This is a genomic window from Streptomyces sp. NPDC043812 (genome assembly GCF_056436245.1).
This window is the reverse complement of record NZ_JBWKCY010000001.1, coordinates 138,733-195,950: the sequence shown is the minus strand read 5'-3', so window position 1 is coordinate 195,950 and position 57,218 is coordinate 138,733. Positions and strand designations below refer to the sequence as shown.

Here is a 57,218-nt window from a genome sequence, read left to right as displayed (position 1 = left end):
CTTCGGTGCCGACCCGGCCTCGGTCGAGTTCGACCCGACGCTGTACGGCATGGCCGCGTCGTACGACGACCAGGGCAACTACATCTACCCCGAGGGCTTCGACCCCGAGACCAACGACTGGCTCGAGGGCTTCGAGACCCAGCGCGAGGCGTGGGAGGGCCAGTACGCCGAGGCGCAGCAGCGCTTCGAGCAGCACCAGGCCCAGGTCATCAAGTCCCGCGAGGCCGACGAGGCCGCCGCTGCCGAGGGTGGCACCGCCGCTCCGGCCGGTGCCCCGGCGGGCGCGACCGGCGGTTCGTACTCCTCGGAGTCGGACGACAACTCCGGCGCCCTGGCGTCGGACGAGGCGCTGGCCGCCCTTCGCGAGAAGCTGGCCGGTGGCCAGAGCTGACGCTCTGACCCCGGGCTGGTGAACAGCTGACGTAGGGCCCGCTCCCCATTGGGGGGCGGGCCCTACGGCGTTCCGTGGTGGCGCATGTTCCGGCCGGACTCCGCCGGGCAGGCCTAAGGGGTGACCGCGATGTTGGTCAGGCCGTTTCCGCCTGTGACGGTGTTGTCGGCGTACACGGTCGTGCGGCAGTCGGCGCTGTTGTTGGTGACATTGATGGCGAGCTGCTTGGAGCCGGTCGCGCCCCGGAGGTCGGAGTCGTTGTCGCGGAATACCGTCCCGCAGCCCCAGCCGTCCTGCTGGGTGTGGGTCTCGAAGCCGTTGTTGGTGGTGTTCTTCCCGGTGTTGCTCTCGACCAGGACGTTGTTGCCCTTCACGTCGACCCATGAGTCGTCGTAATTGGCGCCCGTCAGTCCGTGACCGTCGAACGTGTTGCCGATGATCTTCGCGCCGGTGGTGCCTTCCTTGATGTCGATGGCCTCGCCGCCGACATCGGGGCCGATGGTGTTGTTCAGGATCTGGGCGTTGTCGCTCCTGTCGGAGGTCCCGCCGGCCGAGCCGACGTAGACGCCTTCGCCCATTCCCCTGCCGTCGTTTCCGGTGTCGTAGATCCGGGAGTTCTTGATGACGCCGTCGCGGCTGGAGCTCCGGAAGTGGACACCCTCCATGTCGAGGTCGTGCACGGTCACCGAGTCGATGGTGACCCCGTCCGCCGTGTCCGTCATGATGCCCTTCTGGCCGCCGGTGACGGTGATGCCCTTCACGGTCCAGTACGAGGCTCCGTTGAGATGCAGGCCGTAACCGCCGCCGGCCGTGAGCACCGCCGCCGCGGAGCCGGTGAGCGTGATCCGTGCGGCGGACGTGCCGTCCACGGTGGTCTTGAAGTTGCCTGTGTACGTTCCGTCGGCGATCTGGATCGTGTCGCCGGGGAGGGCGGCGGCCAGGGCTGCCTTGAGCTCCGACGCCGTGTCCACATGGATGACCGTCGCTGCTCCGGCGGGAGTGGCGGACAGGGACAGGCCGCCGGTGGCAAGAGCGGAAGCCATCAGGAGGGGGAGCAGCTTTCGGGTACGCATGGGGGTGCCTTCCCGCCGGGTTCGAGGTCTGCTGTTCTCGTACATGGACAGTGGGCGTGTTTCTGAACGCACGTGTGCCCGGAGACGCTAAGGACGGCTCGGGGGAGTGTCAAGGTCTGTACCAAGAGGGAGGCGCTCTCGGGACCGGCCTCGCGAGGCGCGATGAACTGGCGGACACCTGTGGGCCGTTCACAGGCGGAACGGGAATGCCCACGTACCACCAGGCGTTATGGCGTACGGACACGAGGAGGAGCGGTAATCGTGCTTGATCCGCAGGGTTTGTACGAATGGGAGCCGAAGGGCCTCGCCGTCGTCGACATGGCGCTCGCGCAGGAGTCGGCCGGCCTGGTCATGCTGTACCACTTCGACGGCTACATCGATGCGGGAGAGACCGGCGAGCAGATCGTCGACAACCTGCTGGAGACACTTCCCCATCAGGTGGTGGCCCGCTTCGACCACGACAGGCTCGTGGACTACCGTGCCCGCCGCCCACTTCTGACCTTCCGGCGCGACCGCTGGAGCGGATACGAGACGCCGACGCTCGACGTACGGCTCGTCCAGGACGCCACAGGAGCACCGTTCCTCCTGCTGTCCGGCCCCGAGCCGGATGTCGAGTGGGAGCGTTTCGCGGCCGCGGTGCGCGAGATCGTCGAGCGCCTCGGTGTGCGTCTCGCGGTCAACTTCCATGGCATTCCGATGGGCGTCCCGCACACGCGGCCGGTCGGGCTGACCCCGCACGGCAACCGCACGGACCTCATGCCGGGGCACCGCAGTCCCTTCGACGAGGCACAGGTGCCCGGCAGCGCCGAGGCGCTCGTCGAGTACCGCCTGATGGAGTCCGGACAGGACGTCCTCGGCGTCGCCGCCCATGTTCCGCACTACGTCGCGCGCTCCGCCTACCCGGACGCGGCCCTCACGGCGCTCGAGGCGATCACGGCCGCGACCGGCCTTGTGCTGCCCGCCATCGCACACTCGCTGCGCACAGAGGCGCATCGCACCCAGACCGAGATCGAGCGGCAGATCGGCGAGGGAGACGAGGAGCTCGTGGCCCTCGTGCAGGGACTTGAGCATCAGTACGACGCGGTCGCCGGTGCCGAGAGCAGAGGCAGCCTCGTCGCCGAACCGGTCGATCTGCCTTCCGCGGACGAGCTGGGCCGGGAGTTCGAGCGCTTCCTCGCCGAACGGGAGGGCGACGCCTGAGCCCCGGCGCGAACCGGTGCTCGCGTAGGCTGCGGGCATGCTGAAGGTGGGGTTGACCGGCGGAATCGGCGCCGGCAAGAGCGAAGTGTCGCGACTGCTCGTTTCCTACGGTGCGGTGCTCGTCGACGCCGACAAGATCGCACGTGAGGTCGTGGAGCCCGGCACCCCGGGCCTGGCGGCTGTCGTCGACGCCTTCGGGCCGGAGATCCTGACGCCCGAGGGCACCCTGGACCGCCCGGGACTCGGTGCCATCGTCTTCAATGACGCCGAGCGTCTCGCCACACTCAACGCGATCGTGCATCCGCTGGTCGGTGCCCGGTCCCTGGAGCTGGAGGCGGCCGCGGGCCCCGACGCCGTGGTGATCCACGACGTGCCCCTGCTCACCGAGAACCGTCTCGCGTCGCTGTACGACGTGGTGGTCGTGGTCGACGCGGCGCCCGGCACACAGCTCGACCGGCTCGTACGCCTGCGGGGCATGACCGAGGAGGAGGCCAGGGCGCGGATGGCGGCGCAGGCCACACGCGAGCAGCGACGGGCGATCGCCGACCTCGTCATCGACAACGACGGGCCGCTGGAGGTCCTGGAACCCCAGGTCCGCAAGGTGTGGGAGGAGCTCTCACGAAGGGCTTCCCACGCCTCTGCCGAGCGGTAGCCGGGCGGAGCAGCGCTCCTCCCCACCGGCCGGGACCGGAATACCGCCGTCGGAGGCGGTGTTGGAACCGGTCAGCGAAGGGAAGGATCGCAGCGTGCCCAACAGCAACCCGGAAACGCACGTCATCGACTACCGCGCGGCCGAGCATCTGCTGGCGGCGCGGGATCCGCGCGGGGCCGTGAAGCTGCTCGACTCGGTCATCGCCGCACATCCGGAGAACACCGCGGCGCGTCTGCTGCGCGCACGTGCCTTCTTCGCCGCAGCCCAATTGCGCCCGGCGGAGCTCGAGTTCGAACTCGTCCTGGAGCGCGAGCCGGACAACGCCTTCGCGCACTTCGCCCTCGCCCGTACCTTCGAACGCTCGGGCCGCCCGGAGCAGGCGAAGCGTCACTTCCGTCTCGCGGCGGCCCTTGACCCGAATCCGGAGTATCTGCGGGCCGCCCGCTTCGACACGGGAGCCTGACCCGCAACGCGGCGGGGACTCAGCCGTGATCCGGTTCGTACGGCGGGATGTCGCGTCCTGGCTGGTAGTGCGGCCCCTGCCGGATGTGCCGTACGACCATCACCAGGTCGACGGCGACGACGAGGAACAGGGCGCCGCAAACGGCCGCCCAGCCCGGGTACCCCGCGACGGCGAACGCCGCCGTCCCCGCCACAGTCCAGATCAGGCCCCAGATCCCGAGCCCCAGCCGTAGTCGCAGGGGGCTGCGTGCGGTGACCGGTTCACTTCCCGTGCGCATGGCGACACCCTTTCCTCCTCCAGGATGCACCCACCGGAAGACGGGCGGGCGCGACCCGCAGCGACCGGGGAACCACGGACTGTTCCCGGCCGTTCACTCTGCATGAACGCAACGATGCGCGATGGTCATAGGGGCACGGGTCCGGGGGCGATCACCCCTGACGGCTGTGCGGTCGAGGTCTACACCCGGCTCGCCGTCGGCGACGAGCCGGACATCATCGAGGGCGCTGTGCCTGCGGGGGCCGGCATCCTCGAACTGGGCAGTGGTGCGGGCCGGGTGAGTCATCCGCTGATCGAGCGCGGGTTCGCGGTGACCGCGGTGGACGAGTCCGCGGACATGCTGAAGCGGATACGCGGCGCGCGGCGCACGGTGCGGAGCCCGATCGAATCACTGCGGCTGGACGAGAAGTTCGACGTGGTGATGCTCGCCTCCTTTCTGGTCCACACGGGCGACCATCAGGTGTGCGACGCCCTGCTGCGCACGTGCAGGGCCCACGTCCGCGACGACGGGTGCGTACTGATTCAGCGGGAGGGCCCGGACAAGCACACCGGACTGCCGCGGGAGACCGTCCACCCGGCCGGATACAGGGTGCGGATCGTCTCGTCGGTGCCGGTCGACGATGGGGTGCGGTCCGTGCTCGCCGAATACCAGTTCCCGGACGGGAGTTGGACGCAGACGTTCCGATCGCGGCCGCTGAGCCAGGAGGAATTCGAGGGGCATCTCGCGCGGGCGGGTCTTGTCGTGGACAGCTATCTGACATCGGACGGGTCGTGGGTACGGGCCCGGCCCACAGTGGGGGCGCTCGGGTGAAATCGGTGGCGCGGCAGGCGATGAGTTGGCGGACTCCCAGTCGTCTATCCCGGTGAGCAAGCGCAAGCAACGCCTATCCGAGGAGCCCGCGATGTCCGTCACGTCCGCCACCATGACCCCCGCTGTTCGACCGGCCACGACGAGCCGCCGCATTCACCTTGCGGTCCGTGCTCTCCAGATCGTTCTCGCCCTGTTCTTCGCGATCGCCAGCGCCGCCCCGAAGCTCGTCGCCCATGCGTCGGCGACCGAGGGCTTCGACAAGATCGGCTACGGCGACTGGTACATGTACTTGGTGGGCGGCCTGGAACTGGTGGGCGCAATCGCCCTTGTCGTCCCCCTGCTGTCAGGCATCTCGGCCATCGCCCTCATGGGGCTGATGATCGGGGCCTTCGTCACCCAGGTCACCGTCTTCGACGGCAAGAACGCGCTGACGCCGGTGATCTTCTTCGTCCTCCTCGCGATCGTGGCGCGCGTCCGCCGGGACCAGACCGCACGATTCCTTGCCACCGTGCTGCGAAAGCCCGCCGCAAAAGCTCGCGGATGAAGCCTCGTGCTCGGGGCATAACGGTCATACGGTGGTAATGCAATCTGCGACCCGACGGCAGGGGGTGCCCCCATGGTCGAGGAGCTGGTGGTGGCCGCCAGTGCGGCACTGACCGCAGGCGTTGTCTACGCGATGGCTGCTGCGCGCGTGGTCAAGCAGTACGAACGGGGTGTCGTCCTCCGCCTCGGGCGCCTGCGCAGAGTGGTGAAGGAGCCGGGATTCACCGTGATCATCCCGGTGATCGACCGAATGCGCAAAGTGAACATGCAGATCGTGACCATGCCGGTGCCCGCCCAGGAAGGCATCACGCGCGACAACGTGACCGTGCGGGTCGATGCGGTGGTCTACTTCCGGGTCGTCGATGCGGCCAACGCCGTGGTCGAGGTCGAGGACTACCGGTTCGCGGTGTCGCAGATGGCACAGACGTCGCTGCGGTCGATCATCGGCAAGAGCGATCTCGACGATCTTCTGTCCAACCGGGAGAAGCTCAACCAGGGCCTCGAGTTGATGATCGACAGCCCCGCCGTGGGATGGGGTGTCCAGATCGACCGCGTGGAGATCAAGGACGTTTCCCTGCCGGAGGCGATGAAGCGCTCGATGGCCCGACAGGCCGAGGCCGACCGTGAGCGGCGGGCGCGGGTCATCAACGCGGACGCGGAGTTGCAGGCGTCGAAGAAGCTGGCCGAGGCGGCCGCCGAGATGTCGCAGCAGCCCGCCGCACTTCAGCTGCGTCTGCTCCAGACCGTCGTCGCTGTCGCTGCCGAGAAGAACTCCACGCTCGTCCTTCCGTTCCCCGTGGAGCTGTTGCGCTTCCTCGAGCGGGCGCAGCAGGGGCCCGCGGCGGCCCAGGGCGCGCCGCAGCAGACGACGGCGGGCACGGAACCGGCTCCGGCACCGATCCCGCCGGGCTCCACCCCTGCCGACACTCCTGCTCCCCTCGAATCAGGTACCGGGTCAGGGCGCATCGACACGAGTACCGAGTCCGGTCCGGCTGACTCACCCGCCTCACCCGCCTCACCCGTCCCGCCCGACGAGGCTGCAGCCCCGTCCGGCGACGAAACGGCCGACGGGCAGGTGAGGGAGCAACGGGGCGCCCCGCCGGTCGAGGGGTCGGCCGACCCGGACGCTGTGCCGCCCTCGGCGCCCACGGCCGCCGCCTGACGCCTGCGTGCGGACCCGGACGCAGGCGTGCCCAGGTCGGACGGGGGTGTGAGGTCAATTGTCAGACCCCGCCCGTAAGGTCGTAGATCCAGTGACACACGCACTGGTCGACCTGCGGGAGGAGGTGACTTCATGGCCCCGGCCCTTGCGATCTCCACCGAGACGGCCCCCGACCTGACGCTCCCGCTTCGGGGGCATGCGGCAGTCTTCCTGCCCGGGGCCCTGCCCCGGGACGGGCGCGTCGCCTTCTGGGCTCCCGACGGGGGCGAGATCCCCGGGGCGGACACCGAGCTCACCGTGGTGCGGGCGCACGGCCGAGGCGTCCGCAGCCGCTCCGTGCCCGCCCGGATGCTCACCGTCGCCGAAGCGGCCCCGCTGCTGATCCACGCCCGCCGCGACGCGGCTGCCCACCCCGCCGCCACATGCTGGGGTGCCGCCGCGTTGCATGCTCTCCACCTCGTGGCACGTGGCCGCCTGATGCCCGGGCTGACCGCCACCGACCACGACGCCTGGCGCGCCGGACCGCTCGACGCCGACGACATCGCCCAACTGCGCGCCATCGCCGCCGCCATGCCGTACGAGGCGCATGCCGTGCCCGTTCCCGGACTGCGTCCTCTGCAACTGCCCGAGCCCGAGGCCCTGGTGAGGCAGTTCTTCGACGCGGTCGCCGACACCTTGCCGCGTACCCCGGCCGCCGCGTATGCCGCGGGCGCGCCGTTCGCGGCCATGGGGGCCCAGCATCTGCCCGGGGCGCGCGAATGGGCGGCGGAGGCGGCCGCGGGCATGGACGCGGGCGTACGGGTCTCGCTGCGCCTGGACCTCTCCGCGTTGGAGCTGTTCGACATGGCGGAGGAGGACGGGGCACAGCGCAGCGCCGGCGCCGCCCTGGTGCAGGTGCACAGCCTCGCGGACCCGACCCTGGTCCTGGACGCGGCCCGTCTGTGGGCGGGTGAGGGTGACGAGCACTTCGGCCCACGGGCCCGGATCGACACGATGCTCGCCCTGCGCCGCGCGGCGCGCGTGTGGCCGCCGCTCACCCGGCTGTTGGAGAGGGATGTGCCCGACGTCCTGCCGCTGACCGAGGACGAGCTGTACGAGCTGCTGGGGCCCGGCACCGCACGGCTGGACGCGGCGGGCGTGGCCGTCCACTGGCCCAAGGAGCTCGCACGCTCGCTCACCGCGGCCGCTGTCGTGCGGCCCGCTCCGGGGTCGGCGACGGACGGCACGCCGTTCTTCGACAGCGAAGAACTGCTCAAATTCAACTGGCAGCTGGCCCTGGACGGCGATCCGCTGACCGAGCGCGAGATGGACGCCCTCGCCGAATCCCATCGGCCCATCGTGCGGCTGCGGGAGAAGTGGGTGGTGGTCGACCCCGACCTCGTACGCAAAGCACGCAAGCGGGAGTTGGGCCTGCTGGAGCCCGTCGATGCCTTGGCCGTCGCCCTGACGGGCACAGCGGAGGTGGACGGCGAGACGGTCGAGGCGGTGCCGACAGGGGCGCTTGCCGCCCTGCGCGACCGGCTCACCGGGGCCGCGGCGCCCCTTGCCGCCCCCGACGGACTGACGGCCACCCTGCGCGACTACCAACTGCGCGGGCTGGCCTGGCTGGACATGATGACCTCGCTCGGTCTCGGCGGCTGCCTCGCCGACGACATGGGCCTCGGCAAGACCGTCACCGTGATCGCCCTGCATCTGCGGCGGGCACGGACGGCCCCCACACTCGTCGTCTGCCCGGCCTCGCTCCTCGGCAACTGGCAGCGGGAGATCGCCCGTTTCGCCCCGGGCGTCCCCGTGCGGCGATTCCACGGCACCGACCGCGCCCTGCCCACCACCGACGGCGGCTTCGTCCTGACCACGTACGGCACCATGCGCACCAGCGCCGAGCAACTGGCCGCTCACCCGTGGGGCATGGTCGTGGCCGACGAGGCGCAGCACGTGAAGAACCCCTTCTCGGCGACCGCCAAGGCGCTGCGCACCATTCCCACGCCCGCCCGGGTCGCCCTCACCGGCACCCCCGTGGAGAACAACCTGTCCGAGCTGTGGGCGCTGCTCGACTGGACGACACCCGGCCTGCTCGGGCCGCTGAAGGCCTTCCGCGCCCGCCACGCCCGCCTCGTGGAGAACGGTGAGGACGACGACGCGGCCGAGCGGCTCGCGCGCCTGGTGCGGCCGTTCCTGCTGCGCCGCAAGAAGTCCGACCCCGGCATCGTCCCCGAGCTGCCGCCCAAGACGGAGACCGACCACCCCGTCGCCCTCACCCGGGAGCAGGCGTCGTTGTACGAGGCGGTCGTGCGCGAGACGATGGCCGCGATCGAGGACGCGGAAGGCATCGCGCGGCGCGGCCTGGTGATGAAGCTGCTGACCGCCCTCAAGCAGATCTGCAACCACCCCGCCCAATTCCTGAAGGAACACGGCACGGGCTACGGAACGGCATACGGGTCGGGCCCCGGGTCGACCAGACTGTCCGGCCGCTCCGGCAAGCTCGCGCTCCTCGACGAACTGCTCGAGACGATCCTGTCGGAGGACGGCTCCGTCCTGATCTTCACTCAGTACGTCGCCATGGCCCGCCTGTTGTCGGACCATCTGGCGTCCCGGGCGATCCCGAGCCAGCTGCTGCACGGCGGCACACCGGTCGGCGAGCGCGAGCGCATGGTCGACCGCTTCCAGACGGGAGAGGTCCCGGTGTTCATCCTCTCCCTCAAGGCGGCAGGCACCGGGCTCAACCTGACCCGGGCCGGCCATGTCGTCCACTTCGACCGCTGGTGGAATCCCGCGGTGGAGGAGCAGGCGACCGACCGTGCCTACCGCATCGGGCAGACCCAGCCGGTCCAGGTCCACCGGCTGGTCGCCGAGGGCACGGTCGAGGACCGCATCGCCGACATGCTCGCCTCCAAGCGGGCACTCGCGGACGCGGTGCTGGGTTCCGGCGAGGCCGCGTTGACCGAACTGACCGACCGGGAGCTGGCCGATCTCGTCTCGCTGAGGAGGCCGTCATGAGCCCGCCCGCGCGACCCGGCCCCGGCCCGCGATCCGCCGCCGCCCGCACCCATGCACTCCACGACGACCTGCGCCGCACCTTCTCCTCCCTCGAACCGCCGGACGGCGAGGAGATCGCCGTGACCTGGTGGGGCAACGCCTGGGTGGAAGCGCTGGAGGACGCCGCTCTGGACCGGGCGCGCCTCGAACGAGGCCGTGCCTACGCAGGGCGGGGCAATGTCGCGTCCATCACGGTCACGCCCGGCCGGGTCACGGCATACGTCCAGGGCAGCCGGCCCCGTCCGTACCGCACCGAGATCCGGCTGCGCACCCTCGGCGACGACGACTGGGACGACTTCCTGGCCGCGGCGGCCGACCGGCCGGACCACATCGCCGCACTGCTCGACAAGGACGTTCCGCACGCCCTGGCGGACGCCGCGGATCTGCTGCCGACGCCCGGCGATCTCATCCCCGACTGCTCGTGCCCCGACGACGGTTACCCGTGCAAGCACGCCGCCGCGCTCTGCTACCAGACGGCGAGACTCCTCGACGAGGACCCGTTCGTCCTCTTCCTGATGCGCGGTCGGGGCGAACGGGACCTCCTCGCGGCCCTCTCCCGCCGGAACGCGACGCGTTCCGCAGCCGAGCGCACAGCGGCCGCGTCCGTGACCGCTGTCGCGAGCGTGCCCGCGAGGGAGGCTGTGACCGCACTCCCGGGGGAACGCCCGCCGCTGCCACCCCCGTTCCCGCTGCCGGCGCAGCAGGGCCGTCCGCCCGCCTACCCCCACGCGCCCGGCGCCCCCGATCCGCTCGCCCTCGACCTGCTCGCCGGCGAGGCGGCCGCGCGCGCCCACGCCCTCCTTGCCACCGGACGGGACCCCGTCGCCGATCTCACCCGGTGGCAGGACGCTGTCCGGCTGGCCGCCGCCCATCCAGGATCCGGACTGACCGCATCCACCCGCGCCCTCTACCGCGACCTCGCAGCCGCCTCCGACCGCACGCCCACCGGCCTGGCCCGGGCGGTCGCCGCCTGGCGCCAGGGCGGACTCGCCGCTCTGCACGTCCTGGAGGAGCCGTGGGATCCGCCGGCCGGCCCGTTCGACCGTGCCCGGCCCGCCCTCGCCGCCAACGACTTCCCGCACTTCCGCCCGTGGCGCAACCACCTGTCCTCTCGCTCCCTCCAACTGCGCTTCGGTCGCGACGGCCTGTGGTACGGCTATGAATCGGACCCCGACCGCGAGGACTGGTGGCCCCGCGGAACCCCGGACGCGGATCCCGTGGGAGCGCTCGCCACCCTGCTGAGCAGATGAACGGCAGGCTGCCGACCACGGACACCGCCACCGGTATCCGTGTCGCTCCCGGACGCGCCGCGCTCTCCAGACGGACCCGGGAGCCGCCACCGAACCGCGGGCGCGCCTCCAGGAGTTGTCCGGTGGCGGACCGGAACACGTGACGGTCAGAAGTCGGCGAGCGTCGGTTCGTCGAGCCGGGCCACGGAGTCCTGCGCGTGGGCCCGTACGTAGACCTCGCGGATCCGCTCGATCAGGGGGTGGCGCTCACGGGTCTCGGTGGCCGGGTACAACAGGATCAGCTCGTACGAACGCTCCCGCTCGATGGTGCCGTTGGAGTCGCGCCACTGGCCCCGGCCCTCCTGGATCGTGAGTCCGTCGGGAAAGCCCGGAGTGACATGGCGGTCGACGAACGCCATGAATTGCGCGTCCGTCACGTCAGGACCGCCGTCGGGACGTTCCGTTCCGAAGAACAGTCGTGTCTCGACGTACCGTTCGGCGCGCGCCGTCACCGACGTGGTGTCCGGCGCGATGGAGACGGTCCTGCCGTTGTCGAGCCCTGCCTGCGCCGTGGGCGTCGCCACGCCCAGCACGGCGACGGCCGCCCCTGCGGCGGCCAGCAGCGTGCGGTGCTTCAGGGAGTGGGCGAGGAGGCGCCGCGCTTGCTTCGGGGAGGACAACGGGATGTTCCCTTCGTTCGGTACACGCGCGCACGGCCCGGCGCCGTACAGCGCTTCACTGTGGCAATCACCTCTCGCCGCCGTCCCGCCGGAACACCGACTTCGTCCGGAAACCACCCGCAAGAGCACAACGCCGTGCGGGAGAGGGGGTAGGAAAGGGAAACGAGGACACACCGAGGTCTGTCGGCCCCACTCCGCGGAAGGAACCGCCCGATGGCAGGAGCGAACCCGGCAGAACAGCACCGGACGGGGGACCCGCACCCGCCAGCGGATCTCGTGGTCTCGGGCTGCACCACGCTGGTCCATGGTGACGACGGGCGGATCGGCTTCGCCGACGACGCAGCGATCGTCGTGCGGGACGGGGTCATCGACGCGGTGACGACCACCGCCGCAGTCGCCGGACTCCCCGCCGTGGACCACATCGACGGACGCGGACAGCTCGCCATGCCGGGGCTGATCAACTGCCATACGCACTCACCGATGGTTGCCCTGCGGGGAATTGCCGAGGACCTGCCGGTCGAGGAGTGGTTCAACGACTGGATCTGGCCCATCGAGGCCAACCTCACCGAATCCGTCGTCGAACTGGGTGCGCTGCTGGCCTGCGCCGAGATGATCAGCGGTGGTGTCACCACCTTCGCCGACCACTACTTCGCGATGGACCGAGTCGCCGCGGCGGTGACCCGCAGCGGGCTCCGGGCAGACCTCGGCTGGGCGTTCTTCTCCAGCCAGGGCCCCGAAGGCAGGGAGGGTTCGCTCGACTTCGCGCTGCGCACCCGGGGCGCGGCCGATGGGCGGATCACCACCTCGCTCGCGCCGCACGCCCCGTACACCGTCACCGACGCGGATCTCGCCGCCACTGCCGAACTCGCCCGTGAACACGGCCTTCCGGTCCATCTGCACGCGGCGGAGAACCGGGCACAGACCGATCACAGCCTCGAACGGCACGGCCTTACGCCGATCGCCGTCCTGGAACGCGCCGGACTGCTCGACACCGACCTGCTCATCGCGCACGGCACCGGCATCATCGAGGACGACCTGCCGATGCTGGCGCGCGGAAGCGGTCGGACCGCGGTCGCGAGCTCGCCCAGGGGCTACCTCAAGTTCGGCTGGGACACGACGCCGGTCAGAGCGCTCGCCTCCGTCGGAGTGCCTGTCGGCCTCGCCACGGACGGCGCGGCCTCCAACAACACCCTGGACGTGTGGGAGTCGATGACGCTCACCGCGCTGGTGCAGAAGTCCGTCGAACACGACCCGTCGTGGCTCACCGCCCGTCAGGCGCTCGACCACGCCACGATGCAGAGCGCCCGCGCCCTCGGCCTGGAGGACCGGATCGGGTCGCTGACTCCCGGCCGGCGGGCGGACCTGATCCTGGTCGACCTCACCGGACCTCACACGCTGCCGCTGCACGACCACGCGGCGACGCTGGTGCACAGCGCGCGCTCGTCGGACGTCCGGACGACGGTCGTGGACGGCCGCGTACTGATGCGGGACCGTCGGCTCCTGACGCTCGACGTGGCGGCCGTCGCATCCGAACTGGCCGAACAGCTCCCGGCGCTGACCCGCAGGAAGGACGGTCGGCGTATCCAGCAGTACGACACCTGAGACGTGCGGCACGCGTCCCGCAGGGCCTTGGCTCGTGGTCCAGGCGTTCGAAACTCTGCGCCCCCAAATGGGTGATTGCCTCAAACGGCAGAACCGAAGCCGCCCCGTGACGTTAGTTCCGGTGCGGGCAGGTGCCCCGCGATTTTCTCCTGAAGGCAGGGAACCCATGAGGCAGGTTCACCGAAAGGGCCTGGCCACCGTGATGCTCACGGGTGGCGTACTGGCTATGGCCACCGGCTACGCGAACGCCGACTCGAACGCGGACGGCGCGGCCGTCGGATCGCCCGGCGTGTTGTCCGGCAACGCGGTGCAGGTCCCCGTGCATGTCCCCGTCAATGCATGCGGCAATACGGTCAATGTCGTCGGTCTGCTCAACCCGACGGCCGGAAACTCCTGCGCCAATGTCTCGCACGGAGGTGGCTCGCCCAGCGACGACGACAACGGCGCGTACGGTGGCGAGAGCGACAGTGGCTCGCAGGCCGGCCAGCGCAGCGGCGGCGGGCACAACTCGGGCGGCGGCGCCGTCGCCCACGGTGAGACGGCGGGCTCCCCGGGCCTCCTGGCGGGCAACGGCGTCAGCCTGCCCGTCGACGTCCCGGCCAACGTCACCGGCAACTCCGTGAACGTGGTCGGCATCGGCAACCCGGCATTCGGCAACTCCTCCAAGAACGAGTCGGGCGAGCCGCCGGCCGAGGAGACGCCCGCCACGCCGCCGAAGGCCGCCCAGCCGCCGAAGCTGTTCCCGCCGAAGCCTGCCGGTGACTCGCTCGCCGAGACCGGATCGGACCAGCTGGCGTACGCGATCCCCGCGGGAGCGGCCATGGTGATTGGTGGCATCGTGCTCTACCGCCGGTTCCGGCCCGCCGGGGGCGGCCTGTCCGCCTGACAGGGCGCCCTCACCCCGACGAGGCTCGCCACGACGCCAGTACGGCATCGATGCCCGCAGCCACGCGGGTCCGCGCCTCGTGACGGGTGACTCCAGCCGTGAGCAGGGAGTCGTAGGGGGTGTCGAGATGCCGTACCGACGCCCGCACCGCAGCCGTGACCGCTCCTTCCTCCAGGGAGCGGCCGGCCGCGGTCCGGCCCACCCGGCCGCTGCCGCGCACCGAGGCGTGCGCCGCGATGTCGGCGGCGCGCTCGGCGGGGCAGCCGGGGAACAGCCTCCGTATCCGGTCGGCAAGCGCAGCTGCGAACCGCACGTCCGTGGCGGCGCGGCGCATCGCGTCGCGCGCACGCCGCCGGGCCCGCGCCTCCGCGTCGGCCAGGCACGCCCGCTCCGCGCGGACCAGGGCGGCTTCCTCCACCAGTAGCCCCTGGCGTTCGTAACGGCTGTGGCGGCGGTTGCGGCGGACCACGACGGCGAAGAGCGCGCTGCCCTCACGGGCGCGGCGGGTGAGCGCTGCGTTTCCCCGCGGCAGGAACACGAGATGGGCGAGATCGGCGCAGTCGAGGCAGACGGGGACTCCGGACTCCAGTACATGCATCTCCAGCGGCCCCCGCCGACACTCCGCGCAGTGCCTGCCCTTGAGTGGTTGGATCACCACCAGGTCCATATCGGCAGCGTACCCAGCGGGTACGCTCCGCTCCCATGACGCTGCGTTGTGCCGTGCTCGACGACTACCAGGACGTCGCACTCTCTCTGGCCGACTGGTCCTCGCTCGGCGAGGCCGTCGAAGTCCGTTCCCTGCAGGAACACTTCACGTCCGAGGCGGACCTCGCCGCGGCCGTCGGCGACTGCGAGATCCTCGTCGTGATGCGTGAGCGGACACCGGTCACCGCCTCCTTGCTCGCCCGGCTGCCGCGGCTGGAACTGCTCATCACCTCGGGAATGCGCAACGCGTCGATCGACCTCGCAGCCGCCGCCCGGCAGGGCGTCACCGTCTGCGGGACGGCGAGCAACTCGGAGCCTCCCGCCGAGCTGACCTGGGCACTCATCCTGGGACTCGCTCGCCGTGTCAACCCCGAGAGCAATGCGCTGAGGGACGGCGGCCCGTGGCAGTCCTCCATCGGCACCGACCTGCACGGCAGCAGGCTCGCCCTCCTCGGGCTCGGGAAGATCGGAGCCAAGGTCGCCCGGGTCGGTCAGGCCTTCGGCATGGACGTCATGGCATGGAGCCGGCACCTCACCGACGAGCGGGCCGCCGAACACGGCGTCGTCCGGGCCGCGTCGCTCGAGGAACTCCTCGAGGTCGGGGACTTCGTCTCGGTGCATCTCCAACTCGGCGACCGCACCCGAGGGTTGATCGGCGCGGCCGAACTGCGCCGCATGCGCCGCACCGCCTTTCTGGTCAACACCTCGCGTGCCGCGATCGTCGACCAGGCCGCACTGGTACAGGCGCTGACCGAGGGATGGATCGCCGGAGCGGGTGCGGACGTGTTCGCGCACGAACCGCTGCCGGCCGACGACCCGCTGCGCACCGCGCCGAACTTCCTCGGTCTGCCTCATCTCGGCTATGTCACACGGCGCAACTACGAGGGGTACTTCGGGCAGGCAGTGGAGGACATCGCCGCGTACCTGGCGGGCAGCCCGGTCCGTACCCTTGGCGCGGCCTAGCGCTCTGCCCGGCGGGCCGGGGACGGATACGGCCCGGCGCTATCGCACACCCGGTTTGGCGGCGCCGATGAACTCGGACAGCGTTTCGCGTGCCTGCTCCGACCGTTGTCCCCGGTCCGACTCGTCCCGCGCCTCGTGCATGCAGTTGGTGACCTCGAAGGCAGCGGCGGCCGACTCCAGCGCCTGCGGGTCGTCGCAGACCAACTGGACGCGGACCAGTGCCTGATGCGCCGTGGAGCGCAGCCGGTACGAGTCGATGCGGGCAGCCTCCGCCTTCGCGCTGCCCGGAGCCTCCTGAGCCCGGTGCCAGCGGTCGTTCTGGCCGCGCCGGAAGTCGACGAGCGCTCCGGCGAAGGCGCTGTACGCCGCGATCCGTTCCTGCCGCAGTTGCTCGGCGCGGGCATGAGCGGCGCTGCGCTCCGCCGTCCGGCGCTCGAACATATGGGTGGCCACCGATCCGAGCAGGGTGCCGATGACCGCGATGACGGCTGTCCACATGGGGGCGCTCCCGAGCTGGGCGTGTGGCGGAACTGCACCGTCGGATCATCGCAGTGGCACGCGCCATCAGTCCAAGACCCACCAGTAAACGGCCGGTTTCCCGAGCGCCGTGTCCGCGCCGTGTTCACGGCTCACTGGCGGTAGCCGCTGAGGAACCGGCCGATGCGGCTGATCGCGGCATCGAGATCGTCGGCGTGCGGCAGGGTGAGGATCCGGAAGTGGTCCGGGCGCGGCCAGTTGAAGCCCGTGCCCTGGACGACCTGGATCTTCTCGCGCAGCAGCAGGTCCAGCACGAACTTCTCGTCGTCGTGGATCGGGTGCACCTTCGGGTCGAGCCGGGGGAAGGCGTACAGCGCGCCCTTCGGCAGGACGCAGGACACTCCCGGGATCTCGTTCAACTTCTCCCAGGCCCGGCGGCGCTGCTCGTACAGCCTGCCGCCGGGTGCGACAAGTTCCCGGATGGACTGGCGTCCGCCCAGCGCCGCCTGGATGGCGTACTGCGCGGGCGCGTTGGCGCACAGCCGCATCGAGGCGAGCATCGTCAGACCTTCGAGGTAGCTGCGGGCGTGCTGCCGCGGGCCGCTGACGACCAGCCAGCCGGAGCGGAATCCGGCCACCCGGTACGTCTTGGACAGGCCGCCGAAAGTGAGGACGACGAGGTCGGGGGCGAGGGTGGCCGTGGGGTGGTGGACCGCGTCGTCGTACACGATCTGGTCGTAGATCTCGTCGGCGAACACCATCAGCTGGTGGCGCCGGGCGAGATCGAGGATGCCCTCGACGACCTCCTTCGGGTACACCGCGCCGGTGGGGTTGTTGGGGTTGATGATCACGACGGCCCGCGTGCGGTCGGTGATCTTCGAGGCCATGTCGTCGAGGTCCGGGTACCAGTCGGACTCCTCGTCGCACAGGTAGTGCACCGCCTTGCCGCCGGCCAGGGTGGTGACCGCCGTCCACAGCGGGAAGTCGGGGGCCGGGATGAGCACTTCGTCGCCGTCCTCCAGCAGGGCCTGGACGGCCATGGAGACGAGCTCGGAGACACCGTTGCCGAGAAAGACGTCATCGACGTCCACGTCGGTGAGACCGAGGGCCTGGTAGCGCTGGGCGACCGCGCGACGGGCGGAAAGAATCCCTCGCGAGTCGGTGTAGCCGTGGGCCTGCGGCAGCATCCGGATCATGTCCTGGACGATCTCCTCCGGCGCCTCGAAGCCGAAGAGTGCGGGGTTGCCGGTGTTCAGCCGCAGGACGCTGTGGCCCGCTTCCTCCAGTGCGTTGGCCTGCTCGATCACCGGTCCGCGGATCTCGTAGCAGACCTCGCTGAGTTTGCTCGACTGCCGGAACTCCATGCTGTGGCCTCCCAGGACTGAATGACGTACTTGGTTTTACCAAGTTCGAGCTTGGAAAGTCCAACAACATGTCTAAACTGCGTCCCATGCCACGTGAGACCCGCCGCCGGAGCTATGACCAGTACTGCGCCGCAGCCCGTGCCCTGGACGCCGTGGGCGACCGCTGGACGCTGCTCGTCGTCCGCGAACTGCTCGCCGGGCCCCGCCGCTACACGGACCTGCACGCCGACCTTCCCGGCGTCAGCACCGACGTCCTGGCGTCCCGCCTCAAGGACATGGAACGGGACGGGCTGGCGACGCGTCGTCGGCTGCCGCCGCCGTCGGCGGCGTACGTGTACGAACTGACCGACCACGGCCGCCGGTTGCTGCCCGTCCTGACGGCGCTGACAGCGTGGGGAGCGCCCGCGCTCGCCGAGCGCCGCCCCACGGACGCGGTGCGGGCGCACTGGTTCGCCATCCCGATGCTGCGCGCCCTGGAGGCGGCGCCGGGACGGACCGGAGTGGTCGAGGTCCGGCTCGACGAGGGTGTGTTCCATCTGCGGCTGGGGGAGGCCACGGCCTCCCCGTACGGCGACGGGCCCGCCGAGCGGCCCGATGTCTGCCTCACCCTCGACGCCGACATCTGTGTCGCGCTGGCGGACGGGGAGTTGACGCCCGCGGAGGGCGTACTCGCCGGACAGATCAAGGTGGAGGGCGACGCGACGCTCATCGGCATCTGAGGGTGCGTCGGCCGGCTGCCCAGCCTCCCTCGGGCATCGGATAGCGTGGAGCAGTTTGCCGAGCCGACATGGGGGATGGACCGATGCGGGACTTCACGCGGGGTGTTGTACGGAGCTTCACAGCAAGGCGATTCGATGTCCGGACGGCATTGGTGGCAGTCGGCTGCCTGGCCGCGCTCGCCGTGGTCCCGTCGGCCGCGAACGCCACCCCCGGCAGCGGTGTCTCCGGGACGGTTCTCGCGAAGGGCACCTCCGACGGCACCGTGCAGATCAAGGCCAAGGGGCGCACGGATGTGGTCGTAAGGACCCTCACCATCGCGCCCGGCGGCTCGACCGGCTGGCACCACCACCCCGGTCAGGTGCTCGCGGTGGTCGCGTCCGGCACGCTGACCCGGACCCTGGACGACTGCTCGCTCGAGGTCACGGACGCGGGCGGCTCCTTCGTCGAACCCGCGGGCGCGCCCCACCGGCACCTGGGGCGCAATCTCGGTACGGAGCCCGTCGTCCTGTACGTGACGTACTTCCTGCCCGAAGGCAGCCCGCTGTCGGTCGACGAGAACGCCCCGTCCTGCGCCGACGAATAGACGGCCGGCGGTCAGTCCTCGCCGCTGACCGTGATGGTCGCGCCGGAAGCGGCCAGTCGGGGATCCTTCAACGGGTCCTTGCCGGTGAACGGCTTCGGGTCCTTGTAGGCCACCCGCACCGTGCGCACCCGGCCGTCGTCGAACTCGTCGGTGAAGACGGCGCCGGTGGGCGAAGCGACGCCCTTGCCATGGCGGCCGACCTCGTAGGTGCGGACGAAGTCGGCGACGCTGCTGTCACGTACGACATCGACGTCGTAACGCAGCCTGGCGGAGACGACTGCGCCCGAAGAGGAGCGGGTCACCGTCGCCTTGACCGGTACGTAGAAGCGGATCTCGTCCGGGTACTGGTCGATGTGGACGTGGGCGAACGTCTCGGCGGCGCCCACGTCCGAGCCGCGTGAACCGGGTTCGTTCGTCGTCCAGGCGAGTACGAGCCACACCAGTCCGAGTGCCGACAACACCAGCACAACGGACACAAGGGCGATCACCGGGCCCCGGCGGCGTGTTGCCGTCATCTCCACCTCCGGCGCCCCATCCTGGCACGCGACGGGTGACCGCGGTCCCTGGGCCCGTATATCCGGATGCCCGGACCCGCCGCCCATGGCAGGGTCGCGCCCATGACCGACAAGACCGGGATCCAGTGGGAGCAGCTGCCCATCGGAGTGCGCGAACGCGTTGATGCGCACCTCGTCGAACGCGAACTGCTGCCTGCCGTGCGGCTGGTGATGGAGGCCCGTTGGGAGGCCGGGGAACCGGTCCGCCTGCCCGACGCCCACCGCACGGTCGTCCGGCGCAGCGAGCAGCTCGCCGACCGGCTGGAGCCCCTGCCCGCGCAGGAGCTCGACACCCTCGCCGCGAAGACCGCACAGCTGCCCGGCCCTCCCGCCGCCTTCGAGGCGGAGTGGGACGGGGACACTCAGGGCTGTCTGGTGTACGCGGTGGTCGTCGATCCGCCGCAACGGGTGTGCATCACCTCGCTCCGAGGCGGCGGCGGTCTGCGCGACGAGGCCACCGTGACCGGTCGCGCGCTCGCGGAGCGTTTCGGCGTGCCCTTCCGCTTCTTCGGCGAGGACGGCCCCGCCGCGGTCGGGCGATGATGGGCGCGTGCGACTCGAAGCGATCACCTGGGAGCGGCTGGCGGAGAACCTGACCGAGCGCGCCCTGAGTACCACGGCCAAGGACGACAGCCCCTGGTTGCGCATCGGCATCGACGGAGCCGCCGCCGCACACCCCGGTGAGCTGGCGGAGGGGATCGCGGGCGCCTTGCGCCTGCGTGGGCGCAGCGTCCTGGTGGCGGGCACCGACGGGTTCCTGAGGCCCGCTTCGCTGCGGTACGAGTACGGGCGCGAGGACCCCGACACGTACTACAGCGGCTGGTTCGACACAGGCGCCCTGTGGCGGGAGGTCTTCGGGCCGCTGGAGGCCGGTGGTTCGGGGCGGGTGCTGCCCGATCTGTGGGACCCTGCCACGGACCGGGCGACCCGCTCGCCGCACGTCGAACTTCCGCCCGGTGGTGTGCTGTTGCTGCACGGGCCGTTTCTCCTCGGCCACTGGTTCCCGTTCGACCTGGCCGTCCATCTGAGGCTGTCGCCGGGCGCGCTCGCGCGGCGCACCGACGAGCGCGAGCGCTGGACCCTGCCGGCCCATGCGCGGTACGAGGACGAGGTCGGTCCCGGGGAGGCGGCCGATGTGCTCGTACGGGCCGACGATCCGCGCCATCCCGCGTGGAGCGGCTTCCGCTGACGGGCCACGGTCTCGCGGCTCACCGGGCGAGGGGGACCGGCGGCACCGTTCACGGTCGGCCGCCGATCAGTGTCACCGCCTGTGCCCCGGCCCGGCAGCCCTCCTCCGCCGCGGCAGGGGACTCCGCACCCGCCAGCCGGGCGGCGAGGAACGCCCCGGTGAACGCGTCGCCCGCGCCCGTCGTGTCCACCGCCTGCGCCGGCGCGGCCGCGATGCGCGCCGTGACCGCACCGGACTCGGCCACCACCGCGCCGCGCCCGCCCAGCGTCACCACCGTCAGCGGCACCAGACGGCTCAGCTTCGCCGCCGCGTCGGCCGGGTCGGGAAGGCCGGTCAGCAGCCGGGCCTCGTCGGCGTTCGGGAACAGGACGTCGACCCCCTGGAGCGCCGACAGCATCCGCTCGACGCCCAGTTCGGACAGGAACCCCGCCGAGGCCGGATCCACGCTCACCGGCACACCCCTCTCGCGCGCAGAGCGCATCGCGGCCGCTGCGGCCTCCCGGCTCGTGTCCGCGAAGAGGAGGTAGCCGGACACGTGCAGATGGCCGACCCCGTCCAGCAGGGACGGCGACCAGTCCGCCGGATCGAGCCGCACCACCGCGCCGCTGTCCGTCACGAACGTGCGCTCGGCGCTCGTGTCGACGAGCGCGATCACCGTGGCGGTCGGCGCCTCGGCGTCGGGCACGAGCAGGGGGCGAACGCCGGCCGCCCTGAGCCGTTCGGCGTGCCAGGAAACATCCGCCGCACCCGTCCGAGCGAGCAGCCGGACGTCCGGGCAGCCCCAGTGCGCCGCCCAGCAGCAGACGTTGGCGCCGGCGCCGCCCGGCACGATGCGGATCCGAGCCGCTGTGTCGGTCCCCCTGGTCAGGGGCGACGTGTGTCGCGCCACAACGTCCGTGACCACGTCCCCGACGACGAGCAGTCCGGGTGCGGCCCGGTCGTGCGCGGTGTGCGTCCCGGCCGTCATGCGTACGCCGCTGCGATCCGCGCGGCGAGCCGGACGTTGCCGCGCACCGCCGCCAGGTTGGCCTCCAGCGAGGCGCCTTCGGTGTATCGCGTCAGCCGCTCCAGGAGGAACGGCGTGACGGCCTGCCCGGTGATCCCCGACTCGTGCGCCTCGTCGAGCGCCTGCGCGAGCACCCGGTCGTGGAGGGCGGGGTCCAACTGGTCCTCCACGGGGACCGGGTTGGCGACGATCAGCGAGGAGAAGGGCCGGGCCAGCCCGTCCTTGGCGCGCATCACCGCGGCGACCTCCTGAGGAGTGTGTACCGTCCAGTCGACCGGCTCGCCCGACGAGGTCAGGTAGAAGCCGGGGAAGCGGTCCGTCCCGTACCCGACCACGCTGACGCCCAGCGTCTCCAGGCGCTGCAGCGTCGCCGGGACGTCGAGGATCGACTTCACACCCGCGCAGACCACGGTGATGCCCACCTGGGCCAGCAGCCGCAGGTCCGCCGACTCGTCCTGTGTCTCGGTCCAGCCCCGGTGGACACCGCCGAGCCCGCCGGTCGCGAAGACCGCGATGCCGGCGCTGTCGGCGAGGAACGCGGTGGCGGACACGGTGGTCGCGCCGCTCGCGCCCGTCGCCAGAGCGGGCGCCAGGTCGCGATGTCCCAGCTTGCGCATGCCGGGATCGCCCGCGATCCGCTCCAACTCGTCCTTGCCCAGCCCGATGCGGGCCTGTCCGTCGAGCACGGCGATGGTGGCGGGGACAGCGCCCTCAGTCCTGACCAGCGCTTCCAGTTCCTCGGCGACCGCCAGGTTGCGCGGGCGAGGCAGCCCGTGCGCGATGATCGTCGACTCCAGTGCGACCACGGGGACATGGGACTCGAGTGCGTCCCGTACCTCTTCTGACACGATGACTGCGGTGTTCGGCATGTCCCATCCCTGGCGCGGGACGGGCGTGCCCAAACGTCCGCGTCCGCGGCCGCTCCCGTCGCGGTCCGACGTCCCGGATGACTGACAGGAAAGTTTCCTGTCGTCTATTGACAGGGGCATGGCCGCTTGCCACGATCCCGGCAGCGGCTTGGCGCGGCGCCCCACCGGGGGCGTGACGCGCTCAGCGAGAGCTCTGACCCGGCCGCCGTGCGCTGCGCCCTGCCCGGACGCGGCGGTTCGCACGGAGTCCAGCTCTCGCCGTCCCCGTACAGGGAGCCAGGTATGCGCCTGACCGCCTCCACCCCACCACGTCGGATCACGGCCCTCGCCCTCGCCGCCGTTCTGCTGCTCGTCCTCGGCGTACTCGTCGCCCGCCCCGACCGCGCCGACGCCGTGGCCGACACTCCCACCGCCACGGCCGCGGACCCCCTCATCTCTCGTGGCAAACCCGCCACCGCCTCCTCGCTGGAGGGTTCCGCCTTCGCCGCCGCCAACGCGTTCGACGGCGATCCCGCCACCCGATGGGCATCCGCCGAGGGCAAGGACCCCCAGTGGATCCGCGTCGACCTCGGCGCAGCCGCGAAGATCTCCCGAATCACTCTCACCTGGGAGACCGCCCACGCACGGGCCTACACCGTCGACGTCTCCGCCGACGGCACCGACTGGACCCGCATCGCCGGGGAGCAGGCAGGCAACGGGGGCACCGACGACTTCACCTCCCTCGCCGCCGAGGGCCGCTATCTGCGCGTCCACGGCACGGCCCGCGGCACCTCGTACGGCTACTCGCTCTTCGAGGCCGAGGTCTACGGCAGCATCGACGGCGGACAGCCGCCCACCGGTGCGTTCACCGTCGTCGCCGCCGGCGACATCGCCGCGCAGTGCACCGCGTCGTCCAGCTCCTGCGCCCATCCGAAGACCGCGGCACAGGCGCAGCGCCTCAACCCGAGGTTCTATCTGACGATGGGCGACAACCAGTACGACGACGCCCGGATCTCCGACTTCCGCAACTACTACGACAAGACCTGGGGCACCTTCAAGAGCAGGACCCGGCCGGTGCCCGGCAACCACGAGTCGTACGACCCGGCCGGCGCGTTCAAGGGCTACAAGGAGTACTTCGGCGCGATCGCCTACCCCCAGGGCAAGCCGTACTACAGCTACGACGAGGGGAACTGGCACTTCATCGCCCTGGACTCCAACACCTTCGACGACTCCGCCCAGATCCAGTGGCTCAAGAACGACCTGGCCCGTACCACCAAGGGCTGCATCGCCGCCTACTGGCACCATCCGCTGTTCAGCTCCGGCGGCCACGGCAACGACCCCGTCGGCAAGCCGGTGTGGAAGCTGCTCCACGGAGCGAAGGCCGATCTCGTCCTGAACGGACACGACCACCACTACGAGCGCTTCGCCCCGCAGGACCCGGACGGCCGGGCCACCTCCGACGGCATCGTCGAGATCGTAGGCGGCATGGGCGGCGCGGAGCCCTACCCCATCGAGCAGGTCCAGCCCAACAGCCAGAAGCGGATCAGCGGACCGTACGGGGTGCTGAAACTGGACCTCACGGACTCGACCTTCCGGGGGAGCTACGTCGGTACCGACGGCGCGGTCAAGGACACCGGCCCCACCTACACCTGCCACTGATGTACCTGGCCACCACCGGCCGCCGCGACACGCCGTCCGCCCCGGGCACCACTCCCGGGGCGGCACGGCGGGTTCCCGGCGCCGTGATCGCGCTCGGAGCCGTCAGCCTCGTCACCGACATCTCCTCGGAGATGGTCACCGCCGTGCTGCCGCTCTACTTCGTCCTCGGACTCGGCCTCTCGCCCCTCCAGTTCGGCTTCCTGGACGGCCTGTTCAACGGCGTCACCGCCCTCGTCCGGCTGGCCGGGGGACACGCCGCCGACCGCGGCGGCAGGCACAAACGCGTCGCCGGAGCGGGCTATCTGCTCTCGGCGCTCTCGCGCATCGGGCTGCTCCTCGCGGGCGGCGCGACCGGCGGCATCGCCGCCGCGCTCGCCGCCGACCGCGTCGGCAAGGGCATCCGCACCGCCCCACGGGACGCCCTGATCACCCTGGCGAGCCCACCGGACGCGCTGGGCCGGTCCTTCGGAGTGCACAGGGCGATGGACACGACGGGCGCGCTGCTGGGCCCCCTCGCCGCGTTCACCCTGCTGTGGGCGACCGCGGACGCCTACGACGCCGTCTTCGTCGTCAGCTTCTGCACCGGACTCCTCGGCGTCGTGCTGCTGGCCGTGCTCGTGCCCGGCCCGGCCGGCCCGGTGCACGTCCCAAGTGCCGTCCGTCCCACGGTCGTCGCGACCGTCCTCGAGCCCCTGCGCATCCCCGCATTCCGGCGCATCCTGCTCGCCGCGGCCCTGCTCGGCGCGGCGACGATCGGGGACGCCTTCGTCTATCTGCTGCTGCAGCGCAGACTCGCGATCGATGTGAGCTGGTTCCCGCTCCTGCCCCTGGGCGCGGCCGCCGTCTATCTGCTCCTCGCCGTCCCCGCGGGCAGGGCCGCCGACCGGATCGGCCGCCACCGCCCCCTCCTGTTCGGCCACGGCGCGCTGCTCGCCGCCTATCTGCTGCTCCTCGCCCCGGGCGGCGGCCCGCTGCTGCTCGCGGGTGCGCTGCTCCTCCTCGGCGTCTTCTACGCGGCGACGGACGGGGTACTGATGGCGCTCGCCGGTCCGGTCCTGCCCGCCGCGCGACGCGCAGGCGGACTCGCGCTGCTGCAGACCGGGCAGGCCCTCGCGCGGCTGTTCGCGGCCGCCGGGTTCGGGGCGGCGTGGACCGTGTGGGGTCCCGGCGCCGCGCTGGCCTCGGCGGCCGTGGCGATGGCGATGTCGCTCGCCGCGGCCGGGGCCGCACTGCACCGGACCGAATCCTCCCGGAAGAAAGGCAGGCCGCGATGAATCCGACCCGGCTCACCGCACGGGCCAAGTTCACGGTGCTCACGCTCGCCGCTCTCGTCCTGGCGGGCGCGGCCGCCGGCTACACCGTACGGGCCGCCGACCGGCGTCCCCAACCGGCCGCCGCCGACGACTCGTTCACCCTGCAGGGCCCGCGACTCTACTTCCGCAGCGCGGCGCACGGGCAGGCCGGCCGCATCGCGTACCGGCCCGTCGAAGCGGCGGTTCCGCGCACGGTGGGTGGCGGCCCGGCGTGCGAGCGCTTCCACGCGGCGGGCGGCACCGCACTGTGCCTGCAACGGCGCCCAGGAGTACCGCCGCGCACCTACGCCGTCGTCCTCGACCGGTATCTGCGCGAGACGCGCCGCATCGCGGTGCCCGGCATCCCCAACCGGGCGCGGGTGTCGGCATCCGGGCGGATGGTGGCCTGGACGAACTTCGCCGTGGGCGACTCCTACGCCTCCTCGTCGTTCTCCACACGCACCTCCCTCCTCGATCTGCGCACCGGGTACCTGATCAAGAACATGGAGCAGATCCCGCTCACCATCGAAGGCCGTCGCCACCACGCACCCGACGTCAACTACTGGGGAGTGACCTTCGCGCGCGACGACAACCGCTTCTACGCGACGGTCTCGACGCAGGGACGCACCCATCTCGTGCAGGGCGACATGCGGAACTGGTCGGCGCGGGCGCTGCGCGGGAACGTCGAATGCCCGTCGCTGTCCCCGGACAACACGCGCCTCGTCTTCAAGAAGAAGGTCCGGGACGATCCCCGCAGGCCATGGCGTCTGCACGTGCTGGACCTGCGGACCCTGCGGGAGCGGCCGCTGGCGGAGGAACGCAGCGTCGACGACCAGGCGGTGTGGCTCGACGACGCCACAGTGGCGTACGCCCTGCCGGGCCGGTCCGGGGAGGGCAGCGACGTGTGGGCGGTGCCGGTGGGAGGCGCGGGGCCGCCGAGGCGTTTGGTCCGGGACGCCTCGTCGCCGACATGGGTCCCCTGACGGGCGCGTACGCCTGTGGCGCTGACCCGGGAGCCCGACAAGGCCGGCTCGGTGCCGCAAGCGTCAAAGATGCGTGGGCAAGGGGCCGGCCCCGTCAGGACGGGCGCAGCGCCCTGCGGATCGCCAGTGCTGCCATCGGCAGAAGCAGCATCGCGCCGATCGCGTTCAGCCACCCGTAGCCCGCCTGCGCCACCACCAGTCCCGCGGCCGCCCCGCCCAGCCCCGCCGCCGTGTTCATCGTCAGGTCCGACAGGCCCTGGACGGCGGCGCGGGCAGGCTGGGGGACCGAGTCCGTCAGCAGGGTGGAGCCCGACACCAGGCCGGCCGACCAGCCGAGGCCGAGCAGGAAGAGGCCGAGCGCCGTCCGCCCGTGGCTCGCTCCTGCCGTGCCGGCCAGCAGCGCTGCCGTACTGAGCAGCCCGGCCGCCAGACCGATCACCGCGAGCCGCCCGATGCGGTCCGCCAGCCAGCCCATCAGCGGCGAGAACGCGTACATGCCCGCGATATGACCGCTGATCACCAGGCCGATCAGCTGGATCCCCGCACCGTGGTGGCTGAGCGCGACCGGGGTCATCGACATGATCGACACCATGGCGGTGTGCGAGACGGCGACCGTCACCAGCGCCAGCTGCGCCATGGGGGAGTGCCGTACCGCCGAGACCCCCGCCCGCAGAGAGCGTCCCTCCGGGGAGCGGTCGTCCTCGGACAGCGCACGGGCCGTCAGCAACGGGTCGGGCCGCAGCAGCACGAGCACGACGACGGCGGCGACGAGAAACACCCCGGCCGCCCACAGGAACGGCCCCGCGGCGGCGGGGATCCCGAGACCGGCCACGCTGCGCCCGGCGGGGGACGCGATGTTCGGTCCGAGCACCGCCCCGATCGTTGTCGCCCACACCACCGTGGAGATCGCCCGCGCGCGCCGATCCGGCTCCGCAAGATCTGCCGCCGCGAACCGGGCCTGCAGATTTGCCGACGAGGCGGCGCCGAAGCCGGCCATGCCGAGCAGCAGAAGCGGGAAACTGCCGACAACGGCGGCCGTCACGACCACCCCCGCGCCCACGGCACCGATGAGATAGGCGAGGACCAGCCCGGGCCGTCGCCCGCGGGCGGTCATCAACGCGGCGAGCGGCACCGACAGCAGCGCGGTACCCGCCACGGTCGCCGTCGGGGCGAGCCCCGAAAGTGCCTCGGTGCCACTGACCTCCTGCGCCAGCACCGCGGCCAGCGCGATACCGGTGGCGACCCCCAGACCGCCCAGGATCTGGCTGGCGATCAGCACGGCATTGATACGACGCCGCAGCGCAGGCAGCTCGGCGGCCTTCACCACCGGGGCATCGGATATGTCAGGAGCGTCTGGGCTGATGGTCACTGACGCAGTGTGCCAGCGCGCCCGCCCGCGCGGAACATCGCCGAGCCCGCAGCAGCGCAGGGCCTGGAACTGCGTAGGGCATGGAGCAGCGCAGAGCCCGGAACGGCGTAGGGCCTGGAACTGCGCGGGGTGTCGGCACAGAACTCCGTCAGAACAGCGGTTCGGGCAGCACGCCCTCCAGCGCCAGCAGCCTGCGCTTCGTCTCCAGTCCTCCGCCGAAGCCGCCGAGCCCCCCGTCGGTCTCCACCACCCGATGGCACGGCACCACTACCGGCAGCGGGTTGGAGCCCATAGCCGCGCCGACCGCCTGCGCCGCTCCCGGCTGCCCGACCCGGGCCGCCAGGTCCCCGTAACCGACGACCGACCCGTAGGCCACACCGGACAGCAGTTCACGCAGGACCTCGCGGTTGAAGCCCGCCGACAGCGACCAGTCCAGCGGCAGGTCGAACTCCCGCAGCCCGCCCGCGAAATACGCCCGCAACTGACGTATCGGCTCGGCGAGACGGCCGGTGGCGTCCTCGACGGGCTCGGCACCGAGCCTGTCCGCCAGCTGCGCCAGTGCCCGGTCCCGGACCGCCGGCCCGGCGTGGAAGACCACGCTGACCAGGCCGGCGTCGGTGGCCGCGAGCAGCAGCGGCCCGATGTCCGTGCCGACGACGCTCCACTCGAAGGTGTTCATGCGACCACCGTAGGACGGGGCACTGACAATGCGGCCCGAGGCGAACCAACGGCCCGCGAGCCCGGCAGGACGCCTTAGCCCACCGCGTCCCGCACGACGTCCGGGTTGTTGGTGATGATGCCGTCCACGCCGAAGCCCGCCACGCGCCGGGCGCCCGCCGCGTCGTTCACGGTCCAGGTACTGACCCGCAGCGATTTGCCGTGCGCACCCTTCAACGCGTGCACCGCCGCCACGTAGTCGGCCGTCAGAGAGGTGTGCGTCGGGTTGATCTGGTCGGTGAACGCCGCGTACGACGGCAGGTCGGCGACGGCCGGCGTGCCGAGAAAGCCGGTCGTGATGTCCGGCCGCTGCCGGTGCACGGCCTTCACACTGTCCACACCGAAGCTCTGGATGACGAGTCGGCCGGCGATGTGCCGCCGGTCCAGCCAGCCCTCTTCGCCGAGCACGCGGAGGGTGTCCTTCTCGATTCCCGGGTAGAGCTCGGGCTTCTTGATCTCCAGAAGAAGCTTCTGACGGTTCTCGTCGACCCGGTTCAGGTACTGCTTCAGGGTCGGCACCCGCGCACCCGCCCACTGCGCGCCCCGCCAGCTGCCGGCGTCGAGCCGCGCGATCTCGGCCGCCGTGAAGTCCGCGATCTTCCAGGGAGCCCGCCCGGGGAAGACCTGCTCGACGTCCGTGGTCCGCGCGAGTGAGTCGTCGTGCACGATGACGAGCTCGCCGTCCTTGGTGCGCTGGACGTCGTTCTCGACCCAGACGAAGCCCATGCGGTCGGCCAGATCGATCGCCGCGAGCGTGTTCTCCGGCGCGTAGGCGGAGGCGCCGCGATGGGCGATCACCAGCGGCTCGTCGTGGCGTACGGCAGTTTCCGTGGCGCCTGCCGCGGAGCCGGGCACGAGCAGGGCGGTCACTCCGAGGGAGGCGGCGGCGAGGGCAGTGACGGGGCGTGCGTACACAGGTTTTCCTCACGTCGGCGGATCACGGACGGGCCGACACTGACAGGTGTCGGTCAACGAGGGACAGGCGAAGTGTGGCCACAACGTGAACGGATCCGCCCGCATCGGAGCGTTGCTCGGTCTTCGAGTCGACAAATCTCTGCTCGAACGTTTGCATCCCGTTCCGCGGGCCGTACGCTCGCCCTCAGCCAGAGGTTCCCTTCGCGTTCGCGTGGATCGCGGGGGCCACGGGGCACGGGGGCACAGGGGAACACGCGGGGCGAAGGGCTCAAGGGATGCAAGGCACGGTGGACGGCTTCGGCTATGGCCTCGTCACTCCGGTGGCGGCCTATCTCATGGCCTGTCTCGGCGGCGCCCTGGGGCTGCGGTGCACCACGAGGTCCGTGCGCAACGGTCGCGGCTTCAAGACCGGCTGGCTCGCCCTCGGCGCCACGGCCATAGGCACCGGGATCTGGACGATGCACTTCATCGCCATGATGGGGTTCACCGTCGAGGAGGCGCCGATCGGCTACGACAGACCCACCACGTTCGCGAGTCTCGCCGTCGCCGTCGTGATGGTCGGCATCGGCATCTTCATCGTCGGATACCGGGGCACAACCCCCATGGCCATGGTCACCGGCGGCACGATCACCGGCCTCGGCATCGCCTCCATGCACTACCTCGGCATGGCCGGAATGCGCCTGCAGGGCAGCCTCCAATACGACACCCTCACCGTTGCCCTGTCCGTGCTGATCGCGGTCGTCGCGGCAACCGTCGCCCTGTGGGCCGCGGTGGCCATACATGGCTTCATGGCGAGCGTGGGCGCCAGCCTCGTGATGGGGGTCGCCGTGAGCGGCATGCACTACGTCGGGATGGCGGCCGTGAGCGTCCATCTGCATCCCTCGGCCGCCCCGGCGACCGGCGGCGACTCGCCTGCCACCCTGCTCGCTCCCGTACTCGTGGGACCCGCGGTCTTCCTGCTGCTCGCCGCCGTCGTGGTGATGTTCGACCCGCTGCTCGTGATGGGGGAGTCGGACCGCGGGCCCGCCGGCCGGGACGGCGCCGGGCGTCCCGGGGTCCCGGCGCAGCGTGCCACCCCGCCGTCCCGCCGTCCCGCCGCGTGGGCCGCGGACCGCGGCGCCCGCCGCGGGTCCGCGGATCCCGACCGGCACTGAGACCCGGGCCGCCAAGGCGTCCCTGCCCCGGGCCGGCGCCGGGACCGCGGCTTCGACGCCGGTTCGCCCCCGGCTGTCAGTGGCGGGTCGTACGGTTGGTGCCATGCGGCCCGTTTCCAAGATCGAACGTACGGTGGCGCCCTTCGAGGTCGTCAGCTCCTACCAGCCCAGCGGCGACCAGCCGACGGCCATTGCCGACCTGGAGCGGCGTATCCGCGCCGCCGAGAAGGACGTGGTCCTCCTCGGCGCGACCGGCACGGGCAAGTCGGCCACCACCGCCTGGATGATCGAGAAGCTCCAGCGCCCCACCCTGGTGATGGCACCGAACAAGACCCTGGCCGCCCAGCTGGCGAACGAATTCCGCGAGCTCCTCCCGAACAACGCGGTGGAGTACTTCGTCTCGTACTACGACTACTACCAGCCCGAGGCGTACGTCCCGCAGTCGGACACCTACATCGAGAAGGACTCCTCGATCAACGAGGAGGTCGAGCGCCTGCGCCATTCCGCGACGAACTCACTGCTGACCCGTCGCGATGTGATCGTGGTCGCCTCCGTCTCCTGCATCTACGGCCTCGGTACACCGCAGGAGTACGTGGACCGCATGGTCCAGCTCAAGGTCGGCGAGGAGATCGACCGCGACCAGCTGCTGCGCCGCTTCGTCGACATCCAGTACACCCGCAACGACGTGGCCTTCCAGCGCGGCACCTTCCGCGTCCGCGGCGACACCATCGAGATCTTCCCGGTGTACGAGGAGCTCGCCGTCCGCATCGAGATGTTCGGCGACGAGATCGAGGCCCTGTCCACCCTCCACCCGCTGACCGGCGAGATCATCAGCGAGGACGAGTCGCTCTACGTCTTCCCCGCCAGCCACTACGTCGCCGGACCCGAGCGCATGGAGAAGGCGGTCAACGGCATCGAGGTGGAGCTGGAGCAGCGCCTGGCCGAGCTGGACAAGCAGGGCAAGCTGCTGGAGTCCCAGCGGCTGCGCATGCGCACGACGTACGACATCGAGATGATGCGCCAGATCGGCTCCTGCTCGGGCATCGAGAACTACTCGATGCACTTCGACGACCGCGAGCCCGGTTCCCCGCCCAACACCCTCCTCGACTACTTCCCCGAGGACTTCCTGCTCGTCATCGACGAGTCCCATGTGACGGTCCCGCAGATCGGCGCGATGTACGAGGGCGACGCCTCCCGCAAGCGCACCCTGGTCGATCACGGTTTCCGGCTGCCGTCCGCGCTGGACAACCGCCCGCTGAAGTGGGAGGAGTTCCAGGAGCGCATCGGCCAGACCGTCTACCTCTCCGCCACCCCCGGGACGTACGAACTGTCCCGCGGAGACGGTTTCGTGGAGCAGATCATCCGCCCCACCGGCCTTGTCGACCCCGAGGTCGTGGTCAAGCCCACCGAGGGGCAGATCGACGACCTGGTGCACGAGATCCGGCTGCGCACCGAGAAGGACGAGCGGGTCCTGGTCACCACCCTCACCAAGAAGATGGCCGAGGACCTCACCGACTACTTCCTCGAACTGGGCATCCAGGTCCGCTATCTGCACAGCGACGTCGACACCCTGCGCCGTGTCGAGCTCCTGCGCGAACTGCGCGCCGGTGAATACGACGTCCTGGTCGGCATCAACCTGCTCCGCGAGGGCCTCGACCTGCCCGAGGTGTCGCTGGTGGCGATCCTCGACGCGGACAAGGAAGGCTTCCTGCGCTCCGGGACGTCGCTGATCCAGACCATCGGCCGCGCCGCGCGCAACGTCTCCGGCCAGGTCCACATGTACGCGGACAAGATCACCGCCGCGATGGAGAAGGCCATCGAGGAGACCAACCGCCGCCGCGAGAAGCAGATCGCGTACAACACGGCGAACGGCATCGACCCGCAGCCGCTCCGCAAGAAGATCAACGACATCGTGGCCACCATCGCGCGCGAAGAGGTCGACACCGAGGAACTGCTCGGCACCGGATACCGCCAGGGCAAGGCCGAGAAGCCCGGCAAGGGCGCCAAGGCTCCGGTCCCGGCGCTGGGCACCTCCGGCAAGAGGTCGGGCGAGGTGCTCAGCGACCGCCCGGCCACCGAACTGGCCGGAATCATCGAGGAGATGACCGAGCGGATGCGGGCCGCGGCCGCGGAGCTGCAGTTCGAGGTGGCGGCACGACTGCGCGACGAGGTGAGCGAGTTGAAGAAGGAACTGCGGCAGATGAAGGAGGCGGGCCTCGCCTGACCCCGGCACGGCCGGTGTGTTGCAAGACCGACACAAAAACGGGCGGACGATACGGCTCCGCCACCGTGACTGCGTAGTGTGCAGGTCAACCGCATAGATGAGCGGTGGCAATTCTGGAGAAGGGGACAGCGCGTGACGGTCAACATGACCAAGGGCCAGGCCATCAGCCTGCAGAAGAGCGACGGGGGCACCCTCACGGCTGTGCGGATGGGGCTCGGCTGGCAGGCGGCGCCGCGCCGCGGTCTGTTCGGCTCGCGCACCCGCGAGATCGACCTGGACGCATCGGCGGTGCTGTTCGCCGACAAGCAGCCGGTGGATGTGGTCTTCTTCCGTCACCTCGTCAGTGACGACGGCTCGGTCAAGCACACCGGTGACAACCTGGTGGGCGGCGCCGGTTCGGGAGGCGACGACGAGGCGATCCTCGTCGACCTGCAGCGGGTGCCGGTCCACATCGACCAGATCGTCTTCACGGTGAACTCCTTCACCGGCCAGACGTTCCAGGAGGTGCAGAACGCCTTCTGCCGAATCGTCGACGAGACCAACGGTCAGGAGCTCGCCCGCTACACGCTCGACGGCGGCGGCCAGTACACGGCACAGATCATGGCCAAGGTCCACCGCGCCGGCAGCGGCTGGCAGATGACCGCCCTGGGCAACCCGGCCAACGGCCGTACGTTCCAGGACCTGATGCCGGCGATCCTGCCGCACCTGTAGGGGCGGTCGTCAGCAGGCACGGCCCGCATCGACGGACCCGCAGCTCCCGGAGGCACCGCCGCCGGGAGCTGCACCGCTTGCACCATGCGCCCCCGCGCACCGGCCGCGCCGGGCAGGGGAGCCAGGCCGGGGCACGGCGGGACCGGCCGGCGCCGGACACCACACGCACCACACAGCACCACAGACCACACGCACCACACAGCACCGCACACCACGAGCACCGCCCAGCACTGAGGGGACAGAGCGATGACGGCCGAGCTGGTCCGGGGGCAGAACCACCCACTGCCGCACACCCGGCTGACCGTACGGGTGTCGGCCGGTCATCCGGTCGTGGCCTGTGTGACCTGCACGGACGACGGCGGCACGGCCCGCGACGAATGGATCGCCCACCCCGGTGCCCCCGAACTGCCGGGCATCGAGGTGCCCCGAGGGGCCGACCGGGCGCCGCGCTTCACGTTCGATCTGGATGCCGTGTCCGAGGAGGCACAGCAGATCAACGTCCTGCTCGCACTTACCGGTTCGGGCGGCCCCGACCGCTTCGGCGCGACCGCGGCACCCTTCGTCGCCGTCGTCGGCGAGACCGGCGACGAGCTCGCCAGTTTCACCATCACCGACCTCGACACCGAGACGTCGGTCGTCGCCGTGGAGATCTACCGCCGCCAAGGCGCCTGGAAGGTCCGCGCGGTGGGCCAGGGCTACGAGGGCGGGCTCGCGGACATGCTGGCCGACCAGGGCATCGCCAGGGCACGCGACATCGCGGCGGACATCCGGGCGGCGGTCGCCCCTCCCGCGGCGCGCACGGAACCGGCCCGCCTGCACACGAGCGCCGACAACGCCCAGGCCGCGCCCCAGGGGCAGGGCCTGCCCGCCGGCCCCGATGCGACGCTGCCCGGCCGCACGCACTCCGACGGACTGTCGGTGCCCGCCGCCCAGGCCGCCGCGGCATCGGCGAATCCGCAGCAGACCCCTGTGCCCGACCCGCCGCAGATCCCGGGAGGTCCCATCGACTACTCCCATCCGCGGCGCCGGTCTGCGGCCCCCACCCCGCCCCCGGCGGCGCAGCCGGGGGAGCCGGGCCGGCCGCCGGTGCCCGTGGCGGGCGACGCCACCGGCTGGTCCATGGACGAGCGTCTCTACAACCAGGTCTGGGGGATGTTCGAGGACCTCGCCCGGGCTGTGGCCGCGTACCGCAGCGCCGTCGAGTTCGCCGAGTCCCGCATGGACAAGGAGCTCGACCAGGTCCTGTCCGACCCGCGCAGCCGCATCGGCAGCGGCGGCGACGCGGCCAGGGCAGCGGCCCGCGCCAAGTACGAGCAGCTGGCAGACCAGGCCCGTCAGGCCCTCGACCGTGATCTGGCTCAGCTCACCGCCGAGTCGGACGTCGTCGAGCCCGCACTCCCGGCCTCCTACGCCCGCTGGGACAACCCCGTCTGGCACGCCTACCGGGTCCCGATGGAGGTCCCGATGGCGCTGCGCATCGGGGACATCCACCTGCCCGAGAGCCCCGAACTGCGCCTGCCGCTGCTCGTGCGCCTCCCGCTGGAGCGCGGGCTGTGGGTGGACAGCGGCCGGTCGAGCTCGGACGCCGCGATGGCGATGGACGAGGGTGTCCTGCGCAGGCAGGCCGCGGACACGGCGGTGGCCCTCGCCGCGCGGCTCATCGCGGTGTACCCGCCGGGAGAGTTCGCGGTGCATGTCATAGACCCGGCGGGCTCGGCGTCCGCCGCGCTCGCCCCGCTGGTCGAAACGGGCGTACTGGCCGCGCCCCCGGCAGCGGGCGCACAGGGCGTGAGCTCCGTCCTGGCCAAGCTCACCGAACGAGTCGACCTGGTGACCATGGCGGTGCGCGCCGGCGCGGCGGATTCGCTCCCGCCGGACCTCGACACGGGCGAGCAGCTGCTGATCGTCAACGACTTCCCGCACGGTTTCGACGACCGCGCTGTCACCCAGCTGCGCTATCTCGCCGACGAGGGCCCGGCCGTCGGCGTCCATCTGCTCATGGTCGCCGACCGCGAGGACGCGAGCGCCTACGGCCCGGTGCTCGATCCGCTGTGGCGTTCCCTGCTGCGGGTCACACCCGTGCCCGACGACCACCTCGCCGACCCCTGGGTACGGCACGCCTGGACGTACGAGCCGTTGACCGTTCCGGCGGGCAGCGACGTGCTGCGCCAGGTGCTCGGGCAGGTGGCCGCCGCCCGTCGCTCCTGGGGGCGTTGACCAGCCAATTTGGGGCCTGCTTTACCTTCGCCTTTACCTTTCCTTGGTCTTCCCTGTACTGTTCTTTGGGCGGAGGGGAGTACTCCCGACTCGCGGCGTGCCCGTCAGTACGGACCGACAGAGAGGTCCCGGGGCGTCGGCCCGTGGTGCGGTGATGCCGTCCCGGGTGGAGGAGACCTCCGGCAGCGACGACGCTGATCAGTAGCCGTACGACGCCGGAGGCGCAGTGGACGTTTCATTGACCCTTTGGGTACTGACCATCCTCGGTCTGAGTGCCCTGATCGCGGTCGACTTCTTCATCGGGCGCAAGCCCCATGACGTGTCGATCAAGGAAGCCGGTATCTGGACCGTTGTCTGGATCGTGCTGGCGGCCCTGTTCGGACTGGGCCTGCTCCTCTTCGGGGAGAGTCAGGCATCCGGAGAGTTCTTCGCCGGCTTCATCACCGAGAAGTCGCTCAGTGTCGACAATCTCTTCGTCTTCGTCCTGATCATGGCGAAGTTCTCGGTGCCGTCCCACCTCCAGCAGCGGGTGCTGCTGGTCGGCGTTCTGATCGCCCTCGTCCTGCGCGCGATTTTCATCGCCGCCGGCGCCGCGATCATCGCCAGCTTCTCGTGGGTCTTCTACATCTTCGGAGCGTTCCTGATCTACACCGCCTGGAAGCTCATCCAGGAGGCGCGCTCGGACGACGAAGAGGAGGAGTTCGAGGAGAACAGGCTCCTCAAGTCCATCGAGAAGAAGTTCGGCGTCGCCGACAAGTACCACGGCACCAAGCTCTTCATCCGGGTCAACGGCAAGCGCGTCCTGACCCCCCTCATGGTGGTCATGCTCGCCATCGGCACCACCGATGTGCTCTTCGCGCTGGACTCGATCCCCGCGATCTTCGGCCTGACCCAGGACCCGTACATCGTCTTCACGGCCAACGCCTTCGCCCTGATGGGCCTGCGGCAGCTGTACTTCCTCATCGGCGGACTGCTCAGGAAGCTGGTCCACCTGAGCTACGGCCTGTCGGTGATCCTCGGCTTCATCGGCGTCAAACTGGTGTTGCACGCCTTGCACGAAAGCGGGGTGCACGTCCCCGAGATCTCGATCCCGTTCTCGTTGGCAGTCATCTGCGGCGTGCTGATCGTCACGACGATCACCAGCCTGATCGCCTCCAAGAGGCAGGCCGAGCGGGAAGCGGCCGAGGGCAAGGACGCCGAGAAGGGCAGCGGCGACAAGGACGGCGCGGAGAAGGACAGCGTCGAGGCCTGACGCCGCCCGAGCGCGCGACAGACAGTGGGACGGTCCGGCCGGTGCGGATGCGCGAGCATCCGCACCGGCCGGACCTCGTAGCGGTCCGGACCCGTCCGGACGGGTACCGGCTCCGAATACTGTGGCGTACGAGAGGGCCGCACCGTCAGGCTCTGAGTTCCGAGGATGTGAACGTCATAGCGATACGACAGTCCGCGACTCCGCCCGCCCTGGTCCTCGACCGGGCGGCGCAGTCACCCCGGGCGGCCGTTCTGCTGCTGCACGGTGGCCGTGCCGACGGTACCGAGCCGCCGCCGGCACTGAATCTGCCGGCGGTCCGGATGCAGCCCTTCGCCCGGTCCATCGCCCGCGCGACCGCCGGACACGACGTGGTGCTCGGCCGCGTCCGCTACGTCCACCGCGGCTGGAACGGCGAGCGGGCCGACGCTGCCCGGGACGCGCTGCGCGCGCTGGAGGAGCTCTCTCTCCTGGCCGGGCCCGTCCCTGTCGTCCTGGTCGGCCACTCGATGGGCGGCCGTGCCGCCCTGCACGCCGCCGGACACCCCCTGGTGCGGGCCGTCGTGGGCCTCGCCCCCTGGTGCCCCGCGGGCGAGCCCGTGCAGCATCTGGCGGGCAGGCGCATCGTGCTGTTGCACGGCGACCGCGACCGCGTCACCGACCCGCGCGACTCCTGGAGCCTCACGACCGCAGCGCGCGAGGCGGGAGCCGAAACGTGTGCGCTGCGTATGCCGGGCGGCGACCACGCCATGGTGCGGCGTGCGGCTGCCTGGCACGCGCTCACCGCCCGCCTCGTCACCGGGTTGCTGGGGCTGGGTCCGCTGCCGCCCGCGGTCGCGGCGAGCTTCGACGCCGCAGGTAGCGGTGAGTCGCACCCGGCGGACGCGACGACGATCGACCGCGTCTGACCTTCGGAACCTCCGGAAACGGCCGCCCCCGGCGTCACGCTGCTCGGGGGCGGGGGCGCCCGACGGGTGCTGCCGCCGGGTACGGGATCACCAGCCGCGCTCGCGCCACTCCGGCAGATGCGGACGCTCGTCGCCGAGCGTGGTGTCCTTGCCGTGGCCGGGGTAGACCCAGGTCTCGTCGGGCAGCGGACCGAACAGCTTCTCCTCGACACCGTCCAGCAGACTGGCGAACGCCTCGGGATCCTTGCGCGTGTTGCCCACTCCGCCCGGGAAGAGGCAGTCACCGGTGAACACGTGCGGGTGACCGTGCGGATCGTCGTAGACGAGCACGATCGACCCCGGTGTGTGGCCCACGAGATGGCGGGCGGTCAACTCGACCCGTCCGACCCGGATGACGTCCCCGTCCTCGACCACCACATCGGTGGGGACGGGGATGCCCTCGGCGTCGTGACGCCCGGCATACGTGCGGGCGCCGGTCGCCGCGACCACCTCGGCGAGCGCCTGCCAGTGGTCGCCGTGGCGATGGGTGGTGACGACGGAGGTGATGGAGTCGTCGCCGATCAAACGCAGCAGCGTGTCCGGTTCGTTGGCCGCGTCGACGAGCAACTGCTCGCCGGTGGCCCGGCAGCGCAGCAGATAGGCGTTGTTGTCCATCGGGCCGACCGCGACCTTGGAGATCATCAGGCCGGTGAGCTCGTGCACATCCGCCGCGCCGCCGACCTTGACCACACCGCTGTATGTCATACGTCTCAGCCTATAGCGGGGGCACTACGGGCAGGGCGCCGCCGACGGCCGTCAGAGCCGCACCGTCGCGCCGCCCCGCAAGCCAGCCGAGCACGTCTGCGGTCGGGCCCGAGACCGTGACCTCGGCTCCTTCGGTGCCGCCCGTGCGCCATTCGCCGCTGCCGGTCACGATCCGGGTCGGCGGGACGGTGGCGATTCCGGTGAAACGCCGGGCGAGGAACGCGATCTCGCGTTCGGTGAACTCCTTCGACAGGTCCTCCAGCTCGTAGCCGGCATCGAGGTCGACATGGTGCAGCTCCATCTCGATCAGCCTGCGGAACGGCACCCGGGACGCACTGTCGGTGACACCGTTGCGCAGCTCGACCGTGCGGGCCCAGTCGGCGGGGGCGCTGCCCGTGGCCTGGAAGCGCTCGGCGCTCTCGCGCACGTCGTCGAGCTGGACGTCGAGCGGTCGCGCGGCGTCGCGCTCGATGTCGGCCTCGCGTGCCTCGCCGCTGACGTACATCGGCCGGCCCTCGAGCACGTTCACCAGCGCGTCCGCGTTGCGGGCGACGTGGGCCAGCACATGGCCGCGGGTCCAGCCGGGAAGACGTGACGGCCCGGAGGTGTTCTGGAATCGGGTGGCTGTACTGAGCAGCCGCTGGGTCGCCTCACGCACAGAGGCCAGGTCGCGCACAGGGTCGATCATGCGGCCGACGATAGCCCTCGCCACACGATCGGGTGAAGGAATCGGAGCGTGGCAGAAAATCGAATGCGCGTGCTATACGCTCGGTCGAGGCATCCTTGAAAGTCAGGCACTCATCGATCTGGCGGCCCCCATAGGCTGGATGCAGTCTGGGACGGGGGCTGTGCCCCCGCTTCTCTCAAGAAAGGTGCGGACCGGCGTGGCCGACCGTCTCATCGTCCGTGGCGCGCGCGAGCACAATCTGAAGAACGTCTCGCTCGACCTCCCGCGCGACTCCCTCATCGTCTTCACCGGGCTCTCGGGGTCGGGCAAGTCGTCCCTCGCGTTCGACACGATCTTCGCCGAGGGGCAGCGCCGTTACGTCGAGTCGCTGTCGTCCTACGCCCGGCAGTTCCTCGGCCAGATGGACAAGCCGGACGTCGACTTCATCGAGGGCCTCTCCCCGGCCGTCTCGATCGACCAGAAGTCGACGTCGCGCAACCCGCGCTCCACGGTCGGCACCATCACCGAGGTCTACGACTACCTCCGTCTGCTGTTCGCCCGTATCGGCAAGCCGCACTGCCCCGAGTGCCGCCGGCCCATCTCGCGCCAGTCGCCCCAGGCCATCGTCGACAAGGTGCTCGAACTGCCCGAGGGCAGCCGGTTCCAGGTGCTCTCGCCGCTCGTGCGCGAGCGGAAGGGCGAGTTCGTCGACCTCTTCGCCGACCTCCAGACCAAGGGGTACAGCCGCGCCCGGGTGGACGGCACGACGATCCAGCTGGCCGAGCCGCCCACGCTCAAGAAGCAGGAGAAGCACACCATCGAGGTGGTCGTCGACCGCCTCACCGTCAAGGACAGCGCCAAGCGACGGCTGACCGACTCGGTCGAGACCGCGCTCGGACTCTCCGGCGGCATGGTCGTGCTCGACTTCGTCGACCTCCCCGAGGACGACCCCGAGCGCGAGCGGATGTACTCCGAGCATCTGTACTGCCCCTACGACGACCTGTCGTTCGAGGAGCTGGAGCCCCGCTCCTTCTCGTTCAACTCGCCCTTCGGCGCCTGCCCCGACTGCACCGGTATCGGCACCCGCATGGAGGTCGACCCCGAGCTGATCGTCCCCGACGAGGAGAAGTCCCTCGACGAGGGAGCGATCCACCCGTGGTCCCACGGGCACACCAAGGAGTACTTCGGGCGTCTGATCGGCGGCCTCGCGCAGGCACTCGGCTTCGCCACCGACATGCCCTGGGCCGGACTGCCGCAGCGGGCGAAGAAGGCCCTGCTGTTCGGGCACAAGACCCAGGTCGAGGTCCGCTACCGCAACAGGTACGGCCGCGAGCGCGCCTACACCACCCCCGCCTTCGAGGGCGCCGTGCAGTTCGTGAAGCGGCGGCACTCCGAGGCCGAGAGCGACTCCAGCAGGGAGCGCTTCGAGGGCTACATGCGCGAGGTGCCCTGCCCGACCTGTGAGGGCACCCGCCTCAAGCCGATCGTCCTCGCCGTCACCGTGATGGAGAAGTCCATCGCCGACGTCGCGGCGATGTCGATCAGCGAATGCGCCGACTTCCTCGGCCGCCTCAAGCTCAACGCCCGCGACAAGAAGATCGCCGAGCGCGTGCTCAAGGAGGTCAACGAGAGGCTGCGCTTCCTCGTCGACGTCGGCCTGGACTATCTCTCGCTCAACCGCGCCGCGGGCACGCTCTCCGGCGGTGAGGCACAGCGCATCCGCCTCGCCACGCAGATCGGCTCCGGCCTCGTCGGCGTGCTGTACGTCCTGGACGAGCCCTCCATCGGCCTCCACCAGCGCGACAACCACCGGCTCATCGAGACACTGGTCCGGCTCCGCGACATGGGCAACACCCTGATCGTCGTCGAGCACGACGAGGACACCATCAAGGTCGCGGACTGGGTGGTCGACATCGGCCCCGGCGCGGGCGAGCACGGCGGCAGGGTCGTCCACTCCGGTCCGTTGAAGCAGCTGCTGACCAACAAGGAGTCGATGACCGGGCAGTACCTGTCCGGCAAGCGGTCCATCCCGACGCCCGAGCTGCGTCGCCCCATCGACCCGACGCGTCTGCTGACCGTGCACGGCGCCCGGGAGAACAACCTGCAGGACATCGACGTCTCGTTCCCGCTCGGAGTCCTCACCGCGGTCACCGGAGTCTCCGGCTCCGGCAAGTCGACCCTCGTCAACGACATCCTCTACACCCACCTCGCCCGCGAGTTGAACGGCGCGAAGTCGGTGCCGGGTCGCCACACCCGGGTCGAAGGCGACGATCTCGTCGACAAGGTCGTGCATGTCGACCAGTCGCCCATCGGCCGCACCCCGCGGTCCAACCCGGCGACGTACACAGGCGTCTTCGATCATGTCCGCAAGCTGTTCGCGGAGACGATGGAGGCCAAGGTCCGTGGCTACCTCCCCGGCCGGTTCTCCTTCAACGTCAAGGGCGGCCGCTGCGAGAACTGCTCCGGCGACGGCACCATCAAGATCGAGATGAACTTCCTGCCGGACGTGTACGTCCCGTGCGAGGTCTGCCACGGCGCGCGGTACAACCGCGAGACGCTGGAGGTCCACTACAAGGGCAAGTCCATCGCCGAGGTGCTGGACATGCCGATCGAGGAGGCGCTCGACTTCTTCGAGGCCGTGCCGACGATCTCCCGTCATCTGCGCACGCTCAACGAAGTGGGCCTCGGCTATGTGCGGCTCGGCCAGTCGGCGCCGACGCTCTCCGGCGGTGAGGCGCAGCGCGTGAAGCTGTCCTCCGAGCTTCAGAAGCGTTCCACCGGCCGCACGGTCTACGTCCTCGACGAGCCGACGACCGGTCTGCACTTCGAGGACATCAGCAAGCTGATCGGCGTGCTGTCCGGTCTCGTCGACAAGGGCAATTCGGTCATCGTCATCGAGCACAACCTCGACGTGATCAAGACCGCGGACTGGGTCGTCGACATGGGCCCCGAGGGCGGCAGCGGCGGCGGCCTGGTTATCGCCGAAGGCACCCCGGAGCAGGTCGCGGGCGTCCCGGCCAGCCACACGGGCAAGTTCCTGCGGGACATCCTCGACGCGGAGCGCATCAGCGACGCGACGTCGGTTCCGGGGGCGCGCAAGCCGGCGAGGAAGACTGTGGTGGCGGCGAAGTCGGCGCCGGCGAAGAAGACGGCCTCGGCGCGGACACCGCGCCAGCGCAAGGCGTGACGTCGTGGTCCGGGGGCTCCGGCACCCGGACCCGCCGCTGCGGCCATCAGGCCGCAGGAGGCGTTCGCGGACACCAGGTGAAGCGCGGTCCCGGGATCCAGCGCTTGCCCGGTGACGGGAGCGGGGGTCGGGAGCGGAGAGCGCCCCCGCCCCGGGGACCGGCGATCTCCGCCGGTATCGTCGTTTCTGCACCGAGACGCGCCCCGGGCCCTCCCCTTCGGCCCTGGGACCGCGGAAGACCCCCACGATGCCCTGACTCTGGAGTTCCCATGCCCGGCCAGCCGCCCGCCCGTCGTACCGTCCTGAAGGGCGCCGCCCTCGCCGGGGCCGCCGGGCTGGGTGTCGCTGCCTGCTCCACGGAGTCCAAGCTCGGCCACGCGAAGAACCCCACGCCCACCGAGCCCGTCGACCTCGGAGCGGCCGATGCCGTCCCCGTCGGCGGGGCCAAGCTCTACCGCGAGCAGCGTCTCGTCGTGCACTGTCCGGCGAAGGGTGAGTACAGGGCTTTCAGCGCCCAGTGCACCCACGCCGGCTGCGTGCTCGACAAGCTGGAGGGCACGGAGGGGAACTGCCCCTGCCACGGCAGCCGGTTCGACGTCACGACGGGGAAGGCGCTCGTGGGCCCGGCGACCGTGCCGCTGCCCGAGGTCCCGATCACGGCCGAGGGCGGCAAGCTCGTCGCGGGCCCCGGCGCATAGGCCCGACCGCATCCGACGTCCCGAAAGCCTGCCCTGCTCCGGGACCCGGTGGCAGGTCAGTCCCAGTCCCAGTCGATGCCGAGGATCCCGGGCCGAACCCCCTGCTCGACGAGGTGGACCGTGCGGTGCCGCCCGCTGAGCGTCAGATCCGTCCGGGCGCCGCGCGGCGCACCCGTCGTCGCCTGCGAGAACCGGTGGCAGCGCACGGGCAGCGCGCCCTCGTCGAAACGCACCTGCAGCACGTACTGGCCACCTGCGAAGCTGAAGCCGCGTACGTACTCGCTGCACGGGCCGCCGGTGCCGTCCTCGAAGCCGTAGCCGAAGAAGTACGTCTCACCGGCGCGCAGCCTGGCGTCGAACAGCAGCTCGGCGATCACCACCCCGGTCTCCCGGTCCCAGCGCACCCTGCCCGTACGGCAGTTCTCCAGTGCGCTCACCTCGACCTGTGCCGGGTCGCAGCCGGCATCGCCGTGGTGGATGGCCAGGTAGCGGTCGATTCCGTCCCTGTGCGCCCGTACGACGTGCTGCGAGTCCCGCCCCAGCAGCCGGCGGTCCGCGCCGATGCGCACCCGCTCCTGGTGCCCGACCGTGTGCAGCCCGCCGTCCGCCCTTGACTCCAGATCGGCGAGCAGGCGTTCCACCACGGCGGCGGATTCCATGAGCGCACGGTACGAGCGGGCCGCCGGTCGTTCCACGTCGCTCCGGCTGCCGTCCTTCCCCGTGCCGAGCAGCCTGACCAGCGACTGCTGGGGCAGATCCAGCACGTCCTCGAGGGCGCGCACCGCGCGCAGCGACTCGGGGCGCTGGGGCCGCCGGGCGCCCTGCTGCCAGTAACTGAGGCTGGTCACCCCGACCTTGATCCCCCGGTGCGCCAGATGGTGCTGGACGCGCTGGAGCGGCAGGCCGCGCACCGCGAGGGCGGCGCGCAGGGCCAGGTGGAAGGGGCCGCTGTTCAGCACCTGCGCCAGATCGGCTTCGGTGTGGCCCATGGATTCCTCCGGGGACTCAGGGAGATCGGTGAATGTTCACGCAGCTGTACGGACCGCTGAGGGTGGGCGGTGGCGGCTCTCCGGGTGAGGCGGACGGGGGGTGTTCACATCCGGGACTCACCGTTCACAGGGCCGTGTCACACCGCATTGAAGCGTGTTGACCTGCCCTCGACAAGGATTGATGCTCATCCGAGGCCTTCGGACGTCACAACCCCGGCGGCGGGGGCCGGCCCGTCGGCCGCGCCGGACGGACTCCGGGCGCCCGGACCCCCACACTGCCGGGCGCCCGGACCCCGGACCACAGCTGCCGACCGCGCTGGTCATGTCCCTGGCGGACATGACCACGCTGTCACCGCCCGACAGTAGGGTGGACGCCATGGCCGACCCCTCCAGCTACCGCCCCAAGCCGGGACAGATCCCCGACTCGCCGGGGGTCTACAGGTTTCGCGACGAGCACCGCCGGGTGATCTACGTCGGCAAGGCCAAGAGTCTGCGTCCGCGTCTCTCCAGCTACTTCCAGGACCTGGCCAATCTCCACCCGCGCACGCGCACGATGGTCACCACCGCCGCGTCCGTCGAGTGGACGGTGGTCTCCACCGAGGTCGAGGCGCTCCAGCTGGAATACTCCTGGATCAAGGAGTACGACCCCCGGTTCAACGTCAAATACCGCGACGACAAGAGCTATCCGTATCTCGCGGTCACACTGAACGAGGACTTCCCGCGGGTTCAGGTCATGCGGGGCGCCAAGCGCAAGGGCGTGCGCTACTTCGGGCCTTACGGCCATGCGTGGGCGATCCGCGAGACCGTCGACCTGATGCTCCGGGTCTTCCCCGTCCGCACCTGCTCCGCGGGCGTGTTCAAGAACCATGTGCAAAAGGGCCGCCCCTGCCTGCTCGGCTACATCGGCAAGTGCTCGGCGCCCTGCGTGGGACGGGTCACGCCCGAGGAACACCGCGAACTGGCCGAGGAGTTCTGCGACTTCATGGCGGGCCGCACCGGCACGTACATCCGCCGGCTGGAGAAGCAGATGATGGCCGCCGCCGAGGAGATGGAGTACGAGAGGGCGGCCCGGCTCCGCGACGACATAGAGGCGCTCAAGCGCGCCCTGGAGAAGAACGCCGTCGTGCTCGCCGACGCGACGGACGCCGATCTGATCGCACTCGCCGAGGACGAGCTGGAAGCCGCCGTGCAGATCTTCCACGTCCGCGGCGGACGCGTGCGCGGCCAGCGCGGCTGGGTCACCGACAAGGTGGAGAACGTGAACACCGCGGGACTGGTCGAGCACGCGCTGCAGCAGTTGTACGGCGAGGAGAGCGGCGACGCCGTCCCCAAGGAAGTTCTCGTCCCGGCGCTACCCGAGGACGAGGCCGCCGTCACCCTCTGGCTGAGCGGCCGCCGCGGGTCGAACGTGTCGCTCCGCATTCCGCAGCGCGGAGACAAGAAGGACCTGATGGAAACGGTCCAGCGCAACGCCCAGCAGGCCCTCGCCCTGCACAAGACGAAGCGCGCCGGTGATCTGACCACCCGTTCCCGCGCCCTGGAGGAGATTGCCGAGGCCCTGGGCCTCGATTCGGCGCCGCTGCGCATCGAGTGCTTCGACATCTCCCACCTCCAGGGCGAGGACGTCGTCGCGTCCATGGTCGTCTTCGAGGACGGTCTCGCCCGCAAGAGCGAGTACCGACGCTTCCAGATCAAGGGCTTCGAAGGCCAGGATGACGTCAGGTCCATGCACGAGGTGATCACCCGGCGCTTCAAGCGCTACCTCGCGGAGAAGGACAGGACGGGGGAGTGGATCGGCGCCGACGACCCGGAGAGCGAGGGCCTCCCGAACCAGGTGCCCGAGGACGACGGCCGGCCCAAGAAGTTCGCGTACCCGCCCCAACTCGTCGTGGTCGACGGCGGCCGGCCGCAGGTCGCCGCCGCCCAGCGCGCGCTGGACGAGCTCGGCATCGACGACGTGGCGGTCTGCGGTCTGGCCAAGCGTCTCGAAGAGGTCTGGCTGCCGCAGGACGACGACCCGGTCGTCCTGCCGCGCTCCAGCGAAGGCCTGTACCTGCTGCAGCGGGTCCGTGACACGGCTCACGATTTCGCCATCCGCTATCAGCGCTCGAAGCGCTCGAAGCGGATCAGGACCGGTCCGCTCGACGCGGTCCCGGGCCTCGGGGACACCCGCAAACAGGCTCTGATCAAGCATTTCGGCTCGGTGAAGCGGCTGCGGCAGGCGACAATCGAGCAGATCTGCGAGGTCCCCGGGATGGGCCGTAAAACGGCCGAATCCGTCCTCGTGGCCCTCGCACAGGCGGCTCCGGCCGCACCCGCCGTGAACACGGCGACAGGAGAGATCATTGAAGAGAACGACGGGGGCAGCACACCATGACTGAGCACGACGGAGACGGAGCAGCAGACGTGAGTACGGGCAATGCGACCGAGCCCGGCGATGCCGCCGCGGACGTGGCCATCCCCGAGCTGGTGATCATCTCCGGAATGTCCGGTGCCGGACGCAGCACGGCGGCGAAGTGCCTGGAGGACCTGGGCTGGTTCGTCGTCGACAACCTTCCGCCCGCGCTGATCCCCACCATGGTGGAGCTCGGCGCCCGGTCCCAGGGCAATGTCGCCCGCATCGCCGTCGTCGTCGACGTGCGCGGCCGGCGTTTCTTCGACAACCTCCGTGAATCCCTCGCCGACCTCGAAGCCCGGCAGGTCACCCGCCGTATCGTCTTCCTGGAGTCCTCCGACGACGCTCTGGTGCGCCGGTTCGAGTCGGTCCGGCGGCCGCACCCGCTGCAGGGCGACGGCCGCATCGTCGACGGCATCGCCGCCGAGCGCGATCTGCTGCGTGAGCTGCGCGGCGACGCCGACCTGGTGATCGACACCTCCAGCCTCAACGTGCACGAGCTGCGCGCCAAGATGGACGCCCAGTTCGCGGGCGACGAGGAGCCCGAGCTGAGGGCCACGGTGATGTCGTTCGGCTTCAAGTACGGGCTGCCCGTCGACGCCGACCTCGTCGTCGACATGCGTTTCCTGCCGAACCCGCACTGGGTCCCCGAGCTGCGCCCCTTCACCGGCCTGAACGAAGAGGTGTCGAACTACGTCTTCAACCAGCCGGGGGCCAAGGAGTTCCTCGACCACTACACCGAGCTGCTCCAGCTGATCGCCTCCGGCTACCGCCGCGAGGGCAAGCGCTATGTGACCATCGCCGTGGGCTGCACCGGCGGTAAGCACCGTTCGGTCGCCACCTCGGAGAAGCTGGCGGCGCGCCTGTCCTCCGCCGGCGTCGAGACCGTGGTCGTGCACCGGGACATGGGGCGCGAGTGACCGGACGCAACCTCCGGCTGCGGCGGCTGCGCAGATCCACGCGTACGCCCTCGGCACGGAAGCGCGGCGCTCAGCCCAAGGTCGTCGCCCTCGGCGGCGGCATGGGTCTGTCCGCGTCGCTCGCGGCCCTGCGCCGCATCACGGGAGACCTGACCGCGGTCGTCACCGTCGCCGACGACGGCGGCTCCAGCGGCCGGCTCCGTGAGGAGCTCGGCGTGCTGCCGCCCGGCGATCTTCGCAAGGCCCTTGCGGCCCTCTGCGGCGACGACGACTGGGGCCAGACCTGGGCCCGCGTGATCCAGCACCGCTTCCAGTCCAAGGGCGAACTGCACGAGCACGCGGTCGGCAATCTGCTGATCGTGGCCCTGTGGGAGCAGTTCGGCGACCATGTGCAGGCGCTGGACCTGGTCGGCAAACTGCTCGGCGCGCACGGCCGGGTGCTGCCCATGTCGGCCGTCCCGCTGGAGCTCCAGGCCCTCGTGCGCGGACACGATCCGGCGCGCCCGGACGAGGTGGACACCGTGCGCGGCCAGGCGACCGTCGCGCTCACCCCGGGTGAGGTGCAGTCCGTGCACCTCGTCCCGCACGACCCGCCCGCCGTCCCGGAGGCCGTGGCGGCCGTCCTTGACGCCGACTGGGTGGTTCTCGGACCGGGTTCCTGGTTCTCCTCGGTGATCCCGCATCTGCTCGTGCCCGAACTGCTGGATGCGCTGGTCGAGACCAAGGCGCGGAAGGTCCTCTCCCTCAATCTCGCGCCGCAACCCGGCGAAACAGATGGCTTCTCCCCGCAGCGTCATTTGGAGGTTTTGGGGCGACACGCGCCTAAACTCGCCCTGGACGTGGTGCTGGCCGACGAGGCTGCAGTGCCCGACCGCGAGTCCCTCGACGAGGCCGCCAAGCGGCTCGGCGCCGCGGTCGAGCTGGCTCCGGTGGCCTCTCCCGACGGCGCTCCCAAGCACGACCCGGAGCTGTTGGCCGCCGCGTACGACCGTATTTTTCGGATGCATGGAAGGATCGGCCCATGGCGATGACGGCAGCGGTGAAGGATGAGATTTCCCGGCTCCCCGTCACGCGGACCTGCTGCAGAAAAGCCGAGGTCTCGGCGATTCTGCGGTTCGCGGGCGGTCTTCACCTGGTGAGCGGTCGCATCGTGATCGAGGCGGAGCTGGACACCGGGATCGCCGCGCGGCGGCTCAAGCGCGACATCCTGGAGATCTTCGGCCACGGCTCGGAGCTGATGGTGATGGCTCCCGGCGGGCTGCGCCGAGGGTCCCGTTTCGTCGTGCGGGTGGTGGCGGGCGGAGATCAGCTGGCGCGCCAGACCGGTCTCGTCGACGGCCGTGGGCGTCCGATCCGCGGGCTGCCCCCGCAGGTCGTCTCGGGCGCCACCTGCGATGCCGAGGCCGCCTGGCGCGGCGCGTTCCTCGCGCACGGCTCGCTGACCGAGCCGGGCCGCTCCTCCTCGCTGGAGGTCACCTGCCCCGGTCCGGAGGCCGCCCTGGCGCTGGTCGGCGCCGCCCGCAGGCTGTCCATCGCCGCGAAGGCGCGCGAGGTGCGGGGTGTGGACCGGGTGGTCGTTCGGGACGGTGACGCGATCGGCGCCCTGTTGACCAGGCTCGGTGCGCACGAATCGGTGCTGGCCTGGGAGGAGCGGCGGATGCGGCGCGAGGTCCGTGCCACCGCCAACCGCCTCGCCAACTTCGACGACGCGAACCTGCGCCGCTCGGCCCGTGCCGCGGTCGCGGCCGGGGCCCGGGTGCAGCGCGCGCTGGAGATCCTCGGCGAGGAGGTGCCCGAGCACCTCGCAGCCGCGGGCCGGCTGCGCATGGAGCACAAGCAGGCGTCCCTGGAGGAGCTGGGTGCGCTCGCTGACCCGCCGCTGACGAAGGACGCGGTCGCGGGCCGTATCCGACGGCTGCTGGCGATGGCCGACAAGCGGGCGCAGGACCTGGGTATTCCGGGTACGGAGTCCAATCTGACCGAGGAGATGGCCGACGGTCTCGTCGGCTGAGCCTTCCCCGGCATGCAGCTCAAGAGCTTTGCTGCCGACGCCCGTTCGGGCGTCGGCAGCGTCGTTTCCGGACACGGCAGGGCACCCCAGAGGCCCTATTGACATGATCATGGAGAGTCATGAGCCTGGCGCATGTTCACTTGTCGGGCAGACAACAGCAAGGGGGGCTTATGAGACGCAGAGCGAGATCGATCCTCGCGGCGGCTTCACTGCTCGTCGCGGGAGTGTCGGCGGCGCCGATCGCGCAGGCCGCACCGGGGGGTGACGGCGAGGAGATCTCCGTCTGGCACGCGAAAGTCACCAGGGCGCAGGTGCCGTTGATTCTCGCGGCCGGCGCCGACGGGCACGAACTCACCGAGCAGGTGCCCGCGAAGGGCACCGCCACCGTAGAGCTGTACCTCACCGAACGACAGGCCGACGACCTGCGCGATCAGGGCGTCGGCGTCGCCGAGCACACCGTCCCGGCAGCTGCCGAGGAGCGCGTCCGGGCCGCGGGCGACGGCGTCTACCGCCCGTACAGCGGCGAGGGCGGTCTCAAGAGCGAGATCCTCGCAGCCGCGGCGGCCAACCCGGCCCTCACCAAGGCCATCAGCATCGGAAAGACGGTCAAGGGCCAGGACATCCTCGCCCTCAAGATCTCCAAGGGTGCCAAGAAGCACCGCGACGGCACCAAGCCCGCCATGCTGTACATGTCCAACCAGCACGCCCGCGAGTGGATCACCCCCGAGATGACCCGGCGGCTGATGCACCACTACCTCACGAACTACGGCAAGGACCCGCGCATCACGAAGATCGTGGACACCACCGAACTGTGGTTCGTGCTCTCGGCCAACCCCGACGGCTACGACTACACCTTCACCGGCACCGAACAGCGCCAATGGCGCAAGAACCTGCGCGACAACAATGGCGACGGCACGATCGCCCCCGGTGACGGCGTCGACCTCAACCGCAACTTCGCCTACAAATGGGGCTACGACAACGAGGGTTCGTCCCCCGACCCGTTCGACGAGACCTACCGCGGCACCAGCGCCGGCTCCGAGCCCGAGACCAGGGCCATCGACGCCTTCCAGAAGCGCATCGGCTTCGCGTACGGCATCAACTACCACTCCGCAGCCGAGCTGCTGCTCTACGGCGTCGGCTGGCAGGTCGCCACCCCCACGCCCGACGACGTCCTCTACGAGGCACTCGCCGGCACGCCCGAGAACTCGGCGATCCCCGGTTACCGCCCCCAGGTCTCCTCCGAGCTCTACACGACCAACGGAGAGGCGGACGGCCACGCGGCCAACGTCAACGGGATGATGATGTACACCCCGGAGATGTCGACCTGCGCCACCGCGTCCCGCATCGACCCGAACGACTCCTGGAACGCGGCCGACTGCGCGTCCGTCTTCACCTTCCCGGACGACGAGAAGCTGATCCAGCAGGAGTTCGCCAAGAACATCCCGTTCGCGCTCTCCGTCGCCGAGACCGCAGCCCACCCGGACCAGCCGTCCTCCTCGCTGGGGCTCGAAGCCGCGGACTTCACCCCCGACACCTTCACCACCTCCTACGCGCGCGGCGGAGACCAGGAGGTATCCGTGGTCGCCCGCAAGTCGCTGCGGGACAAGGAGCTCAAGTACCGCGTCAACGGCGGCCGCACGCACGACCAGCCGCTCCGGCGCTGGAAGGGCGGCGAGACCTTCGGCGGCGAGGACAACATCCGCTTCGACGAGTACCGCGCGAAGGTGCAGGACGGTGACGTCGGGGACACCGTGGAGGTGTGGTTCACCGGCCGTACGCGGACCGGGAAGCGCACCTCCAGCGAGCACTTCACGTACACGGTCGCCGAGCGGCCGCGTGCCGACGTGCTCGTCGTCGCCGAGGAGGGCAGCAGCGCACCCGCACGGCACACCGCCGCCTACACCGGGGCGCTCGCCGACAACACGCGCCGCAGCGCCGTCTGGGACGTTGCCACGAAGGGCGCACCGCATCCGCTGGGCGTGCTGAGCCACTTCGACGCGGTCGTCTGGTACAGCGGTGCGCACGCGCCGTCCTGGGCCACGACCCAGGCCGTGCGCTCGTACCTCAACGAGGGCGGGAAGCTGCTCACCACCGGCGAACGGGCCGGCGGCAATGCCGACCTCGGCGGCGCGCTGAGCGACGACTTCGCCCAGTACTACCTCGGTGCCGCGGGGCGTGCGTCGCTCGCCGGGGCGGGGAGCTTCCTCGGTGCAGGACGGCTGACCGGAGCTTCCGGTGCGCTGGCGGGAGCGCCGGGCAACGCCCTGGACGCGGCCGGCGCGTACACGATCACCTCGGACACCCTGCCCGCCGACGAGTTCCCGCAGTTCCGCAGCGCCGGGGCGGGCGACTATCCCGGGGTGCGGATGCCGTTCTCCCCGTACGAGGGCGAGTGGTACGCGGCGGCCAGGCACCGCAACGCCTCCTGGATGCGGCTGGGCCGCACCATCGACCTGACCGGGACGTCGGCTGCCGACGCGCCCCGGCTGGACATGCGGCTGAGCTTCAACACCGAGCCCGGCTACGACAATGCGGTCGTCGAGGTCCACACCGTGGGTCAGAACGACTGGACGACCCTGCCCGATGCGAACGGCGGTACGTCCACCACCGTTCCGACCCAGTGCGACCAGGGCTTCTACGTCAACATGCACCCCTTCCTGCGGCACTACCTCACCGTCGGTTCGGGTGCGTGCACGGCGAGCGGCACGACTGGCAGTTGGAACTCCTTCACCGGGGCCTCCGACGGCTGGCGGGCCGCCTCGTTCGATCTCGGTGCCTACGCAGGCAAGCAGATCGAGGTCGCCGTCTCGTACGTCACCGACCCCGGTGACGGCGGCCGGGGAGTCTTCGTGGACGAGGCCCGGCTGGTGACCGGCGGCGCGGAGCAGGCCGCCGAGGGCTTCGAGACCTCGCTCGGTCCCTGGACCGCGGGCGGTCCCCCGGAGGGCAGCCCCGCGCTGCGCGGGAACTGGGAGCGCAGCCAGGACCTGTATCCGTCCGCCGCCGCGGTCACCGCGCGTGACAGCGTGCTGATCGGATTCGGTCTGGAGCACGTCCCGGGCGCGGGCGACCGTGCCCGGATTGTCCGGAAGGCGCTCGCCGCTCTGGGGCGCTGAAACCGCTCTTGTGAGAGGGGTGCCGGGCTGGTGAGCGGCCCGGCACTCCGCCGCACGCGAGTGGCCGAATTCCTACTGGTGAGTACGCGCCATCCGCCCGCAGAACGGCGTCTCTGAATGTCACCACGGCCCCTTCAGGGAGGTAGGGTCGTAGGCGGTCGGGGACATCCCATACAGCTCGCCGGCGTCGAAACCCGGCGTACCAACGAGGAGATCGGTTCGTGACGATCCGCGTAGGCATCAACGGCTTTGGCCGCATCGGTCGTAACTACTTCCGCGCGCTGCTGGAGCAGGGTGCAGACATCGAGATCGTGGCTGTCAACGACCTGGGTGACACTGCGACCACGGCACACCTGCTGAAGTACGACACGATCCTCGGCCGTCTCAAGGCCGAGGTGACGCACACCGCCGACACCATCACGGTCGACGGCCACACCATCAAGGTGCTCTCCGAGCGCAACCCCGCCGACATTCCGTGGGGTGAGCTGGGCGTCGACATCGTCATCGAGTCGACCGGCATCTTCACCAAGAAGGCCGACGCCGAGAAGCACATCGCCGGCGGCGCCAAGAAGGTCCTCATCTCGGCTCCGGCCAAGGACGAGGACATCACCATCGTGATGGGCGTCAACCAGGACAAGTACGACGCGGCCAATCACCACGTCATCTCCAACGCCTCCTGCACCACTAACTGTGTGGCGCCGATGGCCAAGGTTCTCGACGAGAACTTCGGCATCGTCAAGGGCCTGATGACCACGGTCCACGCGTACACCAACGACCAGCGGATCCTGGACTTCCCGCACTCCGACCTGCGTCGCGCCCGCGCCGCCGCGGAGAACATCATCCCGACCACCACCGGTGCCGCCAAGGCCACCGCTCTGGTCCTCCCGCAGCTCAAGGGCAAGCTGGACGGCATCGCCATGCGCGTCCCGGTCCCGACCGGCTCGGCCACGGACCTGGTCGTGGAGCTGCAGCGCGAGGTCACCAAGGACGAGGTCAACGCCGCGTTCAAGAAGGCTGCCGACGACGGCGACCTGCACGGCATCCTCTTCTACACCGAGGACCCGATCGTCTCCTCCGACATCGTCAGCGACCCGGCGTCGTGCACCTTCGACTCCTCGCTGACCATGGTCCAGGAGGGCAAGTCGGTGAAGATCCTCGGCTGGTACGACAATGAGTGGGGCTACTCCAACCGCCTCGTCGACCTCACGGTCTTCGTCGGCAACCAGCTCTGATCTGCACCATCTGATCTGCAACGAGAGCACCACGATGTGAGCGACAGGGCTCGGGCAGCGCAATGTGGCGCTGCCCGAGCCCTGTCGCGTGTTCAGCCCTCCGAGGAGCCGCAAAACATGAAGACCATCGACCAGCTGCTGGCCGACGGGGTCGCGGGCAAGCGGGTATTCGTCCGCGCCGACCTCAATGTGCCGCTCGACGGCACGACCATCACCGACGACGGTCGCATCCGTGCCGTCCAGCCGACGATCGCCAAGCTCGCCGAGGCGGGCGCGCGTGTCGTCGTCGCCTCGCACCTGGGCCGCCCCAAGGGCGCCCCGGACCCCGCCTTCTCCCTCGCCCCGGCCGCCGCGCGACTCGGTGAACTGCTCGGCGCCGATGTCGCGTTCGCGACCGACACGGTCGGCGAGTCCGCGCAGGCCGTCGTCGCGGGCCTGGCCGACGGCCAGGTCGCCGTCCTGGAGAACCTGCGCTTCAACGCCGGCGAGACGTCCAAGGACGACGCCGAGCGCGGCGCCTTCGCGGACAGCCTCGCCGCCCTCGCCGACGTGTACGTGGGCGACGGCTTCGGTGCCGTGCACCGCAAGCACGCCTCCGTGTACGACCTGCCGGCCAGGCTGCCGCACGCCGCCGGTTCGCTGATCGCCACCGAGGTCGGCGTCCTCAAGAAGCTCACCGATGACGTCAAGCGTCCCTACGTCGTCGTGCTCGGCGGCGCGAAGGTCTCCGACAAGCTCGGGGTCATCGACCACCTGCTGGAGAAGGCCGACCGCATCCTCATCGGCGGCGGCATGGCGTACACCTTCCTCAAGGCACAGGGCCACGAGGTCGGCATCTCCCTCCTCCAGGCGGACCAGATCCCGGCCGTGCTCGACTACCTGGAGCGCGCGAAGGCCAAGGGCGTGGAGTTCGTGCTCCCCGTCGACGTCCTGGTCTCGCCCGAGTTCCCGGACCTCAAGACCAAGGCTCCCGCCAATCCGACCGTCGTCGCCGCGGACGCGATCCCCGCCGACGAGGAGGGTCTGGACATCGGTCCGGAGACCCGCAAGCTCTACGCATCGAAGCTCGCCGACGCGGCCACCGTCTTCTGGAACGGCCCGATGGGCGTCTTCGAGCACCCCGACTACGCCGAGGGCACCAAGGCCGTTGCCCAGGCGCTCGTCGACTCCCCGGCCTTCACCGTCGTCGGCGGTGGCGACTCCGCCGCGGCCGTGCGGATCCTGGGCTTCGACGAGAAGGCATTCGGCCACATTTCGACCGGCGGCGGCGCGAGCCTCGAGTATCTCGAGGGCAAGACGCTTCCCGGCCTCGCCGCACTGGAGGACTGAACACTGTGAGTGACCGTACCCCGCTGATGGCGGGCAACTGGAAGATGAACCTCAACCACCTCGAGGCCATCGCCCACGTCCAGAAGCTCGCCTTCGCACTTTCCGACAAGGACTACGACGCCGTCGAGGTCGCCGTCCTGCCCCCCTTCACCGACCTGCGGTCCGTGCAGACCCTGGTCGACGGCGACAAGCTCAAGATCAAGTACGGTGCGCAGGACATCTCCGCGCACGACTCCGGCGCCTACACCGGTGAGATCTCCGGCCCGATGCTGGCCAAGCTGAAGTGTGCCTTCGTCGCCGTGGGTCACTCGGAGCGCCGTCAGTACCACGCCGAGACCGACGAGATCTGCAACGCCAAGGTGAAGGCCGCGTACAAGCACGGTCTGACGCCGATCCTGTGCGTCGGCGAGGGCCTGGACATCCGCAAGGCCGGCAACCAGGTCGCGTACACGCTCGCCCAGCTGGACGGCGGACTGAAGGACATCCCGGCCGAGCAGGCCGAGTCCATCGTGATCGCCTACGAACCGGTGTGGGCCATCGGCACCGGCGAGGTCGCCACCCCCGAGGACGCCCAGGAGGTCTGCGGTGCGATCCGTGGGCGCCTGGCGGAGCTTTACAGCCAGGATCTGGCCGACAAGGTCCGCATCCAGTACGGCGGCTCGGTGAAGTCGGGGAACGTCGCAGCGATCATGGCGCAGCCGGACGTCGACGGTGCCCTGGTGGGCGGCGCCGCGCTGGACGCCGACGAGTTCGTCAAGATCGTCCGCTTCCGCGACCAGTGAGTATGCGCTAGCGCCGATCCGGCGTACCCTTGCGGGGGCCTGGGGCTCGCATCGAGCCCGGGGCCCCCGTCGTCCGTGTTGAGTTCCGAGAGAATTGCCAGGAAGTAGGGTCCAGCCGTGGTTATGGGATTCTCGATCGCCCTGATCATCTTCAGCGGGCTGCTGATGCTGCTCGTGCTGATGCACAAGGGGAAGGGCGGCGGTCTTTCCGACATGTTCGGTGGCGGCATGCAGTCGTCCGTGGGCGGGTCCTCGGTGGCCGAACGCAACCTCGACCGCATCACCGTCGTGGTCGGTGTGCTGTGGTTCGCGTGCATTGTCGTACTTGGTCTGCTGATGAAGCTGGACAGCTGACCCACCTCCTTCCCGTCCCGAGCTGGGGTGTAACTCCAATCACTGGACGAGCGTTGGGCCTTACGTAGACTGGGGCACTCGCGGCGCAGCCGCTGTGAGACGCTGTGCAGCACCATTACGCAGGGAGTTACGACCGTGGCAAGTGGCAACGCGATCCGGGGAAGCCGGGTCGGAGCGGGGCCGATGGGCGAGGCCGAACGCGGCGAGTCCGCGCCGCGCCTCCGCATCTCCTTCTGGTGCTCGAACGGGCACGAGACGCAGCCGAGCTTCGCCAGTGACGCACAGGTCCCCGACACGTGGGACTGCCCGCGCTGCGGGTTCCCGGCCGGTCAGGACCGGGACAGCCCGCCGGACCCGCCGCGCACCGAGCCGTACAAGACGCACCTTGCGTATGTGCGCGAGCGGCGCAGCGACGCGGACGGCGAAGCGATCCTCGCGGAGGCCCTCGCCAAACTGCGCGGCGAGATCTAGTTGTTGAGTCCGGCCGGACACCCTCACGGGTGAGCGGCCGGACTTTCTCGTTGCCGGGCCGCTTCTCGTGCGCCGCCCAGTCGACGCCTCACCGACCGGCCTGATCAATTAGGTTGGACACGCAGCGGGGCATGCAGGCAGGTACGAGAAGAAGTGGGCTGATGTCCGAGATGAACGCAGGCAAGACCAGGCTCAACCAGACGCCCGAATGGACCGCTCTCGGCAAGCACCGCGAGCAGCTGGGGGAGACGCACCTGCGGGAGCTGTTCGCGGCGGACGCGGAGCGCGGCAGCACGTACACCCTCCAGGTCGGCGATCTGTATCTCGACTACTCCAAGCACCTGGTGACGGACGAGACGCTGGCGCTCCTGCGCGCGCTCGCCGATGCCACCCGCGTCTTCGGGCTGCGGGACGCCATGTTCCGCGGCGAGAAGATCAACACCACCGAGGACCGCGCCGTCCTTCACACGGCGCTGCGCGCGCCGCGCGACGCCGTGGTCGAGGTCGACGGC

At 70.5% G+C, this 57,218-nt stretch carries 53 protein-coding genes (2 of these 53 only partly in view); 38 read left to right on the top strand and 15 right to left on the bottom strand.

Going from position 1 to position 57,218, the window contains the following annotated elements:
- Positions 1–391, top strand: partial view of a 30S ribosomal protein S1 gene (gene rpsA / locus AC067Z_RS00970; RefSeq protein ID WP_478787263.1) — the end only. Its footprint begins 1,112 nt before the window's first position; the window shows 391 of its 1,503 coding nt (coding positions 1,113–1,503); its start codon lies off the left edge, out of view; its stop codon occupies positions 389–391.
- Positions 392–504: 113 nt separating this feature from the next.
- Here the strand turns inward: rpsA and AC067Z_RS00965 are convergent, their stop codons facing one another.
- Positions 505–1,464, bottom strand: coding sequence for a right-handed parallel beta-helix repeat-containing protein (locus AC067Z_RS00965; RefSeq protein WP_478787262.1), 960 nt, complete (start codon positions 1,462–1,464; stop codon positions 505–507).
- 261 nt (positions 1,465–1,725) lie between these two features.
- Here AC067Z_RS00965 and AC067Z_RS00960 point away from each other — a divergent pair, with 261 nt between their 5' ends.
- From AC067Z_RS00960 to AC067Z_RS00950, 3 genes are all read left to right on the top strand, one after another.
- Positions 1,726–2,664, top strand: coding sequence for a PAC2 family protein (locus AC067Z_RS00960; protein WP_478787261.1), 939 nt, complete (start codon positions 1,726–1,728; stop codon positions 2,662–2,664).
- 37 nt (positions 2,665–2,701) lie between these two features.
- Entirely contained in the window at positions 2,702–3,316 is a 615-nt protein-coding gene (coaE, locus tag AC067Z_RS00955; protein ID WP_478787260.1) for a dephospho-CoA kinase, read from the top strand.
- A 94-nt stretch (positions 3,317–3,410) separates the two neighbouring features.
- Positions 3,411–3,779 carry a tetratricopeptide repeat protein gene (locus AC067Z_RS00950; protein ID WP_478787259.1) on the top strand — a complete coding sequence of 123 codons (369 nt, stop codon included), beginning with the start codon at positions 3,411–3,413 and terminating at the stop codon, positions 3,777–3,779.
- Between the two features lie 19 nt (positions 3,780–3,798).
- On the opposite strand, the gene AC067Z_RS00945 is transcribed toward AC067Z_RS00950, so the two are convergent.
- Positions 3,799–4,056, bottom strand: coding sequence for a DUF6343 family protein (locus AC067Z_RS00945; RefSeq protein ID WP_478787258.1), 258 nt, complete (start codon positions 4,054–4,056; stop codon positions 3,799–3,801).
- A 114-nt stretch (positions 4,057–4,170) separates the two neighbouring features.
- Between AC067Z_RS00945 and AC067Z_RS00940 the strand changes: the two genes are divergently transcribed.
- The 5 genes from AC067Z_RS00940 (at position 4,171) to AC067Z_RS00920 (ending at position 10,857) form a co-directional block, all read left to right on the top strand.
- Positions 4,171–4,866, top strand: coding sequence for a class I SAM-dependent methyltransferase (locus tag AC067Z_RS00940; protein WP_478787257.1), 696 nt, complete (start codon positions 4,171–4,173; stop codon positions 4,864–4,866).
- A 91-nt stretch (positions 4,867–4,957) separates the two neighbouring features.
- Entirely contained in the window at positions 4,958–5,410 is a 453-nt protein-coding gene (locus tag AC067Z_RS00935; RefSeq protein WP_478787256.1) for a DoxX family protein, read from the top strand.
- Between the two features lie 72 nt (positions 5,411–5,482).
- Positions 5,483–6,571, top strand: coding sequence for a slipin family protein (locus AC067Z_RS00930; RefSeq protein WP_478787255.1), 1,089 nt, complete (start codon positions 5,483–5,485; stop codon positions 6,569–6,571).
- 132 nt (positions 6,572–6,703) lie between these two features.
- Positions 6,704–9,568: a DEAD/DEAH box helicase gene (locus AC067Z_RS00925; protein ID WP_478787254.1), complete on the top strand. Its 2,865-nt coding sequence runs from the start codon at positions 6,704–6,706 to the stop codon at positions 9,566–9,568.
- Complete coding sequence (locus tag AC067Z_RS00920) at positions 9,565–10,857, top strand: SWIM zinc finger family protein (protein ID WP_478787253.1); 1,293 nt, start codon at positions 9,565–9,567, stop codon at positions 10,855–10,857. The genes AC067Z_RS00925 and AC067Z_RS00920 overlap by 4 nt, the downstream gene beginning before the upstream one ends.
- 146 nt (positions 10,858–11,003) lie before the next feature.
- Here AC067Z_RS00920 and AC067Z_RS00915 read toward each other — a convergent pair whose 3' ends face one another.
- Entirely contained in the window at positions 11,004–11,516 is a 513-nt protein-coding gene (locus tag AC067Z_RS00915; RefSeq protein WP_478787252.1) for a DUF3574 domain-containing protein, read from the bottom strand.
- Positions 11,517–11,729: 213 nt separating this feature from the next.
- Between AC067Z_RS00915 and AC067Z_RS00910 the strand changes: the two genes are divergently transcribed.
- Positions 11,730–13,118 (top strand): amidohydrolase, encoded by a 1,389-nt coding sequence (locus AC067Z_RS00910; protein WP_478787251.1) that lies wholly within the window; start codon positions 11,730–11,732, stop codon positions 13,116–13,118.
- Between the two features lie 166 nt (positions 13,119–13,284).
- Complete coding sequence (locus tag AC067Z_RS00905; RefSeq protein ID WP_478787250.1) at positions 13,285–14,004, top strand: chaplin; 720 nt, start codon at positions 13,285–13,287, stop codon at positions 14,002–14,004.
- A gap of 10 nt (positions 14,005–14,014) precedes the next feature.
- On the opposite strand, the gene AC067Z_RS00900 is transcribed toward AC067Z_RS00905, so the two are convergent.
- Positions 14,015–14,671 (bottom strand): DUF2293 domain-containing protein, encoded by a 657-nt coding sequence (locus tag AC067Z_RS00900; protein ID WP_478787249.1) that lies wholly within the window; start codon positions 14,669–14,671, stop codon positions 14,015–14,017.
- 35 nt (positions 14,672–14,706) lie between these two features.
- Here AC067Z_RS00900 and AC067Z_RS00895 point away from each other — a divergent pair, with 35 nt between their 5' ends.
- Positions 14,707–15,672 carry a D-2-hydroxyacid dehydrogenase family protein gene (locus tag AC067Z_RS00895; RefSeq protein ID WP_478787248.1) on the top strand — a complete coding sequence of 322 codons (966 nt, stop codon included), beginning with the start codon at positions 14,707–14,709 and terminating at the stop codon, positions 15,670–15,672.
- Positions 15,673–15,711: 39 nt separating this feature from the next.
- Here AC067Z_RS00895 and AC067Z_RS00890 read toward each other — a convergent pair whose 3' ends face one another.
- Entirely contained in the window at positions 15,712–16,170 is a 459-nt protein-coding gene (locus tag AC067Z_RS00890; RefSeq protein WP_478787247.1) for a hypothetical protein, read from the bottom strand.
- A 131-nt stretch (positions 16,171–16,301) separates the two neighbouring features.
- On the bottom strand, positions 16,302–17,513 hold the full coding sequence (locus AC067Z_RS00885; RefSeq protein ID WP_478787246.1) for a pyridoxal phosphate-dependent aminotransferase: 1,212 nt from the start codon (positions 17,511–17,513) through the stop codon (positions 16,302–16,304).
- Positions 17,514–17,581: 68 nt separating this feature from the next.
- On the opposite strand from AC067Z_RS00885, the gene AC067Z_RS00880 reads away from it, so the two are divergent.
- Complete coding sequence (locus AC067Z_RS00880) at positions 17,582–18,232, top strand: winged helix-turn-helix transcriptional regulator (protein WP_478787245.1); 651 nt, start codon at positions 17,582–17,584, stop codon at positions 18,230–18,232.
- 149 nt (positions 18,233–18,381) lie between these two features.
- Positions 18,382–18,816, top strand: a complete 435-nt coding sequence (locus AC067Z_RS00875; protein WP_478787580.1) for a cupin domain-containing protein — start codon at positions 18,382–18,384, stop codon at positions 18,814–18,816.
- An 11-nt stretch (positions 18,817–18,827) separates the two neighbouring features.
- Here AC067Z_RS00875 and AC067Z_RS00870 read toward each other — a convergent pair whose 3' ends face one another.
- On the bottom strand, positions 18,828–19,331 hold the full coding sequence (locus AC067Z_RS00870; RefSeq protein ID WP_478787244.1) for a hypothetical protein: 504 nt from the start codon (positions 19,329–19,331) through the stop codon (positions 18,828–18,830).
- Between the two features lie 102 nt (positions 19,332–19,433).
- Here AC067Z_RS00870 and AC067Z_RS00865 point away from each other — a divergent pair, with 102 nt between their 5' ends.
- Positions 19,434–19,913: a hypothetical protein gene (locus tag AC067Z_RS00865; RefSeq protein ID WP_478787243.1), complete on the top strand. Its 480-nt coding sequence runs from the start codon at positions 19,434–19,436 to the stop codon at positions 19,911–19,913.
- Positions 19,914–19,920: 7 nt separating this feature from the next.
- Positions 19,921–20,559, top strand: a complete 639-nt coding sequence (locus AC067Z_RS00860) for a nucleoside/nucleotide kinase family protein (RefSeq protein WP_478787242.1) — start codon at positions 19,921–19,923, stop codon at positions 20,557–20,559.
- A 49-nt stretch (positions 20,560–20,608) separates the two neighbouring features.
- Here AC067Z_RS00860 and AC067Z_RS00855 read toward each other — a convergent pair whose 3' ends face one another.
- Both AC067Z_RS00855 and AC067Z_RS00850 read right to left on the bottom strand, forming a co-directional pair.
- Positions 20,609–21,526, bottom strand: a complete 918-nt coding sequence (locus AC067Z_RS00855) for a carbohydrate kinase family protein (RefSeq protein WP_478787241.1) — start codon at positions 21,524–21,526, stop codon at positions 20,609–20,611.
- Positions 21,523–22,434 (bottom strand): pseudouridine-5'-phosphate glycosidase, encoded by a 912-nt coding sequence (locus AC067Z_RS00850; protein WP_478787240.1) that lies wholly within the window; start codon positions 22,432–22,434, stop codon positions 21,523–21,525. The genes AC067Z_RS00855 and AC067Z_RS00850 overlap by 4 nt, the downstream gene beginning before the upstream one ends.
- Before the next feature lie 282 nt (positions 22,435–22,716).
- On the opposite strand from AC067Z_RS00850, the gene AC067Z_RS00845 reads away from it, so the two are divergent.
- The 3 genes from AC067Z_RS00845 to AC067Z_RS00835 are packed head-to-tail and all read left to right on the top strand — an operon-like array spanning position 22,717 to position 26,347.
- Positions 22,717–24,072, top strand: coding sequence for a discoidin domain-containing protein (locus AC067Z_RS00845; protein ID WP_478787239.1), 1,356 nt, complete (start codon positions 22,717–22,719; stop codon positions 24,070–24,072).
- Positions 24,072–25,346 (top strand): MFS transporter, encoded by a 1,275-nt coding sequence (locus AC067Z_RS00840; RefSeq protein ID WP_478787238.1) that lies wholly within the window; start codon positions 24,072–24,074, stop codon positions 25,344–25,346. Before AC067Z_RS00845 ends, AC067Z_RS00840 begins: the two co-directional genes overlap by 1 nt.
- Positions 25,343–26,347, top strand: a complete 1,005-nt coding sequence (locus AC067Z_RS00835) for a TolB family protein (protein ID WP_478787237.1) — start codon at positions 25,343–25,345, stop codon at positions 26,345–26,347. Before AC067Z_RS00840 ends, AC067Z_RS00835 begins: the two co-directional genes overlap by 4 nt.
- 94 nt (positions 26,348–26,441) lie before the next feature.
- On the opposite strand, the gene AC067Z_RS00830 is transcribed toward AC067Z_RS00835, so the two are convergent.
- The 3 genes from AC067Z_RS00830 to AC067Z_RS00820 all read right to left on the bottom strand — a co-directional run bounded on the left by AC067Z_RS00830 (position 26,442) and on the right by AC067Z_RS00820 (position 29,348).
- Entirely contained in the window at positions 26,442–27,716 is a 1,275-nt protein-coding gene (locus tag AC067Z_RS00830) for an MFS transporter (RefSeq protein WP_478787236.1), read from the bottom strand.
- 148 nt (positions 27,717–27,864) lie between these two features.
- A complete protein-coding gene (locus AC067Z_RS00825; RefSeq protein ID WP_478787235.1) occupies positions 27,865–28,395 on the bottom strand; it encodes a methylated-DNA--[protein]-cysteine S-methyltransferase in 531 nt (176 codons plus the stop codon).
- 74 nt (positions 28,396–28,469) lie between these two features.
- Positions 28,470–29,348 carry a glycerophosphodiester phosphodiesterase gene (locus AC067Z_RS00820; protein WP_478787234.1) on the bottom strand — a complete coding sequence of 293 codons (879 nt, stop codon included), beginning with the start codon at positions 29,346–29,348 and terminating at the stop codon, positions 28,470–28,472.
- A gap of 275 nt (positions 29,349–29,623) precedes the next feature.
- Here AC067Z_RS00820 and AC067Z_RS00815 point away from each other — a divergent pair, with 275 nt between their 5' ends.
- The 6 genes from AC067Z_RS00815 to AC067Z_RS00790 all read left to right on the top strand — a co-directional run bounded on the left by AC067Z_RS00815 (position 29,624) and on the right by AC067Z_RS00790 (position 37,811).
- Complete coding sequence (locus AC067Z_RS00815; protein WP_478787233.1) at positions 29,624–30,502, top strand: MHYT domain-containing protein; 879 nt, start codon at positions 29,624–29,626, stop codon at positions 30,500–30,502.
- A gap of 103 nt (positions 30,503–30,605) precedes the next feature.
- Positions 30,606–32,726 carry an excinuclease ABC subunit UvrB gene (gene uvrB, locus AC067Z_RS00810; RefSeq protein WP_478787232.1) on the top strand — a complete coding sequence of 707 codons (2,121 nt, stop codon included), beginning with the start codon at positions 30,606–30,608 and terminating at the stop codon, positions 32,724–32,726.
- 132 nt (positions 32,727–32,858) lie between these two features.
- A complete protein-coding gene (locus AC067Z_RS00805) occupies positions 32,859–33,437 on the top strand; it encodes a TerD family protein (protein WP_104789925.1) in 579 nt (192 codons plus the stop codon).
- A 246-nt stretch (positions 33,438–33,683) separates the two neighbouring features.
- Positions 33,684–35,654, top strand: a complete 1,971-nt coding sequence (locus tag AC067Z_RS00800; protein ID WP_478787231.1) for a TerD family protein — start codon at positions 33,684–33,686, stop codon at positions 35,652–35,654.
- 226 nt (positions 35,655–35,880) lie between these two features.
- Positions 35,881–36,906 (top strand): TerC/Alx family metal homeostasis membrane protein, encoded by a 1,026-nt coding sequence (locus tag AC067Z_RS00795; RefSeq protein WP_478787230.1) that lies wholly within the window; start codon positions 35,881–35,883, stop codon positions 36,904–36,906.
- Between the two features lie 167 nt (positions 36,907–37,073).
- Positions 37,074–37,811: an alpha/beta hydrolase gene (locus AC067Z_RS00790; protein WP_478787229.1), complete on the top strand. Its 738-nt coding sequence runs from the start codon at positions 37,074–37,076 to the stop codon at positions 37,809–37,811.
- An 87-nt stretch (positions 37,812–37,898) separates the two neighbouring features.
- Here the strand turns inward: AC067Z_RS00790 and AC067Z_RS00785 are convergent, their stop codons facing one another.
- Together AC067Z_RS00785 and AC067Z_RS00780 are read right to left on the bottom strand one after the other, a co-directional pair.
- Positions 37,899–38,555, bottom strand: a complete 657-nt coding sequence (locus tag AC067Z_RS00785; protein WP_478787228.1) for an MBL fold metallo-hydrolase — start codon at positions 38,553–38,555, stop codon at positions 37,899–37,901.
- A 10-nt stretch (positions 38,556–38,565) separates the two neighbouring features.
- On the bottom strand, positions 38,566–39,243 hold the full coding sequence (locus AC067Z_RS00780) for a maleylpyruvate isomerase family mycothiol-dependent enzyme (protein ID WP_478787227.1): 678 nt from the start codon (positions 39,241–39,243) through the stop codon (positions 38,566–38,568).
- Positions 39,244–39,439: 196 nt separating this feature from the next.
- On the opposite strand from AC067Z_RS00780, the gene uvrA reads away from it, so the two are divergent.
- Both uvrA and AC067Z_RS00770 read left to right on the top strand, forming a co-directional pair.
- On the top strand, positions 39,440–42,409 hold the full coding sequence (gene uvrA, locus AC067Z_RS00775; protein ID WP_478787226.1) for an excinuclease ABC subunit UvrA: 2,970 nt from the start codon (positions 39,440–39,442) through the stop codon (positions 42,407–42,409).
- Positions 42,410–42,678: 269 nt separating this feature from the next.
- A complete protein-coding gene (locus AC067Z_RS00770) occupies positions 42,679–43,107 on the top strand; it encodes a Rieske (2Fe-2S) protein (protein ID WP_478787225.1) in 429 nt (142 codons plus the stop codon).
- A 56-nt stretch (positions 43,108–43,163) separates the two neighbouring features.
- Here AC067Z_RS00770 and AC067Z_RS00765 read toward each other — a convergent pair whose 3' ends face one another.
- A complete protein-coding gene (locus AC067Z_RS00765; RefSeq protein WP_478787224.1) occupies positions 43,164–44,096 on the bottom strand; it encodes a hypothetical protein in 933 nt (310 codons plus the stop codon).
- 376 nt (positions 44,097–44,472) lie between these two features.
- Between AC067Z_RS00765 and uvrC the strand changes: the two genes are divergently transcribed.
- The 11 genes from uvrC to pgi all read left to right on the top strand — a co-directional run.
- The gene (uvrC, locus tag AC067Z_RS00760) at positions 44,473–46,473 is read left to right on the top strand and encodes an excinuclease ABC subunit UvrC (protein WP_478787223.1); all 2,001 of its coding nucleotides are present in this window, start codon (positions 44,473–44,475) and stop codon (positions 46,471–46,473) included.
- Entirely contained in the window at positions 46,470–47,411 is a 942-nt protein-coding gene (rapZ, locus tag AC067Z_RS00755; protein ID WP_478787222.1) for an RNase adapter RapZ, read from the top strand. Before uvrC ends, rapZ begins: the two co-directional genes overlap by 4 nt.
- The gene (locus AC067Z_RS00750) at positions 47,408–48,442 is read left to right on the top strand and encodes a gluconeogenesis factor YvcK family protein (protein WP_478787221.1); all 1,035 of its coding nucleotides are present in this window, start codon (positions 47,408–47,410) and stop codon (positions 48,440–48,442) included. The genes rapZ and AC067Z_RS00750 overlap by 4 nt, the downstream gene beginning before the upstream one ends.
- Positions 48,433–49,422 carry a DNA-binding protein WhiA gene (gene whiA / locus AC067Z_RS00745; RefSeq protein ID WP_478787220.1) on the top strand — a complete coding sequence of 330 codons (990 nt, stop codon included), beginning with the start codon at positions 48,433–48,435 and terminating at the stop codon, positions 49,420–49,422. The genes AC067Z_RS00750 and whiA overlap by 10 nt, the downstream gene beginning before the upstream one ends.
- A gap of 170 nt (positions 49,423–49,592) precedes the next feature.
- Positions 49,593–52,538, top strand: coding sequence for a M14 family metallopeptidase (locus tag AC067Z_RS00740; RefSeq protein ID WP_478787219.1), 2,946 nt, complete (start codon positions 49,593–49,595; stop codon positions 52,536–52,538).
- Between the two features lie 221 nt (positions 52,539–52,759).
- Positions 52,760–53,770 (top strand): type I glyceraldehyde-3-phosphate dehydrogenase, encoded by a 1,011-nt coding sequence (gap, locus tag AC067Z_RS00735; RefSeq protein ID WP_478787218.1) that lies wholly within the window; start codon positions 52,760–52,762, stop codon positions 53,768–53,770.
- 117 nt (positions 53,771–53,887) lie between these two features.
- Positions 53,888–55,099, top strand: a complete 1,212-nt coding sequence (locus AC067Z_RS00730; RefSeq protein ID WP_478787217.1) for a phosphoglycerate kinase — start codon at positions 53,888–53,890, stop codon at positions 55,097–55,099.
- 5 nt (positions 55,100–55,104) lie between these two features.
- The gene (tpiA, locus tag AC067Z_RS00725; protein WP_478787216.1) at positions 55,105–55,881 is read left to right on the top strand and encodes a triose-phosphate isomerase; all 777 of its coding nucleotides are present in this window, start codon (positions 55,105–55,107) and stop codon (positions 55,879–55,881) included.
- A gap of 123 nt (positions 55,882–56,004) precedes the next feature.
- Entirely contained in the window at positions 56,005–56,235 is a 231-nt protein-coding gene (secG, locus tag AC067Z_RS00720) for a preprotein translocase subunit SecG (RefSeq protein ID WP_478787579.1), read from the top strand.
- Positions 56,236–56,370: 135 nt separating this feature from the next.
- Positions 56,371–56,706, top strand: coding sequence for an RNA polymerase-binding protein RbpA (locus AC067Z_RS00715; protein ID WP_079110552.1), 336 nt, complete (start codon positions 56,371–56,373; stop codon positions 56,704–56,706).
- 170 nt (positions 56,707–56,876) lie between these two features.
- On the top strand, positions 56,877–57,218 hold the 5' end (the start) of the coding sequence (gene pgi / locus AC067Z_RS00710; RefSeq protein WP_478787578.1) for a glucose-6-phosphate isomerase. Its footprint extends 1,308 nt past the window's final position; only the first 342 of its 1,650 coding nucleotides appear in the window; it begins with the start codon at positions 56,877–56,879; the stop codon falls past the right edge of the window.

Bases quoted from the DNA above. Each gene is read 5' to 3' on its own strand.
- AC067Z_RS00765 (WP_478787224.1), bottom strand. From the start codon at position 44,096: ATGGGCCACACCGAAGCCGATCTGGCGCAGGTGCTGAACAGCGGCCCC.
- AC067Z_RS00920 (WP_478787253.1), top strand. From the start codon at position 9,565: ATGAGCCCGCCCGCGCGACCCGGCCCCGGCCCGCGATCCGCCGCCGCC.
- AC067Z_RS00910 (WP_478787251.1), top strand. From the start codon at position 11,730: ATGGCAGGAGCGAACCCGGCAGAACAGCACCGGACGGGGGACCCGCAC.
- AC067Z_RS00865 (WP_478787243.1), top strand. From the start codon at position 19,434: ATGACCGACAAGACCGGGATCCAGTGGGAGCAGCTGCCCATCGGAGTG.
- AC067Z_RS00825 (WP_478787235.1), bottom strand. From the start codon at position 28,395: ATGAACACCTTCGAGTGGAGCGTCGTCGGCACGGACATCGGGCCGCTG.
- coaE (WP_478787260.1), top strand. From the start codon at position 2,702: ATGCTGAAGGTGGGGTTGACCGGCGGAATCGGCGCCGGCAAGAGCGAA.
- AC067Z_RS00890 (WP_478787247.1), bottom strand. From the start codon at position 16,170: ATGTGGACAGCCGTCATCGCGGTCATCGGCACCCTGCTCGGATCGGTG.
- AC067Z_RS00815 (WP_478787233.1), top strand. From the start codon at position 29,624: ATGCAAGGCACGGTGGACGGCTTCGGCTATGGCCTCGTCACTCCGGTG.
- AC067Z_RS00930 (WP_478787255.1), top strand. From the start codon at position 5,483: ATGGTCGAGGAGCTGGTGGTGGCCGCCAGTGCGGCACTGACCGCAGGC.
- AC067Z_RS00850 (WP_478787240.1), bottom strand. From the start codon at position 22,434: ATGCCGAACACCGCAGTCATCGTGTCAGAAGAGGTACGGGACGCACTC.
- AC067Z_RS00840 (WP_478787238.1), top strand. From the start codon at position 24,072: ATGTACCTGGCCACCACCGGCCGCCGCGACACGCCGTCCGCCCCGGGC.
- whiA (WP_478787220.1), top strand. From the start codon at position 48,433: ATGGCGATGACGGCAGCGGTGAAGGATGAGATTTCCCGGCTCCCCGTC.
- uvrC (WP_478787223.1), top strand. From the start codon at position 44,473: ATGGCCGACCCCTCCAGCTACCGCCCCAAGCCGGGACAGATCCCCGAC.
- uvrB (WP_478787232.1), top strand. From the start codon at position 30,606: ATGCGGCCCGTTTCCAAGATCGAACGTACGGTGGCGCCCTTCGAGGTC.
- AC067Z_RS00965 (WP_478787262.1), bottom strand. From the start codon at position 1,464: ATGCGTACCCGAAAGCTGCTCCCCCTCCTGATGGCTTCCGCTCTTGCC.
- rapZ (WP_478787222.1), top strand. From the start codon at position 46,470: ATGACTGAGCACGACGGAGACGGAGCAGCAGACGTGAGTACGGGCAAT.
- AC067Z_RS00940 (WP_478787257.1), top strand. From the start codon at position 4,171: ATGCGCGATGGTCATAGGGGCACGGGTCCGGGGGCGATCACCCCTGAC.
- AC067Z_RS00770 (WP_478787225.1), top strand. From the start codon at position 42,679: ATGCCCGGCCAGCCGCCCGCCCGTCGTACCGTCCTGAAGGGCGCCGCC.
- AC067Z_RS00945 (WP_478787258.1), bottom strand. From the start codon at position 4,056: ATGCGCACGGGAAGTGAACCGGTCACCGCACGCAGCCCCCTGCGACTA.
- AC067Z_RS00905 (WP_478787250.1), top strand. From the start codon at position 13,285: ATGAGGCAGGTTCACCGAAAGGGCCTGGCCACCGTGATGCTCACGGGT.
- AC067Z_RS00895 (WP_478787248.1), top strand. From the start codon at position 14,707: ATGACGCTGCGTTGTGCCGTGCTCGACGACTACCAGGACGTCGCACTC.
- AC067Z_RS00925 (WP_478787254.1), top strand. From the start codon at position 6,704: ATGGCCCCGGCCCTTGCGATCTCCACCGAGACGGCCCCCGACCTGACG.
- AC067Z_RS00855 (WP_478787241.1), bottom strand. From the start codon at position 21,526: ATGACGGCCGGGACGCACACCGCGCACGACCGGGCCGCACCCGGACTG.
- AC067Z_RS00785 (WP_478787228.1), bottom strand. From the start codon at position 38,555: ATGACATACAGCGGTGTGGTCAAGGTCGGCGGCGCGGCGGATGTGCAC.
- AC067Z_RS00800 (WP_478787231.1), top strand. From the start codon at position 33,684: ATGACGGCCGAGCTGGTCCGGGGGCAGAACCACCCACTGCCGCACACC.
- AC067Z_RS00845 (WP_478787239.1), top strand. From the start codon at position 22,717: ATGCGCCTGACCGCCTCCACCCCACCACGTCGGATCACGGCCCTCGCC.
- AC067Z_RS00740 (WP_478787219.1), top strand. From the start codon at position 49,593: ATGAGACGCAGAGCGAGATCGATCCTCGCGGCGGCTTCACTGCTCGTC.
- AC067Z_RS00885 (WP_478787246.1), bottom strand. From the start codon at position 17,513: ATGGAGTTCCGGCAGTCGAGCAAACTCAGCGAGGTCTGCTACGAGATC.
- AC067Z_RS00880 (WP_478787245.1), top strand. From the start codon at position 17,582: ATGTCTAAACTGCGTCCCATGCCACGTGAGACCCGCCGCCGGAGCTAT.
- AC067Z_RS00935 (WP_478787256.1), top strand. From the start codon at position 4,958: ATGTCCGTCACGTCCGCCACCATGACCCCCGCTGTTCGACCGGCCACG.
- AC067Z_RS00870 (WP_478787244.1), bottom strand. From the start codon at position 19,331: ATGACGGCAACACGCCGCCGGGGCCCGGTGATCGCCCTTGTGTCCGTT.
- AC067Z_RS00730 (WP_478787217.1), top strand. From the start codon at position 53,888: ATGAAGACCATCGACCAGCTGCTGGCCGACGGGGTCGCGGGCAAGCGG.
- AC067Z_RS00780 (WP_478787227.1), bottom strand. From the start codon at position 39,243: ATGATCGACCCTGTGCGCGACCTGGCCTCTGTGCGTGAGGCGACCCAG.
- secG (WP_478787579.1), top strand. From the start codon at position 56,005: ATGGGATTCTCGATCGCCCTGATCATCTTCAGCGGGCTGCTGATGCTG.
- AC067Z_RS00835 (WP_478787237.1), top strand. From the start codon at position 25,343: ATGAATCCGACCCGGCTCACCGCACGGGCCAAGTTCACGGTGCTCACG.
- AC067Z_RS00900 (WP_478787249.1), bottom strand. From the start codon at position 14,671: ATGGACCTGGTGGTGATCCAACCACTCAAGGGCAGGCACTGCGCGGAG.